At 45.9% G+C, this 51,974-nt stretch carries 48 protein-coding genes and 3 pseudogenes (1 of these 51 cut by a window edge); 13 read left to right on the plus strand and 38 right to left on the minus strand.

From position 1 onward, the window contains the following. From ACO9K6_RS11685 to ACO9K6_RS11695, 3 genes and pseudogenes are all read right to left on the minus strand, one after another. A protein-coding gene (locus tag ACO9K6_RS11685) for a hypothetical protein (RefSeq protein ID WP_424767743.1) crosses the window boundary here: on the minus strand, positions 1–111 show its 5' end (the start). 216 nt of this gene lie to the left of the window's left edge; only the first 111 of its 327 coding nucleotides appear in the window; its start codon is at positions 109–111; the stop codon falls past the left edge of the window. After that, a pseudogene (locus ACO9K6_RS11690) lies at positions 99–854 on the minus strand (restriction endonuclease); the annotation flags it as partial. The pseudogene ACO9K6_RS11690 and the gene ACO9K6_RS11685, both read right to left, overlap by 13 nt. A 12-nt stretch (positions 855–866) precedes the next feature. Further along, positions 867–1,052, minus strand: coding sequence for a hypothetical protein (locus ACO9K6_RS11695; protein WP_424767744.1), 186 nt, complete (start codon positions 1,050–1,052; stop codon positions 867–869). Between the two features lie 1,045 nt (positions 1,053–2,097). Between ACO9K6_RS11695 and ACO9K6_RS11700 the strand changes: the two genes are divergently transcribed. The 4 genes and pseudogenes from ACO9K6_RS11700 (at position 2,098) to ACO9K6_RS11715 (ending at position 4,970) form a co-directional block, all read left to right on the plus strand. Continuing rightward, entirely contained in the window at positions 2,098–2,499 is a 402-nt protein-coding gene (locus tag ACO9K6_RS11700) for a hypothetical protein (RefSeq protein WP_424767745.1), read from the plus strand. Positions 2,500–3,101: 602 nt separating this feature from the next. Continuing rightward, on the plus strand, positions 3,102–4,466 hold the full coding sequence (locus tag ACO9K6_RS11705; protein ID WP_424767746.1) for a methyl-accepting chemotaxis protein: 1,365 nt from the start codon (positions 3,102–3,104) through the stop codon (positions 4,464–4,466). 79 nt (positions 4,467–4,545) lie between these two features. Further along, positions 4,546–4,608, plus strand: a pseudogene (locus ACO9K6_RS11710) (YiaA/YiaB family inner membrane protein); the annotation flags it as partial. Between the two features lie 105 nt (positions 4,609–4,713). Continuing rightward, positions 4,714–4,970, plus strand: a pseudogene (locus tag ACO9K6_RS11715) (YiaA/YiaB family inner membrane protein). Positions 4,971–5,295: 325 nt separating this feature from the next. Here the strand turns inward: ACO9K6_RS11715 and ACO9K6_RS11720 are convergent. Further along, complete coding sequence (locus ACO9K6_RS11720; protein WP_424767747.1) at positions 5,296–5,766, minus strand: hypothetical protein; 471 nt, start codon at positions 5,764–5,766, stop codon at positions 5,296–5,298. Positions 5,767–6,441: 675 nt separating this feature from the next. Here ACO9K6_RS11720 and ACO9K6_RS11725 point away from each other — a divergent pair. From ACO9K6_RS11725 to ACO9K6_RS11735, 3 genes are read left to right on the plus strand one after another with little or no spacing between them, the layout of a single operon-like run. Beyond that, the gene (locus ACO9K6_RS11725; protein WP_424767748.1) at positions 6,442–8,142 is read left to right on the plus strand and encodes a spore germination protein; all 1,701 of its coding nucleotides are present in this window, start codon (positions 6,442–6,444) and stop codon (positions 8,140–8,142) included. Then, the gene (locus ACO9K6_RS11730) at positions 8,139–9,236 is read left to right on the plus strand and encodes a GerAB/ArcD/ProY family transporter (RefSeq protein ID WP_424767749.1); all 1,098 of its coding nucleotides are present in this window, start codon (positions 8,139–8,141) and stop codon (positions 9,234–9,236) included. Before ACO9K6_RS11725 ends, ACO9K6_RS11730 begins: the two co-directional genes overlap by 4 nt. Next, entirely contained in the window at positions 9,236–10,540 is a 1,305-nt protein-coding gene (locus ACO9K6_RS11735; protein ID WP_424767794.1) for a Ger(x)C family spore germination protein, read from the plus strand. The genes ACO9K6_RS11730 and ACO9K6_RS11735 overlap by 1 nt, the downstream gene beginning before the upstream one ends. A 914-nt stretch (positions 10,541–11,454) precedes the next feature. Here the strand turns inward: ACO9K6_RS11735 and ACO9K6_RS11740 are convergent. From ACO9K6_RS11740 to ACO9K6_RS11780, 9 genes are all read right to left on the minus strand, one after another. Next, a complete protein-coding gene (locus ACO9K6_RS11740) occupies positions 11,455–12,255 on the minus strand; it encodes an SIR2 family NAD-dependent protein deacylase (protein WP_424767750.1) in 801 nt (266 codons plus the stop codon). A gap of 3 nt (positions 12,256–12,258) precedes the next feature. Then, a complete protein-coding gene (locus ACO9K6_RS11745; protein WP_424767751.1) occupies positions 12,259–12,813 on the minus strand; it encodes a non-canonical purine NTP pyrophosphatase in 555 nt (184 codons plus the stop codon). A gap of 9 nt (positions 12,814–12,822) precedes the next feature. After that, a complete protein-coding gene (locus ACO9K6_RS11750) occupies positions 12,823–13,812 on the minus strand; it encodes an amidohydrolase family protein (protein ID WP_424767752.1) in 990 nt (329 codons plus the stop codon). Positions 13,813–14,420: 608 nt separating this feature from the next. Then, on the minus strand, positions 14,421–15,515 hold the full coding sequence (locus ACO9K6_RS11755) for an RES family NAD+ phosphorylase (RefSeq protein ID WP_424767753.1): 1,095 nt from the start codon (positions 15,513–15,515) through the stop codon (positions 14,421–14,423). Further along, positions 15,516–16,451: a sce7725 family protein gene (locus tag ACO9K6_RS11760; RefSeq protein ID WP_424767754.1), complete on the minus strand. Its 936-nt coding sequence runs from the start codon at positions 16,449–16,451 to the stop codon at positions 15,516–15,518. Next, a complete protein-coding gene (locus ACO9K6_RS11765; RefSeq protein WP_424767755.1) occupies positions 16,433–17,302 on the minus strand; it encodes a sce7726 family protein in 870 nt (289 codons plus the stop codon). Before ACO9K6_RS11765 ends, ACO9K6_RS11760 begins: the two co-directional genes overlap by 19 nt. A 131-nt stretch (positions 17,303–17,433) precedes the next feature. Further along, the gene (gene rlmH / locus ACO9K6_RS11770) at positions 17,434–17,913 is read right to left on the minus strand and encodes a 23S rRNA (pseudouridine(1915)-N(3))-methyltransferase RlmH (protein ID WP_424767756.1); all 480 of its coding nucleotides are present in this window, start codon (positions 17,911–17,913) and stop codon (positions 17,434–17,436) included. Positions 17,914–17,916: 3 nt separating this feature from the next. Then, positions 17,917–18,084, minus strand: coding sequence for a CxxH/CxxC protein (locus ACO9K6_RS11775; RefSeq protein ID WP_424767757.1), 168 nt, complete (start codon positions 18,082–18,084; stop codon positions 17,917–17,919). Between the two features lie 396 nt (positions 18,085–18,480). Then, the gene (locus ACO9K6_RS11780) at positions 18,481–19,857 is read right to left on the minus strand and encodes a S1C family serine protease (RefSeq protein WP_424767758.1); all 1,377 of its coding nucleotides are present in this window, start codon (positions 19,855–19,857) and stop codon (positions 18,481–18,483) included. A gap of 169 nt (positions 19,858–20,026) precedes the next feature. On the opposite strand from ACO9K6_RS11780, the gene ACO9K6_RS11785 reads away from it, so the two are divergent. Continuing rightward, a complete protein-coding gene (locus ACO9K6_RS11785) occupies positions 20,027–20,248 on the plus strand; it encodes a hypothetical protein (RefSeq protein WP_424767759.1) in 222 nt (73 codons plus the stop codon). Here the strand turns inward: ACO9K6_RS11785 and ACO9K6_RS11790 are convergent. The 14 genes from ACO9K6_RS11790 to ACO9K6_RS11855 all read right to left on the minus strand — a co-directional run bounded on the left by ACO9K6_RS11790 (position 20,217) and on the right by ACO9K6_RS11855 (position 36,701). After that, positions 20,217–21,023, minus strand: a complete 807-nt coding sequence (locus tag ACO9K6_RS11790) for an MBL fold metallo-hydrolase (protein WP_424767760.1) — start codon at positions 21,021–21,023, stop codon at positions 20,217–20,219. The genes ACO9K6_RS11785 and ACO9K6_RS11790 overlap by 32 nt on opposite strands. Positions 21,024–21,088: 65 nt before the next feature. Then, a complete protein-coding gene (gene yycI, locus ACO9K6_RS11795) occupies positions 21,089–21,811 on the minus strand; it encodes a two-component system regulatory protein YycI (protein ID WP_424767761.1) in 723 nt (240 codons plus the stop codon). A gap of 34 nt (positions 21,812–21,845) precedes the next feature. Next, complete coding sequence (yycH, locus tag ACO9K6_RS11800) at positions 21,846–23,378, minus strand: two-component system activity regulator YycH (RefSeq protein WP_424767762.1); 1,533 nt, start codon at positions 23,376–23,378, stop codon at positions 21,846–21,848. Then, positions 23,375–25,222, minus strand: coding sequence for a cell wall metabolism sensor histidine kinase WalK (gene walK, locus ACO9K6_RS11805; protein ID WP_424767763.1), 1,848 nt, complete (start codon positions 25,220–25,222; stop codon positions 23,375–23,377). The genes yycH and walK overlap by 4 nt, the downstream gene beginning before the upstream one ends. Positions 25,223–25,224: 2 nt before the next feature. After that, entirely contained in the window at positions 25,225–25,983 is a 759-nt protein-coding gene (yycF, locus tag ACO9K6_RS11810) for a response regulator YycF (protein ID WP_424767764.1), read from the minus strand. Between the two features lie 179 nt (positions 25,984–26,162). Beyond that, positions 26,163–27,731: a peptidoglycan DD-metalloendopeptidase family protein gene (locus ACO9K6_RS11815; RefSeq protein WP_424767765.1), complete on the minus strand. Its 1,569-nt coding sequence runs from the start codon at positions 27,729–27,731 to the stop codon at positions 26,163–26,165. A gap of 141 nt (positions 27,732–27,872) precedes the next feature. Next, the gene (locus tag ACO9K6_RS11820) at positions 27,873–28,598 is read right to left on the minus strand and encodes a hypothetical protein (RefSeq protein ID WP_424767766.1); all 726 of its coding nucleotides are present in this window, start codon (positions 28,596–28,598) and stop codon (positions 27,873–27,875) included. A gap of 166 nt (positions 28,599–28,764) precedes the next feature. Beyond that, positions 28,765–30,051, minus strand: coding sequence for an adenylosuccinate synthase (locus ACO9K6_RS11825; protein WP_424767767.1), 1,287 nt, complete (start codon positions 30,049–30,051; stop codon positions 28,765–28,767). Positions 30,052–30,240: 189 nt separating this feature from the next. Beyond that, positions 30,241–31,602: a replicative DNA helicase gene (gene dnaB, locus ACO9K6_RS11830; RefSeq protein WP_424767768.1), complete on the minus strand. Its 1,362-nt coding sequence runs from the start codon at positions 31,600–31,602 to the stop codon at positions 30,241–30,243. A 68-nt stretch (positions 31,603–31,670) separates the two neighbouring features. Next, positions 31,671–32,114, minus strand: a complete 444-nt coding sequence (gene rplI, locus ACO9K6_RS11835) for a 50S ribosomal protein L9 (protein WP_424767769.1) — start codon at positions 32,112–32,114, stop codon at positions 31,671–31,673. Beyond that, a complete protein-coding gene (locus ACO9K6_RS11840; protein WP_424767770.1) occupies positions 32,111–34,072 on the minus strand; it encodes a DHH family phosphoesterase in 1,962 nt (653 codons plus the stop codon). The genes rplI and ACO9K6_RS11840 overlap by 4 nt, the downstream gene beginning before the upstream one ends. Positions 34,073–34,090: 18 nt before the next feature. Beyond that, positions 34,091–34,996, minus strand: coding sequence for a DUF2232 domain-containing protein (locus ACO9K6_RS11845; RefSeq protein WP_424767771.1), 906 nt, complete (start codon positions 34,994–34,996; stop codon positions 34,091–34,093). A gap of 140 nt (positions 34,997–35,136) precedes the next feature. Beyond that, positions 35,137–35,568 (minus strand): CBS domain-containing protein, encoded by a 432-nt coding sequence (locus ACO9K6_RS11850; RefSeq protein ID WP_424767772.1) that lies wholly within the window; start codon positions 35,566–35,568, stop codon positions 35,137–35,139. Between the two features lie 77 nt (positions 35,569–35,645). After that, positions 35,646–36,701: an LCP family protein gene (locus ACO9K6_RS11855; RefSeq protein WP_424767773.1), complete on the minus strand. Its 1,056-nt coding sequence runs from the start codon at positions 36,699–36,701 to the stop codon at positions 35,646–35,648. A gap of 208 nt (positions 36,702–36,909) precedes the next feature. Between ACO9K6_RS11855 and ACO9K6_RS11860 the strand changes: the two genes are divergently transcribed. Together ACO9K6_RS11860 and ACO9K6_RS11865 are read left to right on the plus strand one after the other, a co-directional pair. After that, positions 36,910–37,263: a DUF4870 domain-containing protein gene (locus tag ACO9K6_RS11860; RefSeq protein WP_424767774.1), complete on the plus strand. Its 354-nt coding sequence runs from the start codon at positions 36,910–36,912 to the stop codon at positions 37,261–37,263. Between the two features lie 343 nt (positions 37,264–37,606). Further along, complete coding sequence (locus ACO9K6_RS11865) at positions 37,607–38,905, plus strand: hemolysin family protein (RefSeq protein WP_424767775.1); 1,299 nt, start codon at positions 37,607–37,609, stop codon at positions 38,903–38,905. 98 nt (positions 38,906–39,003) lie between these two features. Here ACO9K6_RS11865 and ACO9K6_RS11870 read toward each other — a convergent pair whose 3' ends face one another. Genes ACO9K6_RS11870 through ACO9K6_RS11900 form a run of 7 tightly spaced genes read right to left on the minus strand, consistent with a single transcriptional unit; the run spans position 39,004 to position 45,983 of the window. Further along, positions 39,004–40,161, minus strand: a complete 1,158-nt coding sequence (locus ACO9K6_RS11870; protein WP_424767776.1) for an AI-2E family transporter — start codon at positions 40,159–40,161, stop codon at positions 39,004–39,006. Positions 40,162–40,186: 25 nt separating this feature from the next. Beyond that, on the minus strand, positions 40,187–40,546 hold the full coding sequence (mnhG, locus tag ACO9K6_RS11875; RefSeq protein ID WP_424767777.1) for a monovalent cation/H(+) antiporter subunit G: 360 nt from the start codon (positions 40,544–40,546) through the stop codon (positions 40,187–40,189). Next, positions 40,530–40,814, minus strand: a complete 285-nt coding sequence (locus tag ACO9K6_RS11880) for a Na(+)/H(+) antiporter subunit F1 (protein ID WP_424767778.1) — start codon at positions 40,812–40,814, stop codon at positions 40,530–40,532. Before ACO9K6_RS11880 ends, mnhG begins: the two co-directional genes overlap by 17 nt. After that, positions 40,811–41,290, minus strand: coding sequence for a Na+/H+ antiporter subunit E (locus ACO9K6_RS11885; RefSeq protein WP_424767779.1), 480 nt, complete (start codon positions 41,288–41,290; stop codon positions 40,811–40,813). The genes ACO9K6_RS11880 and ACO9K6_RS11885 overlap by 4 nt, the downstream gene beginning before the upstream one ends. Positions 41,291–41,295: 5 nt before the next feature. After that, complete coding sequence (locus ACO9K6_RS11890; RefSeq protein ID WP_424767780.1) at positions 41,296–42,774, minus strand: Na+/H+ antiporter subunit D; 1,479 nt, start codon at positions 42,772–42,774, stop codon at positions 41,296–41,298. Further along, on the minus strand, positions 42,767–43,105 hold the full coding sequence (locus ACO9K6_RS11895) for a Na(+)/H(+) antiporter subunit C (protein WP_424767781.1): 339 nt from the start codon (positions 43,103–43,105) through the stop codon (positions 42,767–42,769). The genes ACO9K6_RS11890 and ACO9K6_RS11895 overlap by 8 nt, the downstream gene beginning before the upstream one ends. A 1-nt stretch (position 43,106) precedes the next feature. After that, positions 43,107–45,983 (minus strand): Na+/H+ antiporter subunit A, encoded by a 2,877-nt coding sequence (locus tag ACO9K6_RS11900; protein ID WP_424767782.1) that lies wholly within the window; start codon positions 45,981–45,983, stop codon positions 43,107–43,109. A 268-nt stretch (positions 45,984–46,251) separates the two neighbouring features. On the opposite strand from ACO9K6_RS11900, the gene ACO9K6_RS11905 reads away from it, so the two are divergent. Continuing rightward, positions 46,252–46,470 (plus strand): hypothetical protein, encoded by a 219-nt coding sequence (locus tag ACO9K6_RS11905; RefSeq protein ID WP_424767783.1) that lies wholly within the window; start codon positions 46,252–46,254, stop codon positions 46,468–46,470. Between the two features lie 64 nt (positions 46,471–46,534). Here ACO9K6_RS11905 and ACO9K6_RS11910 read toward each other — a convergent pair whose 3' ends face one another. The 4 genes from ACO9K6_RS11910 to rpsF all read right to left on the minus strand — a co-directional run bounded on the left by ACO9K6_RS11910 (position 46,535) and on the right by rpsF (position 49,408). Beyond that, on the minus strand, positions 46,535–47,986 hold the full coding sequence (locus tag ACO9K6_RS11910; protein WP_424767784.1) for a SulP family inorganic anion transporter: 1,452 nt from the start codon (positions 47,984–47,986) through the stop codon (positions 46,535–46,537). A gap of 256 nt (positions 47,987–48,242) precedes the next feature. Then, positions 48,243–48,527 carry a 30S ribosomal protein S18 gene (gene rpsR / locus ACO9K6_RS11915; RefSeq protein ID WP_114382141.1) on the minus strand — a complete coding sequence of 95 codons (285 nt, stop codon included), beginning with the start codon at positions 48,525–48,527 and terminating at the stop codon, positions 48,243–48,245. Between the two features lie 43 nt (positions 48,528–48,570). After that, positions 48,571–49,086: a single-stranded DNA-binding protein gene (ssb, locus tag ACO9K6_RS11920; protein WP_424767785.1), complete on the minus strand. Its 516-nt coding sequence runs from the start codon at positions 49,084–49,086 to the stop codon at positions 48,571–48,573. A gap of 37 nt (positions 49,087–49,123) precedes the next feature. Further along, the gene (gene rpsF / locus ACO9K6_RS11925) at positions 49,124–49,408 is read right to left on the minus strand and encodes a 30S ribosomal protein S6 (protein WP_424767786.1); all 285 of its coding nucleotides are present in this window, start codon (positions 49,406–49,408) and stop codon (positions 49,124–49,126) included. 225 nt (positions 49,409–49,633) lie between these two features. Here rpsF and ACO9K6_RS11930 point away from each other — a divergent pair, with 225 nt between their 5' ends. Both ACO9K6_RS11930 and ACO9K6_RS11935 read left to right on the plus strand, forming a co-directional pair. Further along, complete coding sequence (locus tag ACO9K6_RS11930; protein WP_424767787.1) at positions 49,634–49,816, plus strand: YjzC family protein; 183 nt, start codon at positions 49,634–49,636, stop codon at positions 49,814–49,816. Positions 49,817–50,567: 751 nt separating this feature from the next. Continuing rightward, positions 50,568–51,848: a hemolysin family protein gene (locus tag ACO9K6_RS11935; RefSeq protein ID WP_424767788.1), complete on the plus strand. Its 1,281-nt coding sequence runs from the start codon at positions 50,568–50,570 to the stop codon at positions 51,846–51,848. The last annotated feature ends 126 nt before the right edge of the window (positions 51,849–51,974 follow it).

Genomic DNA, 51,974 nt, shown 5'->3' on the forward strand with positions numbered 1-51,974 from the left:
CTTATAGTATGTAATGTTTGCCGTAGCCCTTTTAGGATTGTCACTCTTAAAGTATTCATATGTTGAAGCAAAGAAAAACTCAACAGCCTCGTTTTTATCTAAGTAGGGCATCTGTTTAAATATATCCAGATCGTTAATTCCACCATCATCGTATGGAAGATCTGCGTAAATTCAACTGAAACATCGTATGCCGGAGCCCCACCAGTATTTTTGAGTGCAACTACAAGAATGTTGAAATTATCTTTATCAGGGACAATTCTAACACTCACAGCAGGTTCCTCTTGCATTTCCCGCTGTCTCCTTGCTTCAGTAACCATATCCCTTGTAGCTAACAAATACAAAATAGTAACTATTAAAAGGATGGAACTTACAATGACCCCCACAGCAGTAGATACTGCTCCTAAGTTAGTGTACCAGTTAGTTGAGAGATCTGTATGTGAAAGCAAAACAGTTATCGCAATCAGTGATAGAGCTATTACTAACGCGAGGGCAATTACACCTAATATTTCTCGCGGATTTTTCTTTTTCATCTTAGGTGAGGTGTTATCTGAGCTCATGTAATCTATCTCCTCCATATCTTCAACTTCTCCCCCACCATGCCAATACTCCACTCGAAACTGCTCCGCTTCCTTCTTCGCAGGTCCCATCAAGTCTGACGTAGTGACCAGCAACGTCAGCATGCAACTGTGATTCCGCTTGGCAGCCACAAGCTCCCGAACCGTCCGGACAGGAACCATGTTGTGGTCAGCGTAGCATTTTGCCTGCACCGCCGTTCTCTCCCCGCGCTTGTCCACAATGACTAGATCCACTCCACCGTCATTTCCGCCAACTCCGACCTCATGAACGACGTAGCCCTGTTCTCGGAGTTACAAGGCCAGCAGCCGCTCAAACTCCACCCCGTTCAGGTCATCCAACGGTCTGGACAGGATGACCTCGTCTACTCTGTATGTTTTCGCGCTCCGATTAGTTTTCTGCCGCGTTGTTCCCAATCGCTTCTTGCTTGAATTGGCAGAGCGTTTCTTTCTGCTCTTTCTCTTCTTCTTTGGCTGCAATAAACCCGCGACAACTCCAAGTACTATCACTGCAAGAAAAACAAAATGATTTCCTTCATAGCAAACCTCGCTCTAGTTGTTCTCTGTTCTCTTGTCCTATCCTACTATGTTTGGGCATAATTTCCTACCCTTCTTGCATGCCATGCGAAGCCCAGGACACAAACAAACTGAAGAACGAGTTCGAAGTCAAAGGCCTCGCTGGACCCTACCAGCAAAACATCTGGGTTATGGCTGCAGCAGTCATTCCTTTTGCCGCAGAACACATCGAGATCCCCTCTTCAAACGAAGAGATCCCAACCCATACCATACGCATGGTGCTCCGAACCACCGATGAGGATGGTACAAATGAATACGTAGACGGGACCGACCTTTTCGTACAGATAGACGCTGAAAATCAAGAGGCAGCATTCGTCCTAGTGGATCTCTGGGCAGAAGGTCCTCCCGTCTTTCACGGCGGAACTTTACCCGATGCTCTCCGATGGGTATGCGAGCTCAGCGAGCCGTTTCATATTCAACTCGATGACCCATACCTGATACCGGAGCATCAGTCCCCCCTGAAACGGCCACAATGACGCCGAAAGCGGGCAACAGTCGAAGTCCCTTGAGAAAAGAGAAGAGAATGATGGCTTCTACCCCCTGTTCTGACAGCCCAGGTTGACTGGGTAAGAGCAGCGTTTACCTGAGGAGTCGCAGCCTCTCAAAACCTGCTAACCATCATCCCCGTCACATCGTTTAACTCCTCGATAGTCTTAACCGATCAAACGCCCGAGCTGTAGTAGACAGTTGCAATGGTTGCCCATTCTCTCAGCTTATCTTTGAGCTTATATAAAAAATATTGTTTTAATAGATATAACTACCTATAATGGGATTGTCGAACATTTGGTTCTTGAGATTCAATATTGCATCAGGGTTCGACACAATTCTATTACTAAGGGACTGTCTTCGGTTGCAATTCTAATAGGGTCAGAGACCCCAATTCACAAACTAGTATAATGATTTCAGTTCACAGCAAACAACAATGAATACTCGAATGAGGTGTAGAGTAATGGAGAATGTATCAATAAGCCAAAAGTTTTCATTCGAATGGTCAGGCGGTTTTAGTTATCTTACCTATCTAAAGAAAAAGCATGAAATTACGATTACCGAGCAGCTAATGGAGATTGAATCCCAGAACTTGATTCTCGGCGCTTTTCCGACTAAAAAGAAGAGGTCTGAGCTGTGCTTACATAACATTAAAGAGCTTGGTCTACAATCCAAAATTAATTGGTTCGACCTCGCTTTCGGCATATTATTTGCCCTTGTTACAATTTTCCCCTTAAAGTTATGGTTTTTAATTTTCACCCTTTGGTTTCTGTATCGAGCGTTTAATACTGAGGCTTTTCTAGTCGATCAGCCTGTAGATACGACACTAGGCAGGAAACCTCCGGGTGGAGGATGGAATGAGTAACGAGACTGAAAGATATGAGATAGACGGTACTCCTTGTTGGAGGAAATCAATCGGAATAGTTGACGAACGTTATGTAGTAGAGCAGTAGTGGAAGAAAGAATTTGTCCTATCTGCTTAGAAGGGTTTATCGCCGGACAGTCTATTGACATTCTAATTTCGAACGGAGCCTTATTTCCGAATAAAACATTACATAGTGGATGCTTTAATGGACAAGAAACTGTAGTTTACTTAACAAATTCCTATAAAGAGTATAAAGAAGCTTTAGAGAAGTATCGCATGTGGACGTAACGTTAATATAATCGAAGGGAAGCGCTAACAGTGGGTAAGTATGATATTAACAGCGTAAAAGAGAATAATCGTCCTATGCGTTCAAGGAGTTAGCTATGAAGTGAGTACTTCGAAGGTAACTAAGATCGTATTCCAATTCGAGTACTTCTAGGGTTTACCGTTATAATAATATAATATGAAAAGGATTGAAGCCAACGATGGATATGATACAACTCATTAATCAAAGAAATAAACTCTTAGTCATTATGTTATGGTTTACCAACATCCTGGGAGTCTTTTTTTGTATAAGCCAAAGCTACACCGTGGAAGAAATAGTGCAAATTTTCTGGGCAGGCACGTTAATTAACACAGCAATTATATATTTGATTTGGAAACGGATATGGATTCAAGCGACCAAATATATCATCGTAGGTTCCTTTCTGATTTCCACGAACAACTCCTTCAGCGGCGACACCTTAAGCTTGGCTTTGCTGATTTTGGTTTTCTTTTATATCGTGCTCATTTCTTTGTACGAAGATTGGGTCGCTTTGCTTATCGTATTTGCGGGTTCATCTCTCATATCCAACTATTATCTGCTCAAATCGTACGATTTCTCCGTCCCGGACGTTGTTGCGCCTGATCTGATCCTTCTGGACTTTTTCCTGCTACTGGTGACAGGTATTCTGATGGCTCAGGTACAGTTCAATATGAAAGTACGCAAACAAGGTATGACGTTATACAACGAAGTAGTCGCCATAAAAGAAAAGAACGAGGACAACATTCGCTCCATTCAAGACACCGTTCAAACGCTAAAAACGTTCAGCCAAGAATTGGTTAACAACATTTCCAACACATCACGAATCTCTCAGGAAATGACCAAAGCTTTTGCTGACGTTGCCGCCGGCGTGGAGACGCAAGCTTCTAGCATAGTCGAAATCAACGAGTCGATACATCATACAGCCGATTTTATCAATGAAGTCAAATCCTCAGCCGACCAGTTGAGTCAGTTGTCCGCTTCCAATTTTAAAGTGGTTACAGAAGGAATCCATAAACTAGAGGATTTGGAGTCGGAAATCAAGGAAATGAGCGGGATTACCCACTCCATCGTCAAAACGACGAACGAATTGAGCCAACGAAGTATCCAAATAGAAGGCATTCTCAAAGAAGTCGATGAAATGGCAAAACAAACTAATCTGCTCGCTTTGAACGCAGCTATTGAAGCGGCTCGTGCGGGAGAACACGGCAGAGGATTCTCGATCGTCGCGGGTGAAGTACGCAAACTGGCGGAGAACTCCCGGAAGTCTGTGGAATCGATTGCGGATATTTTAGGCGGAATTCAAATGAAAACGGAAGATGCGACCCATAAGGCAACCGCCGGAGAGCAAACCGTTATAAAAGGCGAAAGGTCGCTGTTTGCTCTGAAAGAAGGGTTTAACAACATCGTGGTGAATACCGAAAATGTCGTCAAAGAGTCAGCTGGTATTGAGGAGAAGTTGGCCGAACTAACCCAAAGCTCGGGAAAAATTTCCGAAGAATCGTTATCGATTTCGACCATCACGGAGCAACATACGGCGACAACCCAGGAAATTTTGTCAAGCATCGAAGTACAGGCAAACATGACGAAGGAAATTGAAAATAAATATTCCGAACTGGATCGCATTATCGGGAAATTGGAACATATCGCAAAACAGGGGACATGAACCGAGGGAGGCATCGAGATATCGTATGCGTAATTCAATGGCTTTTACTGTAACTTCTTATATAGCACTAGCGGCGGGAATGTTCCTCTATTGTGTAGGCATCTATAACGCCGATTGGGTACTGAGCGTAAAAGGGCTTTACCTTCTGTGCATGGTGCTGGTAATTATGGGTTGTATCGTCGTTCAGAAGGTTTCTCGGGATAACGTAGAAGATCGAGAGATTCAACAGTATAACCAGAAACACCGGATGCGAAATACAGTGGCTTTTACGGCTATGGCGTATGCCGAGTTGATTATCGGATTCGGTATGTTCTTTATCAGTATCTATAATGCAACTTTCGAATTGCACGTAAAAGGGTACTCTATATCGCCTGTATTCTCCTTATCGCATACAGCTCGATTGGGGTTCAGAAAGTAACCCGCGATAATGCCGAGGACAAGGAAATTAGGGCTGAACAAGAACAATCTCACGGAAATATCCAAAACGATACGTACTCTGCGTAAGACGATTAGGGAAGCCTTTAGGTGAAAATGCCTAGAGGCTTTTTCAGATAAGTCCATTGTTAATACGAGATGATGAAATAGGGAATATAGGAGTGATACAAAGCCGGGAGAGTTTACGGTTGAAGAGTTAAAAAATATCAAACAGTATGTACTATCAAAACAGTAAGAAATCTAGATACAATTTCCTATAAAGTAATTATGAAAGATATAGTATCTGTAAAGGTAGGAATTAGGAATAACAGTTATACTTCAATAAGATAACGAGGAGGTGCGTAGGAATTGAAACAAGAGCAGCGGGAACTGTATGTATATACGAAAGATCATTTTATCGAGGAAAGAAAACGTCTATCTGACTTAGGTATCCCTCAGCAGTATGATGTTTTAACATTTCCGCCAGTTTCTGAGCAGTAAATTTTGTCGTTCTCTGTTCAACTAGTTTGAACATGTACTCTTTAAAAACAATCTCTATAAGTGAGGCACACAGAATTACAATGGATTTATTAAGTCTATTTATGTTATCTCCACTTCCGACAATACTGTATCCTTGCTCCAATTGTTCCTCATTCTCCAAGTTTAGTCTGGCTTTTATGGCACTTTTTCTTCTTTGTGAATCTTCCTCCAAATTTTTGGAATCGTTCATTATATCAATAAAATCACTTAACAGTGCATCAGCCTTACTGAAATCATAATCTCTATTAAAGGTTTCCCTCAGCTTGAACACAATTTTCTTAGCAATTTCATTCTGCTTACTCTTTGCATGTTTCCTAAGTTCAAAGACAGAATATAGTATGTCCACCGCCTCAATATTCGGAAAAAGCCAAATGTAACAAACACATTCCCATCAAGCCCACAGTTTGTACATCCTACAGGATAAGTTGAGTGCTTAAAGATAAAGCTACACCTAGGACAAACATGTTTTAATAGACCCTCTTCATACAGACTAATATCGTTTTGATTCTCGGACATACCAATTCACCCTGTTCCACTGGAGTTTTGACAAGCATTTATGTCTCAAAACATTTCTTATTCCTCTTTTACTTGTCCCCGCCCCCATTAAGCCATTTACAAAAATTTCGCCCTATTTGTGATACGGTTCACCGTATCACTCTAACGGCGAAAAAAGGCACCTGCGGGTACCTTCTGTATAAAGTTCCAGGAATTCAACGTTTTTAAAATGATATCCGTAAAGCTTCTAAATTTGAATCAAGTATACGATTCCTCTTTAAGTAAGGTAAAGTCCGGGTCAGGAAATTTTTAAGAAGAATAGCAGAAGAGCATCAAGAACCACCTAGAGACTCATGCCCTTCGATTACGTTTGTTCTTTGCTTTGTTTTTTCGCCAGGTCAGGAAGCCTCTGCAACAACAGCATCATCATGCGAAAATTTGGAATATATTTTGAACTCTGCGCGGATAATAACGATTAAATGATTCGGTGGGCATCTCCAGCTCGCTTTCGCAGGGGGATAAGCAGATGAAAGGTTGGAATAAGTTAAAAAAGTATGTAATGGCTGATCTTTCGCAGGATACCATCTCCTTTTCTCTTGGCCATTGGGAAACAGACGTTCATTCTGGAACGTCCGAGCAAAAAACGGAGTCGAAGCATACAAATATGCCTCAAGTCGCTCCATTGCTTGGCGACTGCGGTTCCACCCGCATGGCTGTCCGGATTAACGAGAATGTCGACTGGTTAAAGCAGCAATTCTCCTATCCCCAAAATAGCGACCTCGTCTTTCGCCCCTTTGCCGTTGGCCGCGATTCTACACAAGGCATGGTCGTCTATCTGGAAAACCAAATCGATTGGCAGCACCTTAACGAAACGGTAATCAAGCCGCTGATTTCCACGAACCATTCGCAAGAGTTGCCTGTAGATGTCCATACTATGAAATTTCTTATTTTAACGAATTGCCATATCACCTCCACCACAGTCCTTGGAGATATCGTGCAAAACATATTAGCAGGTTCGGCTGCCATTATCGTGGACGGCTTAGACACAGCGGTTATTGCAGATGTTTCAGGAGGAGAAAAAAGGTCTCTTGAATCCCCAAAAACCGAAAGCGTAATTCGCGGTCAGCAAGTAGGTTTCACAGAAGATTTGCCGACCAATTTGTCTATGATCCGACGTCGGCTCAAAACCCCCGATTTGATCATCGAATCCGGAAACGTGGGCAAAATTTCGCGAACCCGGATTTCGATCGTTTATTTAAAATCGATCACTAATGTCGAGATAGTTGAAGAAGTGCGCAGACGCATCTCATCCATTCAAGTCGACTATATCGGCGACAGCGGGATGGTCGAGCAGATGATCGAAGACAGCCCGAATTCCATTTATCCCGGTTTGCTTGCCACGGAAAGGCCGGATCGCCTTGCGGCGCTGGTCGCAGATGGATATGTCGGCATTCTTGTAGACAATTCACCGTATGCGCTGATCGCTCCGACCAACTTTCCTCTGTTCCTGCAAACCTCCGAGGACGCCTATCTGCGCTGGCAATTCGGCTCGTTCCTTAGGATCATCCGCTTGATCGGATTTGTCTTCTCGCTTTATTTGCCGGCTGTCTATATCGCCCTTGCCAATTACCACCAGGAAATGATTCCGACAGCACTTATTTTGGCGATTGCCAACACACGTGAAACTGTTCCGCTGCCCGTTGCGGCGGAGGCCTTCTTGCTCGAATCGATGTTCGAGCTGATCCGGGAAGCCGGAGTACGCATACCTAGCGTTATCGGTCCGACCATCGGCATCGTAGGCGCATTAATACTCGGACAAGCAGCCGTTCAGGCGAATATCGTCAGCCCGATCGTAGTCATCATTACTTCCGTGACGGCGCTCGCTTCTTATACGATTCCCAACTATAGCATGCAATTTTCAACGCGAATCCTCCGCTTTGTTTTTTTGGGGTGTGCTTCATTCCTTGGATTGATCGGAGTCATCCTGATGTCCATCATGCTATGGTTAAATTGGATGTCTAAAAACCGGTTCGGGGTACCGGCGCTTGCCCCGATAAGCCCCAGACGCCCGAGCAATGACACCATTCTTCGGGGTTCGATGCAGCAGCAAACAATGCGAGCGATATCGGCGCGTCCTCGCCAATCAACCAAGATTCCGGACGAAAAGACGGACGGACAAGGCGGAAGTCATTCCCTTCCGCCGGAGCAAGGGGGAACTACCCCGTGAGAAAGCATCATATCGGCGTACGTGAAGCGGCATCTATCGGGATCATATTTATCATAACGAAAATATTTTTGCCTTTTCAACGGACACTATCCGAAGGTGGCGGGACCGCTTCCTGGATCATTGTTCTTATCGCCGCGATTATGTGTCCACTGACTTGGTGGGCCATCCGCGGCGTCCTTCTGAACGCCAAAGAAGGAAACTCGCTGATCGAGGCAACCGAAGAGATATGGGGTCCCTTCTTTGGCACTTTGATGAATCTCGCTTATTTCTGTTTTTTCTTCATGATCACATTTCTCGTACTTCGAGAATTTGCGGAGATTCTACGTACTGTCATCTTGCCAAACACCCCAATTAACGTCATTCTAATCTCTCTGTTGCTAACCGTTTCCGTAGCGGCTCACAGCGGTATCGAAGCGGTGGGACGCTTCTGTTGGTTAACCGTTGGTTTAATCGTAGGAAGCATCTTTCTAGTGCTCATTTGCGGTTTGATGACGCACGCGGAACCGAATGCGTTGTTCCCTTTCTGGGGAAAAGGTAAAGAACAAATATTAAAATTGGGAATTGTGAAAAGCTCGTTGTTTTCGGAAATGCTTGTATTTGGTTTTCTCCTCCCCAGAATGCGAAAATCGCAAGAATGGGGGCGTGCCATATGGTGGTGCATGGCGGTTTCTGCGCTCACGCTCTTCAGCACAACGATTATCTATCTTTTCGTGTTTCCATATCCGACGGCTATCCGACTAAACGTTCCAATGTACGAAGTGAGCCGACTCATTTTTTTCGGGAGATGGATCCAACGTCTGGAAAGCCTGTTTCTCATCGTTTGGCTCATCAGCGCGGCCATGAAACTGGCCATCGGATTGTATTGTACAGCGGCCACGATGTCCAAAATACTGCGACTGCCCAAATTTCAGCCTCTTGTTTTTCCATTGGCGCTCCTTGTTTATGGCTTCGCCCTGCTCCCCGAAAGCGAGATAAAGGTAATCGCTTGGGATGATAAACTTTTGCGGACTTACGGCTCTCTATTCTCCATAGGCTTTCCCATGATAACGTGGCTCGCCGGCAGTGTAAGAAAAGGCAGGAGGCGCAATTTGTGATGAGAAGTTTTCGGCGTATCGCCGCACTATTAAAGATTTCCTCTTTATGTATGTTGCTTCTGAGTGGCTGCTGGGATAGGCAGGACCCGGAAAATATAGCATTCATAATGGCCGTAGGAGTTGATCCCGGACCTAACAACGATTACATCTATACTTTTGCCCTCGCCATGCCGAAAACGAGCAGCGGCGCAAGCGGCGGAGGCGGAGGCGGGGAAAGCTCTCAAAAGATTCTCGACGTATATTCCGTAGAAGGCGCCAATCTTGCTTCTGCCCTGCTCGCAAGCCAATCATATGTAGCCCGCAGATTAACTCTCAAGCATTCGAAAGCGTTCATTCTCGGCGAAGGGCTCGCCCGCCAAGGATCGATGCCGATCCTTGGCGAGGTTGTGCGCAATAATGAATTCCGCCGTACCTTAAACATCATTACGTCGAAAGGGCGGGCAGATTCCTATATCAAACATATAAAACCCACGATGGAGAAAGATATCAACTTATGGTTCGAGCTGGAGATGGATCCCCACAATATCGGGGCTGTCACTCCGAAAAAATCCCGGTTTCACAACTTTATCGTGGATATGGAACAACCGGGAACCGGGGCAACGACGATTCTTTCCGCCATTCGTCCAGATATTGAGAAGGGAGCTACGAATCTCCAGGACGAGGAGTCATCGTCTGATTCGAATTCACGCCCGCCGATGGTCGGTGACCAATATGCGGGCAGCCTGCGCAGGTCCGGAGAAATACCTATCGATATTTACGGCAGCGCCGTGTATCGAGGTCAGAAGCTGATCGGGTTTCTTTCGGGAACGGAAACAAAAACGCTTAATATGCTTCGCGGAGAATTCGAACCAACTATATTGGAATTTCATGATCCGTCAGATCCGGAGCGCAATATCAGTTTCAAGGTAAATTCTCAAAAAAAACCCAGCTTAAAAGTAAAGCGGACTGACGATGATCAAGTGCGGGTTGCCTTTTTGCTCCAAATGGAAGGCGATCTGATAAGCTCCATGTCAAACGTGAATTATACGAAGCCGGATCAGCAGAAAAAGCTGGAGAGTGCCGTAGAAAATGAATTAATAAAAAGAGCATCGGAGTTACTGGACAAAACGCTTTACCAATGGAATGTCGACTGTTTCCACATCGGCAATCAGCTCAGGGCTTCTTTTCCTACCCTGAAAGCGTGGTACGCCTATAACTGGAGGGAGCACATCAAAGAAACGAAGTACGAATTGAATATTCGCTTTAAAATGCGCCGACATGGAGATCAAGTAGGTCCAGCCGTCGAAGGAGACAAAATGAAATAATGGTCATCCAACTTTTTAAGTTCAGTTTACTTGCGGTAGTTTCAATATGGGCGAGCTTCTACATCGGATGCCTGATTCCCCAGCTCTGGCGCCAAAAAAATTACAGGGGTGCGGTCGGTATCGCCGCACTCGCCTGCTTGACATTGATTTTGCCTTTGGTGTTCACTCTATTTAGACAATGAGCTTATGGTTAACAGCCTAACCTTTACCACAATTGTTACTCCGTTAATGATGAATTTGTTTTTCAAAGAACAGCCTGGGACTCGAGTGCAAGTCACAAACGATTGAAAGGGTACACAGCTAGTTTTCTTCAATGAACCAACCACGGATCAGCGATTAAGTTGCTAGTCTCATCCCGCAATTCTTCCAATATGGGTCCGGTTGAATTGATCATCATTGGTATAGTTACAATAATCGCTTGATTTATTGTTGCAACGGGAGCCCCTAACTCCGACTTATCTTCATACCATTGATAACTTAGCGTCTAAGTGGCAAACAGATAGGCCAAGTATTTCAGTTCAACAGGAACAGGTGCAGCTCGCTTCGGTATGCTCCCCTGATATTTGGGCAATCGTAACTCGTCGTATTATGAGGTTAGTCAGTTTTTACTGGCTGACCTCTTTTAGAGGTGTATTTATCGAGCCGGATTTGAACGATCGTACCCGTGGGAACGTATCCCTTGCTGATGTTGTCTCCGTGCTTGAAGTTCAATCAGCCCCCATCTAGCGATGGGAGCTTACGACTGGGGATATCATTTCAATTCTTTATCCCCAAAAAAATTAGCGTCACTTGTGATACGGTTCACCGTATCACTTATTAAGCGAAAAATGCAAAGCAGCACTTTTATTGAGTGTAACTTTGCATTTTTCGATTTTCTACTTATACTCAATCGAGAGGTCGTCATATAAAAACACTCATTTATTAACCTCTTGCAGTAGCCTCTCTAAAAACATTGGTAGTGCAGTGTTGGGATCATCAGAATCTGCAACAATTACCTTTACTCCCCGTTTTTCTAGCACTAACTCTTGAATTGGATTTGGCTTTAAAAGAAACAAATACGATGTTGGTCTTTTATTTGCATAAGAGGACTTTTCCCATATTTTCTGTAATTTATACAATAGATATCTAATGTTAATATCGGATAGACTGTATCCAATAAATAATATAGATTTTCCAAGAGTATCTGACCTTAATTTAATATCCAATGGCCCTTCAAAATCCAATCTCTCAAAATAACTAGACTCAGTAAGAACCATAGAGTTGTCATCATCAAAATCACCATGAAACTTTATTAATTGGGGTTTTCCTTCTTCGATGTTCCTAAGATCACCGACATTTTTTATCTTAATTATATCTCTTTTATAATATTGATAAGCTCTTTCGATCCATCTATCATAGTTTGTTGTATATATTAATGGAAAATCTAAATCAACAATAAATTTATGTGCAGGTGAATCCTCTATCTTTACATTTGTATGCCAATTGATATCCATCCAGCTTCTTAACTCACCGATAGAACCTTTCGATGAAGTATAATACTCTGCGAGAGCAAGGGAGTCACCAAACATATTAAAAATTTCTGGATCATAGTTAATTTCATTTGCAATATGATTAATCAAGCTTTTCCATGTGGGGAGTCCTAATTGAGCTGAAAGACCTGCACCTGCGAATAAAATAACATTTCTATTACGAATTGATTCAACGAGTTCTTGCACTACTTATTTGCCTCCTTTCATTAAATACGATGCAAAACTACTTAAGGCCATCCTCCTCATTGATATCTCATTCTTCCTATCACTCAATTCAGCAAAGGTTTTATCAAATCCATTTGGAATAAAGATGCAATCCCATTGAAATTCTCTATTTCCTCGAGGTTCTGAAGAAATTTCGCCATCAATCTCGCCGTAAAAATAGTGTATTTTATTCCCATCGCAATAACCAATGGTTGTTTTCGCTGTGACGGACTTATTGTCTATTTCTTTGAATAATTCGGAGAATTTATCTGCTTGTAGTGTATCCCAAAATATCTGAGTTAGTCCTCCGGGAAACCCATTTAAATATTTTATGTATAGTCCTGTATGTTCAACAAATAACGGTCTTCCAATGATGTTAAAAGCCTTTAAAACCTTATCTCTAATTAATTTATTAGATTCGTTTGTTTGTAATTCCTCTATTTTTATATTATATGGAATAACATTTATGCCTGAATCACTTAATATAAGCCTTGCTTCCTCGATTTTAAATTCATTTCCAGAAATAAATCTAATATCCATAAATACCTCCTAATTAATTTTTCTGAAAGAATATGATGTTGAATTTGCTATTATTTTGTTGAGATGTGCTCTGTCACCAAAGTGCTTCAAAAATACAGAATACTCATCAGTTAGTGTAATGTTGTGCACTCTGGGATTATCAGTACAGAGAACAAATGGAATGTCATGTTCAATAAACATTGATATGGGATGACTAGTGATTGATGAACAGCAACCTGACATTATGTTACTAGTTAAACATACCTCAAGACATACATTTTTTTCTTTAATAAGTTCAAGTATTTTATTTGACTTTGCAGAAGCTAATCCATGTCCTATTCTATCTGCCTTACACTCATTAATCGCCCATTCTACATTTTCTTCATTCCCTGTTTCACCTGCGTGAATTGTAACTCCAAGTCCCAGATCGAATTTTACATTGAGGAAAAAGTTAGATAATTCACGCTTGTTTAAGATGTAATCTTCGTCTCCAGATAAATCAACACCAACAATTACTCCATTTGAATTAACTCTTTTTATTGCTGAAATTAGAAGGTGTGCATCTTCATTTTTATATTCATGCCTAGTTAATGAAAGAATTAATCGCGCATCAATATTAAACATTTGAGAAGCTACATTTATACTCTCTATTAACCACAATAGTGCTTCCTCTAGAGATATGTTATTTATTCTACCGATATAAAATGGGGAATTTCTTATCTCGATATATCTTACATTATCTTCAGACAATTTTTTAAAAGTTCCAATCATCATAGTCTGTAATGAGTTATATCCAACAGGTAACAGCTTGAATATCCTCCATGGTTTAAAATACTCATTTAAACCGTTTACAGAATCTAGTATCTGAAGATCTGCTTCTAAATCTAATCCTGACGGTACAGTAATATCGAGCTCACTAATAAGTCTTTTAATAATATCGGTAGGTACCGCTCCATTAAAGTGAACATGCAAGTCACTTTTGGGTATGTCTTTTATATCGATAAAGTTGCTATTATTCAAAATAACATCCTCCATCTTCGAATTCAAGAATCGGCATATAATTAACAATATATTACATTTAAGATATATTCACCCTATTTATGATAAGGTTCACCATACCACAGATAGGGCAAAATCATTTGTGGCATTTTTCAGCTTAACGGGTCTATTGGCGAAAATCTCTCAAAGTGTGTCGCGCAACAGCCTTTGATGGTCCCTAAAGTAACTATTTCTGCTTCCCTGAAGCTCTACACTTATGGGACAAAATAATCCATACGATATTTAAGTAACTATAGTATGATTGTGGTAAGAAGTTGGATAAAGGAGCGATATTATAGATATCACCGAAGCTGCTGAACTACGAAAAAAATGGGGCAACAACTCTTGCAGTCACCCACATGTAGTCAGTGAAACCAGTCGTCATGGAAAGACTGGGGACTATGTCTGTACGACCTGTGGAGAAACTGGATGAGGGGAAAACTGGGTTGAAGATGAACGTCGCGCGCTGAAATCAATGGGCGATTAACATCGAGTAGCAAAGAGAACGCCGTGCTGAGCGTTCTCTTTATTATGGCTTGGTGAAGCACTAAATTGGATAAAGTATGTAAATAACTTTTAGTTTCTGTTTTCTATATTCTTTCTTTTTCAAATTCCAGTTCTTTAATATGATATACTTCAACATCAGTGCACTCAAAAAGCTCTGGGTAAAAAATTGCTAAATTTTGTCCTGTCAGATTAATTGTGCTATTGTACTCAATTCCGGCGTACTCCGGTTCACCTTCACGCAAGATACTTTTAATAAAGTCGGCTATGTATTGTGTCGGTACGTAATCTAAAACACTATCACTTCTTCTCAAAGCACGTCCAATCTCCATATTTATTCGCTTCAGGTGCTCTTTATTGATTGCATGCTCCACAAAGTCGCAGCCATCAATAAACGGACTGATATGGTCAATTGCCTTTAAATCAACGACAACTATGTCCTGGATTAATTCAAACTTCCCTATCGAGACATAATCAAAGATACCAGCCCGCACCTCATGAATCGTAGTATCCAGATCATTCGCTAAATATAAGCAGCGTATACCAGCTGAGTTCGCTCTTCCTGCGGTCACCTTATCTGATTGAGGAGCCCCCATTTGATCTAAGGGAAAACCGTCCTCCGAGGAAATACGTCCTCTGAAAAATATTGATCCCTTTTTGTATACTTTTCGAATGAAAGAGCAATAACGATTGAGGACTGTTAACTCAATTTGATTTGAGTGAAATCTATTATGATTTTTAACAACCCCTACAAAGTCATCCCATGAGTTTGAACGCAGTAAAGAGTGGTCTTGAAGGTACTCTTTATCATTTAGCTCTGCTATACCAACCCGTGCATCAAACAAACTAGACATACTTGAATATTTTTCAGCACATAGTGCACGAATTATTCGATACACATCTGTCGATGTTAACTTATCATTGAAGATATGCCAACGATCTGTGAGTTCAGTAACTAACAATCTCTTCTCATCATCTGGAAAATCGGAAGGAAGCATTGACTCAGGCGTATATATTTCCAATAATTGCTCAAAGTATTCTGTAAGTTCTGAATGTATATCTGTATCATAAATGAATGCTCTTCTTTTTCCGCAAATAGGACAGGAGCTCTCTAATTGCCCCAAACCTTCAACAATAGGCTTTAACTCCCCGTCAATAATGCAGTGGCTACAAAATTTCATTTACTTTACCCCATCCACATACCGACTCATAAGCTCTAAGTGATGCATTATAGATAGCTTCTTTACTATTCCTAATCCAGGGTATGACCGATTTCTGTACATATCTTCAAAAGATCGAACTCCAAATGTATCAAGTTTCTGAGTTTGGTTCCATATGACCAACTTTTCCAAAGCCTCGGCAAATTTACCTGCAGGATCTGTGATGTCATCATTTGTATCAGATACAAAATGTCGAACTCTTAGGGTCTGATCAACCGCAATATATACGATATGAATTGCAATCGCATACGGAGCAAATCCAGACTCTGAATATCCATTTCCAACAACTGAATAATCTGAAAAGGCCAGATACCCTTCTTGCTCGTAGTACAGGTGATCCGAAGAAAAATGTTCATCCTCTAGTTCTAAATAGTCTACGTTGCGGCTCTTTTTAGGATAACGATCTTCGAACATTACCCTCTGTTCTGGCATTCGTCTGCGAAATCCGCTTTCATCTCGTATAAAATTAAATTTTGGAGAGCTGGATGCATAAGCAGATTCAAAATAAGAAATCGAATCTTGATTGATGCTTATGGTGGCAATGTCCTCTTTGTTTACTCCTTGACGCTCAAGGGAAGAAAGACGTGCTAATAAATTGGCATCAGTATAAAGAAACGATAGAATATTAGATTTTTTAAGTATTTCATAAAAACGGTCCTTATCTTTTTCATATTTCTCATCGGCTATGTCCTTGATCATGCTTCCAACCTGAGGATTTCGAACCAGACCCAAAGTACGATCCTTCTCTTGAAAGAATGCCATGGTTTTTATCAACGCAGAAGATAATTTAACTGGCTCAACAACTGGCACTACATTTCTACTTATCAGCGATTTTTCGAGAAGTTCTCTTATAGCTATGAGTTCAAACTGTCGACCTCTCAGATAAGGGAAATACATGAACTAGCCTCCTTTTGTTGCAGAAATGTGTGAAGCCTTCTATAATCATCTGTTTTAAAAGCAGAAAAATAAACTAAAAACTTTAATTCATACGGAATTTGACTATACAATTCTACATCAATTTGGCCACGTTTCTTTAATGTAGCTATAAAATCCGTATAAACCATGATGGTATCAATTTGGAGAAATAATTGTCTACAAGCCTTATAATATTCGAATTGGGATGTTTCTGGAAGGACTCCTAAGTGTTTTATGATGATACTTTCGTACTCATTTTTTCGAAGTACTTTAAACATTGTATCTTTATTTAAATGGTCGACACATTCTTGAGGCTGTTTTGTCTCTTTAATTGTACCTTTCTTGGTTAAAGCATATATACCTACAAAAGAACCACCTAGTCGCTTTTGTATTGAATCAATATGGTTCTCAGAAGCAAGAATAGACACTCGAGAAAACGCTTTATAATAATTCGTAATTTGTGACTCAAGGCGATCAAGATTATCTAGCTCTGTCTTTATTTCGTAAACAACAGCATGTCCATTAATCAACACAAAATCAGCTTTAGATTTTCCAACGGAAACCTCTGTTAAAGCTGTCGTTGTTGTGGGCTTGTGCACACCAAGAAGCAATTTATTTAGAATCGTATTTTTGTAATAGTACTCGTTGCGGTATTCTTTTTTAAGTACGGTATATATTTCACTTATCAGTTGCCTGTTGTCCTTACCTAAGGGGTCAGTAATATATCTTCGGATTGCGTTAGCGTATACATCACTGTAGTTACTTTCTACAATCTCACGTAGCGTGTTTCGTGTAAACACACGATTTAAGAGAATGGAATTATCTATACTCATGCATTTACACCTTCTCTCTAAACGAAATTCAGTTCACCTTATCCATTTGTTTTTGCTCTTCAATACAGTCCGCAATTCTTATATACTCCAATTGTATAGCAACTCAAGTACTACAACAATCATTTTTCGCCTTACTTATGATACGGTTCCCCCCGATTTATCTTCACCGCCCGATAAATCTGCTCCACCAGCACCAGCCGCATAAGCTGGTGCGGCAAGGTCATGCGCCCAAAGCTCAGCTTCTGCTGGGCGCGCTTGAGCACAGCGGGAGCCAGACCATTGCTCCCGCCAATAACAAAAGCCACGTGGCTGCGCCCATACGTGGCTAACTTATCGAGCTGGCCCGCGAGATCCTCGCTGGACCAGAGCTCGCCTTCCAGCGTGAGCGCGACTACGTGCGCCTCAGGCTTCAGCTGCGCTAGAAGCCTCTCGCCCTCTCGCTCGCGCACAATGGCCTCCTCCGCCGAACTCATCGTCTCCGGAGCCTTCTCATCGGGCACTTCCGTGAGCGTGAGCTTCACGTAAGGCCCGAGCCGCTTGGCATACTCTGCGATGCCAAGCACCAAATACTTTTCCTTCAGCTTCCCTACGGCAGCTATCTGTATATGCATACGCTACACCACCAGGAACGCGGCGGCATCCTCGCACAAATCGCACTTGCGCGGCGGGTCCCAATCCGCAAATTCCGTCTCCTTCAAATCCACCACGTCCGGCGCATCCTCATACTCATCCACAAATCGGTCCAATGCCCGCTCAATACACGCTTTACATACACAATACATGGTCTACACGCTTCCTATCCCTAGTTGATGGTCGTCCTACTTGTCTACACCCAGCATATCAGAAAATACCCGCCCCTGTGAAGCCAGCAAACAACACCCGCTTCCCTATCCGGTTCCATCCTCTATTTTCACCCACACGATAATCGCAGCCAGCCGCACCGTTTGAGTCTCATCCATCCCCCGGTCACTTCCTGAGCAGAGGGGATAGTGGACCAAAGAAACCGCACCCCTAACACCGCCCCTGCAAAAAACAACCCTCTACCCATCATCGCCTGCCCTGCCTCGCTCCTCTCACGCACATAAAAAATACCGCAGCACGCAAACGGTTTCCCATTCGCACACTGCGGCAAATTGCGATAAATCCAGCAGCCCGCGACACAATGCCGCTCCTGCTAACTACTCTTCCTCTTTCCCGTTCTCACTAAGCTTCAGCTTCGTCACTTTCAGCTCGCCATCCCGGTAAAAGCTTATCTCAATCTCGTCACCGATCTTCTTCGCCCCGTACAAATATTTGCGCAGCTCCATCGTGCTGCCAATCGACTGATCGTCCAGCTTCACGATTACATCGTTGAAGGCAAGACCGGCTTCCATAGCCGGGCCTACAGCTTCAAGCACAATAACGCCGTCAAAAACCTCATCCGGCAGCTTCAGCTCAGCGCCCCCGACCTCTTCATCTGCAGCATCCTCTTTCCCTTTGCCGCTATTCGATTCCTTTTCATCAGCCGGAGCATCTTCACTCTCATGACCGAATTCATCGATCATCACCTGCTGCTGCCAATATTGCTCCAAGTCCATCGTATAGACGCCGAGGTAAGGACGAGGCACGTAGCCGTGCTCCAGCAGGCTCTCTACGATAGGCATCGCCAGATTGATCGGGATCGCGAAGCCAATGCCTTCTACGCCGAGATCAGCAATTTTCATGCTGTTAATGCCTACTACACGGCCATTCAAATCAATCAATGGTCCTCCGCTGTTGCCCTGGTTAATGGAGGCATCAATCTGAATAACCTCCTGCTCCCAGTCATACACCCCATCCTGGTTCAAGGATACCGGCACGATTTGCCGCGTTTTGCTAACGATGCCCGAGGATACCGACTCCCCTAGACCTAGCGGGTTGCCGATAGCAATTACATACTCCGCTGCCCGCAGCTGCGAGGAGTCTCCGATCTCTGCAACGACGTCAATTCCCTCCGCATCAATCTCCAGCACAGCCAGATCCGTAATTTGATCTTTGCCGACAATACGCGCTTCCCGTCTCTCGCCATTCATCAATACGGCCTTCACTGCCTGCGCATTATCGACCACATGATAATTCGTCACGATAATCGCTTTGCCATCCCGTTTATCGATAATAACGCCGGAGCCAACACCCGCTTCCCGCAGCGTACCCTGGCTCTCATCGCCTTCCTCCAGCGGCTTGCCGTTGCCGATGCCAAGCGAGAACATCTGCTCATTAATGATACTGACAACAGCAGGCCTTACCTTCGCAGAGGCTTGCACAGGGCGCTCCATCGGATCAACCGTCTGAATGATGCCAGACGCCGGCACAGATGTTCCCGCCTCGCGGCCAATGCCATCACCCCCGCCAAAAAACAGACCGAACAGCAGCGTTGCGGCAACCGCGCTCAAGGATGATGATACGAATGCGATACGGACATTAGACCACTTCCGCCCGCCGCTTTTATATGGAAAAACAAAGTCTCCCCGCTTGCTCTCGCGCGAAACGCGCCTGGATACTTTGGTCGAATAGAAATCATCATCGAATAGGCCCATGTTAATCGCTCCTCTCGATGCCCCGGGACATCAAGACTATTTTTTCAATCTAGGAATGTTTTCGGAAGAAATGACTAAAATAATAATAGATTCGGACGTCCAGAAACGAATAATACAATAAATATTTTTCAGCACCCGTTTCCCCGTCCTAAAAAGGAGAGATGCTAATATGAAAGGCAATACGCCATCTGCTTGGGAGCACGTTCAACTCGCTGCCAAGCTTGCAGATCTAAAGGAAGATCACTATCGGACCGTTCTTACCTTAAGCGCTATGCTAGAGCTGTTCATAGACAAAGGCATTATTACGAGAGAAGAGCTAAGCGCCAAGGCCGATGCGCTTGACGCACAGCTGGAATCGCTTATTTCTGCCTCAGTTCATCCCATGGCGTAGGCTTATCGTAGTAGGTTGGCCGCAGCGGGTTGTCAGCCTTCTTAAAGAATATTCCGTTGTCTTCTAGTATAGTATTCACCGTCATCATCGCCAAGTCCATTAAGTTATGATCCAGGCTGAGGTGAGCCAAGTATACACGCTTCGTTCGGTCCGTCATGAGCTCAAGCAGCGCTTCACCCGCTGCTACATTCGATAAATGACCAACATCGCTCAGGATGCGGCGCTTCGTATTCCATGGATATCGACCCATTCGCAGCATTTCTGTGTCGTGGTTGGACTCCAGCACGAGCACATCCGAGTCAATGATATGCCGCTTCACCTTCTCGCTGACATAACCAAGATCGGTCGCCAGGCTCAGCTTCTCGCCATTCTCTACGAAGCAATAGCCCACAGGCTCCGCCGCATCATGGGAAATCGGGTACGATTGCACCCGCATCGATCCGAACGATACTTCTTCACCCGTTTCCATATAGATCCGCTTCTCCGCTGCGATCTTCCCGACATGCCGTTCCATAGCGCCCCATGTAGCAACATTAGCGTAAATCGGCAGCTCGTACTTTCTTGCGAAAGCGCCCAAGCCTTTTATATGATCGGAATGCTCATGCGTGACTAGCAGCGCATCCAATTGGTGGCCCGTCACGCCACGCTCCCGCATAAGCTCGTCCAGTTTCTTCGCACTCATTCCAGCGTCGATAAGCACCGTTTTCTCTTTCCCCTGCACGATCGTCGCATTCCCCGTCGATCCGCTTCCCAATACCGTAAATCGTAGCCCCATAATAAATTCGTCCTGTCCCTTCTCCCGCTACCCTTAACGCTTACCGTTCGCAGCCGTATCCTCTTTCACTCATCTGTCGCGACTTCCCCGCTGATCGCATGCACATAGTAGGGAGGCCTGTTCTCCAGCAGCACCCGCCACGATGGCGCTGACACCTGCTTCTCCGAATCAAAAATTTGACCATGATACCCAAGCTGTATATCAGCAATAACCGCACCATCCGGCAAATACGTATCAATCAGACTGGCCACTACCTTCGTTGCAGGCAGCACCTGCTTGGCCTCCCCTGCTCCAATCAGCTCGACCCGATCCTGCTGGAACGCCGTTATTTTCTGATTGCTGGTATAGAGCTCCAGCCTTACATCGAACATCGGACGGCCCTCAACCACCCGATTTAGGACAAATACATCGACTGTGCTGTTAAGCGAATCATACACATATTGATCCAGATCCGGTATTTGGCCGCCAAGCGCCTTCACTAATTCCGATTTTGTAAAAATCACTTTACTGTCTACCGGTTTTTCCAGCACAACCGGCTCTTGCTCATTACGGATGTCCGATTGGAGCAAATAGGTTAAATCGCCAAGCTTCGGGGTTTCCAGCGGCAGATTGGCTTCCAGCGAAATGCGCTTCTGCTGCATCAGCAGCAGCTTATCCTGCGGCAGCTCCGCTGAAGCCACATTTACATTCAGCTGCTCTCGAATATCCATCCAGAGCTGATAACCCAGCAAAACATTGAGCAGCAGAAACGAAATAATGAGTACATTCTTCGCTCGTCCCCAATCCACACGCCTTCACCTCCATCCGCCAATCGGCGACTAATTACTCATTACCGCTTCCCCGGGCACGGAATAATGGTCCGGCCTCACTTGCCGAAATCTCCGCTTCGCCTATCATCGTTGCTCCTTCAGCCTCAGAAAGCCCATCCACACCAACTGAATCGCGCACTCCCCAGACCGCCATGCCTGCAGCTGACCCGGCTTGAACCGCTTGCGAGGCATCAGCAGCTTGTTCTTCTGCGGCCGCATTAGACAATAGCCCCTTAGGAGGCTCATAACCGACCGAATAGGCGTCGGCCAGTACTTCCTCCGTGCCGTCCATTAGCCGGACCGCCCATACGGGATTAAACCGTAGCTTCTTGTCGTCCACTGGCAGTGCCTGCAGCGCCGGGAACAACGCAGTCACCTCGCCGCGTCTATCGTAATTATTAAGAGTCGCCTGCAGCTCCTCACCGCCAGGCAGCCAGCGGACATTGCGTGATTCCGAGCGCGGCCCTAATGTCAGAAGCGATCTTGCATACTCCGTCACGACACCCTGCTGCACCGTCAGCCGCATAAAGCCATAACGGAACGGCGGCGCCTCAATAATAGGATACTGCTCTACATACTGCTTGAATCGAATATACTTGCCCTCGCCCTTAGGCTCTGAGTTTACGAAGCGGTGAACACCGTCCCAGCCGCCATGCTGATTCACGAAATCGACGGAGGCATACACGTTATCGCTGAGCAGGTTCTCCGAGCTTTGCGGGGCTGCCGGATCCGTATAGCTGATCCACATGCCGTTTTGCTCAACCTGAAGTCCACGCTTGCCATCGGTAAATATTTGCGATCCGCTCCGATCCTCGAACGCTCTGGTCGTGCTTGGATCGAAGAATAGACTTCTTTGCATCAAGTCGGGCGAATAAATCTCGTACGGGAACACCATATCGGTCGTTTGTATCGGAGCAAGCGGAACATAAAGCCCGTCTGCCGTCATGGTGTATTTAGGCTGAAACTGCCCAAAGCCGACATAGTCCTGCACATCGCGAACCGTCAGATCGGCCCGCACCGACTCATATACCATCTGACCGTCTGCGCTGAAGAAGAACGTACGGATTTCCTCCGTCCCTTTTGTCTTGAAGATCCAAATGCGATCAATCGTCTCATTCAAAAACAACAGGTCACCTTCCAGCTTCAGCAGCTTCTGCAGCAGCTCAACCGGAATGCCATTATCGAACCGCAGCTCGATGCCGATATCATTCTTGCGAACATCCTCCCAATCCAGTATATCCGCCGGACTGCGCTGGAAGCCCTTGAACTCCCTGCCCTGAATCCGCTGATTCAGAATCATTTCGTAGAATTGCGTTCCCGGATAAATGACCGTATGCTGATTGCCGCCTAAGTGAATGACGAGCTCTGCCGGAAAAATAACGCTTTCCACGCTCGCCGTCGGACCCATCGGCTCCGCATTCACATAATCCTGGTCGCTGCGTACCGTAGCGCCAAGCCCTGGCATGCTGTATGCGAGCAAGTAGCTCTGCAGAAGACTTAGTACTACCAGCATCACAAGCGCCATGGTTTTGATTTTCTCCTTCACGCCGGCTCACTCCCTTCCCGCAGCAGTGGCAGGGTGAATGTTACCGTCGTTCCCTCATTCAGCTCTGAATGAAGCGAGATCGTACCGCCATGCGCCTTCACAATTTCCCGGGCAATCGAAAGCCCAAGTCCCGTTCCTCCCATATTGCGCGAGCGCGCCTTGTCTACCCGATAGAAACGGTCAAAAATAAGATTTAAATCCTTCTTTGGTATACCAATTCCGGTATCTTTGACGCTAATGGCTAGAACGGATGAGTCATCCTGTTTCTTCGCCATCAATTCAATCGTTCCGCCGTCCAGCGTATATTTGATTGCATTCGAGAATAAGTTATCGAGCACCTGATCAATCTGATCACGGTCAAGCCAAGCGGAACGCAGTCCGCGATCCACTCGAACCGCTGCTTTAATCGACTTCTGTCTAAGCTGGAATGAGAAGCGGTCTGCCACCTCATCGAGCATATCATGCACATTCGTCTGCCGTCGTCTAAGCGGCGCCTGATTGGAGTCAAGCCGCGATAGATGCAGCAAGTCGGTCACAAGCCGGATCATCCGCTCTGTCTCATTGCTAATGACCCCAACAAACCGCTCGGACAGCTCCCGCTCCTCTAACGCGCCGTCATTCAGCGCCTCCGCATAGCTCTTAATCGTCGTAAGCGGTGTGCGCAGCTCATGTGATACGTTCGCGACGAATTCACGGCGTGATTGCTCCAGCTTCTCCTGCTCGGTAACATCCTGCAGTACAGCAATTGTACCGGTAATTCCCTTGTCACGACGATGAATAGGCGTGAATGTCGCCCTTAGTACGCCTTCGCTGCTGTCGCCAAGCCCCTGCTTATCGGGGTCGCGCTCAATAAGCAGCGTCTGACCGCGTCCCTGCTGCAGCTCCTGCAGCTTTTGCTCAGACAGGTCGAACAACTCGGACAGCTCGCAGCCCTCGCAGGTTTTCACATCTAGCAGCTCTAGCGCGCGCCGATTCCAGACAATGACCTTGCCGCGCTCATCCGCCGCAACAACGCCGTCACTCATATTCGAGAGAATCGAAGTCAGCTTCTCGTTCTCTTCCTCGTTAACCGAGAGCGCATCCTTCAAGCGAATGGTCATATCATTGAAGGCCATGCTCAGCCTGCCGATCTCGTCATCCCCCAGCACCGGCACCTGCAAATCGAATTTCCCGTCGGCGACCGCCTCTGCTTGCCTAGTCAGTCCCTGAATCGGACTCGTAATCGTATGGGCCAGCAAAATCCCCAGCACACCGGTCAAGCCAAGCGCAATCAGCGTCCCCGAGAAGAAAATTTGGTTAACGCGATTCACCGTATCATACAAATCGTTCATCGAAGCCACGACATATACCGCGCCGACAACCTTATCGCCCAGTGTAACCGGCTGAGCAATCATTTTCTTCCTCGTATTATCTTCATCAATAATTTCTTCTTCATTATCCGAAATATTTTGCAGCGCCCGGCTGACTGCGAGCGATTTATTCTTCTTGCCGATATACGACTGTTGGCCCTGAAGAGAGGTCGCCACCACGCGTCCGTTCGAATCAAGCACTTGCACCTCGGCGCCGCTAATACTGAACAGATTGCGAACCACCAGACTAAGGTCCTCTGTTGTGCTCTCCGCCGAGTCGCCCTCCGGGTCTGGCTTAGCCGCCAAGCTTGGCGCCGCGAACTTGGACAAAATATCAGCCTGCTCTTTCAAATTGTTCGTGAAGCTGTCATTCAGCGAGTTTTTAACCGTGCTGATGAAATAAACCCCGATGAGCTGCATCGCCACAAGAATGAGCAGCAAATAAATAATGACCAGCTTAACCTGTATCGTCCGGAAGAAGCTTTTGCCCTTCATCCTTAACCGAAGCCTCCGGTCTTGCCGTTGCGCATCATGTAGCCGAGACCGCGACGGGTCATAATATATTCGGGACGACTTGGATCATCCTCGATTTTCTCGCGCAGCCGGCGAATCGTCACATCAACCGTACGCACATCGCCGAAATATTCGAAGCCCCATACCGCCTGCAGTAAATGCTCGCGTGTCATTACCTTGCCGCTGTTGCGTGCCATATAATAGACAAGCTCATATTCGCGATGCGTCAAATCGAGCGGCTCACCGTCCTTATAGACCACATACATATCCGTATCGATAAACAAATTAAACAATTTGAGGCCTTGCTGCTCCGACAGGCTGTCAGCGGCGCTTGCTCCAATCACGACACCGCTTATATCCGCGGTTATCGCTGCCGGCTTCTGCTGCCTGCGCAAATGCGCCTTCACACGCGCCAACAGTTCTCGCGTGCTGAAAGGCTTCGTTACATAATCGTCTGCACCAAGCTCGAGTCCCAGCACCTTATCAATTTCTGTATCCTTCGCGGTAAGCATAATGATCGGCATTTGCAGCTTGGTCCGCACCTCGCGGCATACATCCATACCATCCTTCACCGGAAGCATAAGATCCAGCAGGATCAAATCAGGCTTCTCCTCGAAAGCAAGCCTTACCGCTTCGCCGCCATCGAAGGCGCATATCACCTGATGCCCTTCCTTCTCCAAATTAAACTTCAGTATATCTGCTATCGGCTGTTCGTCATCGACCACTAATATTTTTCCGTGCATCGCTACACCGCCCGTCGCTTGTCCTTTGTCATACCTTCTATTTTAACACACGTTAATACGGACTTCACAATGAAACTTCCTTCATGTAAGAAAGGCTTTTCCTTCCTGATTCGAATGAAAAAAAGAAACACTCCGCTTGCCGCGAAAGTGTTTCTCCTTTATCCTATTCGGGTATAAATTTATAAGTACCTTAACGGATTTTGCATTACGCCATCCTTGTGGACCTCAAAATGCAAGTGTACCCCTGTGGAATTGCCCGTGCTGCCCATAATTCCGATTTTCTGGCCCTTCTCTACAATGTCGCCTCTTTCTGTATTGTAGCTGTTCAAGTGACCATATACGGTTTTGTAGCCATTCTTATGATTTATAATAATCGTCTTGCCGAGGCCCGGCTTCGTACCGACAAACTCTACGACACCCGTGTCCGATGCAAGAATATTTTTATTGCCTGTCAAGTCAATACCATTATGATTGCGTCCCCAGCGTTTACCGAACTTGCTTGTCAATCTGTAATTCGATACTGGCATAGCGAAATTTCCGGAGCCTTCGCCCAGTACTACCTTCGTGCCGCGTTCTACTATTTTAGGAGTCGCTTCCTTAATGATTTCCTTCGTTAGCAGCTCTTCGGTAACCACATAACCATTCTGCTTCACGATCTGATAAGTCATTCGCTTGGAGCCTGCCGCGCCTTCGGAAATCGTCTTCGATTCACCGACACGCATTTGCGCATTTTCCTTCACTTCAACTGGCGGCTCAATCGATTCAATCTCGATTAAATTCTCAACCGTCTTCACTGTCAGCTCAGGCTTCAGCACCGTGAGGTCGAGCACATCCCCAACTGTGATTTTATCATCCTTGATCCATGAATTATTCTCATAAATCACTTGTGGCGAAATATCAAACTTCTGAGCGATACATCCGACACAATCGCCTTCTTGCACCGTATACTTCGTTGGCTGGATGCTGCCTTGAATGAGCATCTTGTAGATCGCTTCCGCTTCCATGATTTGCTCTGGATCGGCATCTACGGTCTCCATTAATACGGTCTCGACAAAATCCACTTCCGTTACCTTGCGACTAGGCGTCTTTGCATCTGACTTAGGCGCTTCGTCGGCCTCAGCTGCAGCATTGAACGAAAGCGACCTAACCTCTTTCGCGTTCTTCTGCGCTGCTGCAAGCCCTGGCGCAAACTTGCTTTGGACGCGCAGCAAAACCTCATCTGCCGTCTGTTGATCCTTAACTACTCCGATTACCTTGTCATTGACCTTCACTTCAACGCCTACCGCGTGAGAGGTGAACATGCCCTCTAGCTTCGCGAGTGTAGCCTCGGTTTCCGGCACCGCTTTGAAAGCACTGTCGGCTTCATACGTAATCGTACCCGTATTGAGAATCATGTTAACATTTGGATTAGATTGTTGTACTTCCTCAGTTTTTAGCAGAACTAGCTGTTCTACTGCATCTGGACCATTTACGGTTCCAACGGCTGTTCCGTCCTTGTATACGTTATAATATTCGACTGTGTTTGCTTGAACATAGTTGTTCACGCTAAATCCGGCTACTGTGAGGAGTACGATTGCCACGCCCGTGAGCTGAACCGGCTTCTTCCGCCAAAAAGCTGCGGTTGCCTTCTCGCTTACGGATTGTTGATTAGTCTTGCCATTCAAGTGTTTCGATCGGTCACGTCGAAAGTATTGAATCGTTTGATTCCACACCTTATGTATCCGACCCTTGTCCCTGAAAACGGTCATGATTGTCTCCTTTTCGCGCTTATGCAACGTTTATTCCTGCTTCTTACAATAAAAAAAGACGAATTATCCTGTCGGATCACTCGTCTAATACTTTATCACACGTCCAACAAACTGGGCAACCTATACTCGTTTTTCAAAATATTAATATTTTTTCAGAATATCCATCATTTGCTCATATTCAGACTTGTCGAGATGCTGTGCCATAATTTGCTGAATGTCCGTCAGTTCCTGTTCAGATAAACCATTTTCTACAAATTCAGAGATGGTTTGCCACGACTCCTGAGGCAGCTTGGTCATCAAAAGAGCAAATAATCGCTCCTTGTCCTCGTCGCTCATTTCATTTTTCACATCCGCCAATTCGTCCGTCGTCATGGCCGTTTCTGTGCCATCTCCACCAACCGCTCCCTCTTGAACACCACCCTCCTCAGACGCTGCCCCGCTATCGGCCTGGACACCTCCGCCGATCCCGATATCCGTCAAAGGAGGCTCCGCTATTTCTCCAAAAGCATCAACGGCAAGCGGCGGCTCCCCTTGATCACCGCTTTCGGCACCAGTAAGCGGCGATTCCGCCACCCCAGTCGTGGAGTCCTCTTCGGACGAGGCTCCTATCCCTTCTGTCACAGCCCCTTCCTCTTCACTTGCGCCCTCTTTATCTGCAATATCCGTTGTCATTAATGGATCCGCGCCCCAAAGCTTGCCCCATACGCCCGACATTGCCATCGGCTTGACCTCAATCGGAAGATTAAATTGCTTTAGTAAAGTATCCACATAGCTCGTAACAATATATCCCGTTGTCCATATCGACAGGAAGCTTAATAAGAGACCTGCCGCAATCAGCTTAGCCAGCCACCCCAATTTTTTCAACATCTCTCTACCAATCCTTTCAGCAGACAGCCGATAACTTCCCATTCTATCAGCTGGAGCACCCATAATCTGTTATTTTCCAGTATGGTCAAGATTAGAAGAGTACATTCTTATTCACAAATGATTTAAAAAAAAGGATGACCATGGAGGTCATCCTTACCTGTCATTCCTATTCGTAAATCGGGCGAACCGGATTTGTTTGTTCGCGGTTGCGGCCTACCGAGAAAATCGCGATTGGAATGCCTGTCAGCTCAGCTACGCGATTTACATAGTTGCGCGTGTTCTCCGGCAAATCCTCCAGCGTCTTCGCGCCAGAAATATCCTCCGACCAGCCTGGGTGCTCTTCATAGATGGCTTCGCATTGAGAAACCATTTTGAGGCTTGCAGGATACGTCTCAATCACTTCGCCATTCAATTTGTAGCCTGTGCAAATTTTTACCGTTTCAAGTCCTGTCAGAACATCAAGCGAGTTCAGCGACAGACCCGTAATCCCGCTTACGCGGCGCGCATGGCGCACAACAACCGTATCGAACCAGCCTACACGGCGCGGACGGCCAGTAACCGTGCCATATTCATGGCCTTTATCGCGAATAAGTTGACCGATTTCATTGTCCTGCTCCGTAGGGAACGGACCATCGCCTACGCGAGTCGTATACGCTTTGGCAACGCCAATGACCTGTTGGATCTTCGACGGACCTACACCGGAGCCGATACATACGCCGCCAGCCGAAGGGTTGGAGGACGTTACGAACGGATACGTGCCCTGGTCAATATCCAGCATGACGCCCTGAGCGCCCTCAAACAGCACCTTCTGACCGTTGTCAATCGCATCGTTAAGCACAACGGAGGTATCTGTTACATAAGGACGAAGCACCTCAGCAAAACCCAAGTATTCGCGAACGATCTGCTCTCCATCAAGCGGCTCGCCGCCATAAACTTGCTGGATCAATTGGTTTTTCTCCACAATGATGCTGCGGACACGCGCTTCGAACTCTTCCGCGTCCATTAAATCAGCAATCCGGATCCCGTTACGCGCCGCTTTGTCCATGTAGCACGGACCAATTCCTTTGCGCGTTGTGCCGATCTTGTTATCGCCTTTGCGGTCCTCTTCCAGACAGTCAAGCACCAGATGGTAAGGCATAATCACATGTGCGCGATCGCTAATTTTCAGATTATCTGTCGAAAATCCGTTTTCATGGATATAGTTAATTTCAGCAATCAACGCTTCCGGGTTGATGACCATCCCGTTGCCGATGACGCACGTTTTATTGTGATTGAAAATACCCGATGGAATCATCGTCAATTTATATTTTTTGTTATCAATAAGGATCGTGTGTCCGGCATTGTTTCCTCCTTGGTAACGAGCGACGACGTCGGCTCCCTCTGCCAAGAAATCCGTGATTTTGCCTTTCCCTTCGTCTCCCCACTGCGTACCAACAACAACAACCGTAGACATAATCATACCCCCGTCCGGCGTATATAAACACCGAAAATTACCGTCCTGACCTTCTAATCTCAACTGCTTTCATATGAAAACAATCTAAACGAAGTCAAAAAGACAGCATTATTAGTTTAGCAGTCCCTATTGGAGAAGTCAAACAAAAAACGAACAATTACATGGCAACCCATGCAATTGTTCGTGAATTTAAGAAGCGTGCGACGGTTCTTCATGGGTTCGGTCGAGACTGACAAATTTATTGAATTGCTTTAGAAACGCCAGCTCGACGGTGCCCACAGGACCGTTACGCTGCTTGGCAATAATAATCTCGATAATATTCTTTTTCTCTGATTCTTTATCATAATAATCGTCCCGGTAAAGAAACGCTACGATATCGGCATCCTGCTCGATCGAACCGGATTCCCGGAGGTCGGACATCATTGGGCGCTTGTCCTGCCGCTGCTCAACGCCCCGGCTTAGCTGCGAAAGCGCGATAACCGGTACTTCAAGCTCACGTGCAATATGCTTCAACGTACGTGAAATTTCAGATACTTCCTGCTGCCTGTTCTCGCCCGCTTTGCCGCGGCCTGAAATAAGCTGAAGGTAATCGATCAGAATCATGCCCAAACCGCGTTCTTTCTTCAGACGACGGCACTTGGAGCGGATCTCCGCAACGGTTATACCCGGCGTATCGTCAATATAGACCTCTGATTCGGACAACGCGCCAATCGCCATCGTCAGCTTCTCCCAGTCATCGCCCTCTAGATGGCCCGTCCGCATTCGCTGCGCATCGACATTGCCTTCCGCGCAAACCATACGCTGCACAAGCTGTGCAGCGGACATCTCCAGACTGAAGATCGCTACGGTCTCGCGGGCGCGAACGCCGACATTTTGGGCGATATTAAGGGCAAATGCCGTTTTACCTACCGATGGACGGGCTGCCACGATAATCAGATCGCTTCGTTGAAAGCCGGCCGTCATCCGGTCCAAATCGGTAAAGCCTGATGGAATGCCGGTTGTACCGCCGCGATTTGAATACAGCTGTTCTACCTTCTCGAATACCTCCATCAGCACATCTCGTATAGAGATAAAGCCGCCGCCCGCTCGGCGATTCGAAATTTCGAGTATTTTTTTCTCTGCATCGCCGAGCAGGACACCTACATCCTCCGAATTGGCGTAGCCGTCGGATACAATGTTGGTTGCTGTGCGAATAAGCCGCCGCAGCATCGATTTCTCTTCTACGATTTGAGTGTAATAATCGACATTCGCCGCCGTAGGCACGGCATTGGCAAGCTTAGCCAAATAGCTGACCCCGCCAATCTCCTCCAGCAGATGCCGATCCTGCAGATGAGCAGTCAAGGTGACAAGGTCGACCGGTTGGTTATTCTCCGCGATCTCAACCATGGCTTCAAATATATGTCTATGAGGACCGCTGTAAAAGTCTTCGCTGCGCACCCGCTCCATCGCCGTGATGAGCGCTTCAGCCTGCAGCAGCACCGCACCAAGAACAGCTTGCTCAGCCTCGAGGTTTTGCGGTGGGACACGGTCAAACATCAGCTCTGTACTCATGGGTCTCTCCTTTTCATAGGTTTGCACAGCAACTTACGATTGCTCTTGCATTCTATGTTCTATCCAGCTTATTCCTCTGCCGCCTGCACGCTTAGCTTCGCCTTCACTTCCGGATGAAGCTTTACCACAACCTGCGTAACGCCAAGGGTACGAATCGGTTCCTCGAGCTCGATTTTACGTTTGTCGATCTTAATGCCTTGCGCCGCTAGCGCTTCACCAATTTGCTTGCTTGTAATGGCGCCGAACAATCTGCCGCCCTCGCCTGCTTTCGTCTTGATTACGACTGTAAGCTCACCTAGACGCTTTCCAAGCTCCTGGGCATCTTCCTTTTCTTTCTCCTTACGTTTTACCTCGGAAGCATTCTGCAACTCTAATGTCTTCAGGTTGCCGTCGGATGCAAGTTTAGCCAGTCCCTTCGGCAGTAGAAAGTTGCGCACGTAGCCTTCGGAAAGGTCCTTTACTTGACCCTTCTTCCCTTGTCCTTTAACATCCTGCAAAAAGATTACTTTCATTCAAATAACCCCTCTTCCGATTCAATTTTTTCTAAAACTTTCTTCAGTCGTTCCGCAATTTCTTGTACGCTGCCTTCGAGCTGGGCAGCGGCATTCGTCAAATGCCCGCCTCCGCCCATACGCTCCATCACAACCTGCACGTTCATATGGCCAAGCGAACGCGCGCTAATGCCAATCAAGCCGTCAGACCGCTCTCCAATGACAAAGGAAGCAAGAATATCTGTCATATTCAGCAGCGTATCTGCTGATTGCGCAATGAGAAGCTGCGAGTATTTACGGCCGCTCTCCGTTACCGCAATCGCCACATGCTCATAGAGTACCTCGGCGTGCTTAATAATTTCCGCTTTGCGCACATACTCCTCGAGATCCTCCTTCAGCATGCGCTGAATCATCATCGGATCCGCGCCGTTTCGGCGCAGGAAGGATGCGGCCTCGAACGTTCTCGCGCCTGTCCGAAGCGAGAAGCTCTTCGTATCTACCGTTATACCAGCAAGCAGCGCCGTCGATTCTCGAATATCGAGAACGACGCGGTCATGAATATACTGCAGCAGCTCTGTTACAAGCTCACAAGTTGATGAAGCGTACGGCTCCATATACACTAACATGGCATTCGCGATAAATTCTTCGCTGCGGCGATGATGATCAACCACGACAATTCGCTCTGTCAGCGTAAGCAGCTTCGGCTCCTTCACCATGGACGCTTTATGCGTATCCACAACGACAGCCAGCGTCTGCGGCGTAATGAGCGCCATCGCCTGCTCTGGCAGCACAAAACGCTTGGACAACTTCTCGTCCTCTCTAATCAGCTCCATCATCTTCTCGATGGCCGGATTTACACCTTCCAGCACGATGTAAGCCTCTTTGCCGAACAACTGCGCCGCTTTCAAAACGCCAATTGCCGCGCCAACAGCATCCATATCAGGCATCTTATGCCCCATAATGACCACATTGTGGCTTTCGCGTATAAGATCCCGCAGCGCATGCGCGACGACTCGCGCTCTTACGCGCGTTCGTTTCTCAACAGCGTTGGATTTGCCGCCATAGAAGGACTGTCGGCTGCCAACCTTAACTGCAGCCTGGTCTCCGCCGCGGCCAAGCGCAATATCGAGACTCGTATGCGCCCACTGCCCAAGCTCAATGATATTCTCAGCGCCAGCTGAAAAGCCGATGCTGAGCGTAACCGGAATTTTATGATCGCCAGTAATTTCTCTTACTTCGTCCAGCACGATGAAACGCGATTGCTCCAGCACTCTAAGCGTCTTCTGATCCGTTAAGAGGAGAAACCTATCGCTTGTCAGCCGCTTTAAGTAAATATGATATTTCTGCGCCCACTCCGTAATCTCTGCCGTTACCTTCGACAGCATCGAGCTGCGCTGATGATCATCTAGTCCCTGCGACACTTCCTCGAGATTATCGATCATCACCACGCCGAGTACGAGCTTCTCATCATCATATTTACGGCCTAATTGCCAAAGGTCCGTAATGTTCCTCACGAACAAAATACGCTCCTTCTGATTAAAGATCAGCTGGTACACCTGTGAGCCGATCGTCGCTTCGATCGTGCCCTCGCGTTCCTTCGCCTGCTGCAGCGTCGGGAACAGCTCCGTTAATGGGCAGCCAATCACCGATTCCCGCTCCAGCATGCCAGCTACATAAGGATTATGCCACTCCACCGTTCGATCCTCATTATACAAAATGATACCGAAGGGCAGCTCTGATATGACATCATTGCCCGCCTTCTTCACCCGATAGGACAGTGTCCCCAAATAAGCCTTCAGATCTTTACGGAACGCACGCTCGGCCATGATGGTATAGACCAATACCCCGGTTGTCAGCAGCAAAGCCAGCAGGCCAAGCCACCATACAAACCAAGCCAGCGCCACTGTCATGAGGGCCATGACGAGGAAAGCCCAAATTTGATGCATTCCGTGCCAACGTGTTACCAAAAACTTCGGCATTTCCGATCCGCTCCTGTGCTATGGTTTCGTAAATGACTTCCGGATGGGGAAAGCGGTATCCAGCACGCCGATCAAGCTCAGCGGCGGAAAGATAAGCACCGGTATAGCAATAAGCACCGGTATCGCCTTATTCCATCCCCGCTGTTGCGCGAGGAAGAAGAAAAATCCGACAGCCTGAAACGCAAAAACAAAAGTAAGCAGAGGCACCAAATTCATTAATGCAACCGCAAAAAAAGAATCGCTTGTCGATGATGTAAACATCTCAAATACATAGGCAAGCAGATAAATAATAACCAGCACGCGGGGCAAACGCCATTCTCTAGCACGCGTAAACTGCGGCACCTCTGGTCCTCCGCTCCACTTCACTGCTCTGCGCGCGATGAACTGCGTGAGCATCGTATACCCAAATGCGATCATAATGAACATAACCGGAATCGAGTTCACCATCATGCGAATGAACATTTCAGTAAATTCCGCATTCCAATCCTGCGGCAGCAATCCTTGTGACAACAAATTATTTACTGTTTCTCTGACTACCGAGCTCATCTCGCGGATCAGCGAAATATCAAGCAGCAGCTCGAATAACAGCAGCTCCAGCATCAATTGGGCTAGAACCACAACCCCCACAACTCGAATGATCCTCGAGGCGGGCGCTTGCTTCATATACAAATGACCCATCACGACAGCTGGTATGAGAAAGAAAAAACCGATAATAAGCAATGCTGGTCCACCGAGCAGGAAGGCAAGCAGCCAGATGGGAATAAGATGAAGAACAAATGATTTTGGCGGCAATGTCGTGTAAAGGACAACATAGGGCACCATCAACAACAGCAGGGATATCAAATTCAACAACGGTACAACAAGGGACAATAATAAAAGGAGTGCCGCACAGCTCCACAGCACTGGTTTCAAGCCGGTCTTCAAACCGTTCACCTCTTGCGTATTTAATCTGGTTTCTTACGAAACTTTTACAACCCATTATAGCATACTAAATATAAAAAGACGGAATCACTTTCTCATTCCGCCATGCCGGATTCTGGTTTTGTCCACTCGGCTTCAAACCTTCAAGCCTGCTGCTCTTGTACGTTTTGCTGTTCCATAATAAGCTTCTGGCAATAATCAATAATTTCACTTCTGCGCACAATCCCGATAAAGCGGTTCATATCATCCACCACAGGGACAAAGTTTTGCGCTTTTGCCAGTGAGATAAGATCATCCATATTCGCATCAATGCGCACGGTTTTATTATTCATCCGCAGAGGCAAATCCATCAGCCTCACCTTGTTCGTCTGCTCAAGCGTTAGATCCGCATGATTCTTAATATACCAGAGAAGATCTCCCTCCGTTACGGTACCGACGTAGCCTCCATCATCTGTAATGATCGGCACGGCCGAATAACGGTGATATTCCATCCGCTCTAGCGTCTGCCTTAATGTCGCATCCTGCGTTAGACATACGACCTCCTGCTTCGGCAACAAAAAAAACGCGATATTCATTCCCCAAACCACTCCGTTCCGTTTACTACGTCTATTCTACCATATCGGCGGCGGTAGGCGATTCAGAAATTTTGCCATCAAGGCTGCTGAGCAGCATTCTCTTCACTGGACAATGATTGCACCTCATTTTGTTTCCTATCCCTATCGCTATCCGGTAAAACAAGGCTGGCAGCAGGCGTATCCGGGTTAAGCCAGCTCTTGATCATCGTTTGCACCTTCGCCAGGTCCTCTTCATCGGCAAAATAATACCAAGCGCCGCCGCTCTTAAGACGATGCCCGTTACCAATCAGCGAGTGACTGTAAATATTCCGGTCTTTTGCTTGCAGCATACTTTGTCCCAGGTCAATCATTTGCTGCGGTCGCATGTCTGTACTGAAATTATCACCCATAATATCGATGAGATCAGGAATTTTGGACCATTGGTTCATTTGCTTCGCTTTGTCCATCAATAGCGTGAGGAAAATCTGGTGCCGTTCCGTACGGCTCATATCCCCGCCGGCATCCTCGCGATAACGGACATAGTTGAGCGTGTCCTTACCATTATATATATCCTGGCCGGCTTTAATAATAAACTTCTCGTGACCTGGATCATCGTTAACCATATCCTCTTCAATCCGCAGCGAAATTCCTCCAAGCTTATCGATGACTTGCCTGAACCCTTCAAAGTTAATGGAAGCATAATAATGAACCGGCGTTTCAAACAGCTTCCCTACCGTATCCATCGCCATGCCCGCCCCGCCAAACGCGTAGGCGTGCGTAATTTTATCCTCATGATCTCTTCCAGCGATCTCAACATACGTATCCCTCGGTATGGATACCATAAGAAGATTACCGTCCTGCGGACGAACGACCGTGTAGATCATCGTATCCGAGCGTCCAATTTCATTGCCGCGCTGATCAACGCCCAGCAGCAGCAAAGCAAATGGATCCCGCTTCTTATTCGCAACACTAACAGGTACAGGCTCACGACCTTCAACAGGCTTATAGGTTTGCTCTAATTTTTTCTCCACATGACCTTCCAGAAACCAATCGAAGCCCAGCATCGCGAGTGCTCCGCGGTTAAAGAATCCCAAAGCAAAGACAACAACGGCCACAGCGGCTGACGCATACAACCATTTACGTTTATTCATCATGGAATGAGTTCTCCTTATCTCACCTTTGCTATGATCAAAACACCCTCCCAGTCTAGACGATTTCTCGTTTAATTAAGTTACAAATCTTTTACAAACCTATATAATCAGAACAGACTATACTTTATTATGGAATAGATGGTCTATGAACAGCTTAGGACGAATACAATCATTGCAGAAATCAGAATAATAGAAAGGGTGACTGCTTGTTATGCTGTCTCCATCCGTACAGCCGGATCCATCTTCAACCGGTCTAGACCCTAAAGTAGCAGGCTTGCTTTGTTATCTGGGGGGCTTTGTTACAGGCATTATTTTTCTTATATTAGAGAAGAAAAGCCGCTTTGTCCGCTTGCATGCCATGCAGTCCATTGTCGTATTCGGAGGACTAACCGCACTTAATCTTGTTCTCAATATCATTCCTATTATTGGAACGATTATTAGCTTTCTGCTTGTACCGATCGGCTTCGTATTATGGATTGGAATCATGCTGCTCACACTGCAGGGAAAGCTGAACAAGCTTCCGTATATCGGCAACTGGTCCGAACAGCAAGCCAATAAGTTTTAATACCCAATCCTTGCTGCGCTCAAATATCGGACCTGCGCGATTGAATATTCAGAAAAAGAACGGCTAAATGCTGTTCTTTTTTATTTTCGTTTGCATTACAAGTTCATATGAACTATTCAAATATGATATTATGTGATCTCGTAATACGCAGGTATTGGCTAATACGGCTTCATTCACCCGCAATATTCCCTGATTTTAGCCCAATAAAGCTTAATTTCAAGCTTTTAAGGGTTTGATGATTATTGCGAAAGTTCGTACTATTAGTTGATATAAACAAAAAAATATAAATAACAAAGGATCGTGAACATTCATTATGGACTCAGGTATAGGATTTAATCTATTTATGGTTGCTTTACTCGTTGCGTTAACCGCTTTTTTCGTAGCTACAGAATTTGCTATTATTAAGCTTCGTTCAAGCCGAATTGACCAACTAGTCGTTGAAGGGAAGAAGAATGCGCTTGCCGTTCGACACGTAACAAGCAACTTAGATGGATACTTATCCGCCTGTCAGCTGGGTATCACCATTACCGCACTCGGACTTGGTTGGTTAGGAGAACCAACCGTCGAGATGATGCTCCTGCCTTATTTTGAGCAGTGGGGTGTCAACAGTGATTTCAGCCATGTATTGGCCTTCTTGATTGCCTTTGTATCCATTACGTTCATTCACGTTGTTATCGGCGAGCTTGCTCCAAAGAGCATTGCTATTCAAAAAGCCGAGCTTGTAAGCTTTACAGTAGCAAAGCCGATTATTTTCTTCTATAGACTTATGTACCCGTTCATCTGGGTATTAAACGGTTCAGCCAATGCGTTAGTGCGTTTGTTCGGTCTTCGTCCTGCCAAAGAGCATGAGGATGCGCATACGGAAGAAGAGATTCAAATTATTTTAAGCGATAGTCTGGAAAGCGGTAAAATTAACAACTCCGAATACGGCTATGTCAGTCGGATCTTTGCTTTCGATGAACTGCTGGCGAAAGAAATCATGGTCCCGCGCACCGATATGGCCGTCTTATATAAGAACAAATCGTTGCAAGAAAATATGGATATTATTCGTCAGGAGCAATATACCCGCTTCCCTGTAGCCGGTGACAGCAAGGATCAAATTATTGGTATGATCAATACGAAGCAGCTATTTCTCCAATATCAAAATAACAAAGAAATTGATATTCAAACGCTTATGCAGCCTGTCATGACGGTATCTGAGGTGATTCCGGTTAAGAAGCTTCTGAAGCAAATGCAGCAGGAGCGCGTACACATCGCGATTGTAGTCGATGAGTACGGCGGTACATCCGGTCTCGTGACGATCGAGGATATTCTCGAAGAGATCGTTGGCGATATTAGAGACGAGTTTGATGGCGATGAGCATAAAGAAATCGAGAAGCTTGATGAGAACACCTACCTCCTAAATGGCAAGGTTTCCTTGAGCGAGCTGAGCAGCCTGATTGGTGCTGAGCTGGAGCAGGAAGACGTGGATACGGTCGGGGGCTGGCTGTACAGCGAGATGCAGGATGCAAAGCCGGGCAATCAATTTTTTCATAAAAACTACACCTTCACCGTTCGTGAAGTCGGCAAGCACCGGATTAATAAGGTGGAGTTATCCATCGGAGTAGTTGGAGAAGAGCCGAAGGAAGAAGTTACTCATTAAAGAAGTGAATTATGTCGAATACGAAAAAGATTGCCCTCCGCCTTGTCAGGAAGACAGGGTAGAGGGCAATCGCTGTTTTAAACCAACTGAGGACATTGTCAGGTGACAATGTCCTTCTTCTTTTCTTTCTCATAGAGCGAGGAACGGCTCTTAATCCATTCGAACAAATGGATAGCAATAACCTTTAGCACAGCGTAGCCTGGCACCGCAAGCACAATGCCTACGAATCCAAACAAATTGCCCGCTGTTAAAATGACGAATATAATGGTGAGCGGATGAATCTGCAGGCTCTTCCCCATAATTTGCGGCGAAATGAACTTCCCCTCGATCAGCTGCACGATTGTCCAGATCACGATCATCTTCAGCAGCATGACCGGTGAAGTCAGCAATGCGACGATTAATGCCGGGGTGATCGCTATCGCTGGGCCGAGATAAGGGATAATGCTTGTACAGGCTGCAACTAATGCAAGGACTAAAGAATACTCCAGTCCGATAATCAAATAGCCCACATATAACAAAGCGCCGATACAGAAGCTGACAATAATTTGCCCTCGGATATAGCTGCTGATCTGGTTGTTCATTTCAGCCATAATGTGCAAGGTTTGCGATTGCATCTTGCTCGGAACTACCCGGACCATTTTATGCGGGAGCTGCTTTCCATCTCTCAACATATAGAAGAGAATGAACGGCAGAGTCACGATCGCAAGCACGACCTCCTTCAATGCCCCGAAAAATGATCCAATGCTGGTCAGCGTGCTATTCAGCAAAGCTGTCGCCCGCTCCGTCACATTGCCCGTCAGCTCGGATGGATTCAAATTCAGGTATTCTTGAATTTGAATAAAGCCGGCGCTGCCCATAAATTCCTCGAACTTGCCCCTTAGCTGCTCCCCGTATACCGGAAGATTACGGACCAGGCTAGTGATCTGCGCATTAAGAAACGGAATAACCGCAACGAGAATAACGGTAATAAGGCCTGCTACCAGCAGAAAGAGAATTAAAATCGAGTAAACGCGCTTAACTCTTCTCCGCTCTAGATAATCGACAATGGGGTTTAGTAAATAATAAACAATTCCCGCTAAAATAACAGGCAGCAGCAGCGTTTTGAGCAGCACTGTAAACGGTGTAAATACATAAGAGATTTTCGTAAAAACCATAATGTTGAGTCCAATAAGCAGCAGGACTAGCAGAAATATGACAAATTTATTATTTAGAATAAACCTTTTGAACCGTTCCGTTCCCGATTTGACATTTTCCATGTGGGCAACGCCTCTCTTCTGTTCATCATCCCTCTTGCGCTTCGGCTTTCTTCAGATCATCCTGCACGCTGCCCTTCCACAAAGGTACGCCTGACCGGTAAGCCGCTCTGCCATTGAGATGCCCGGCAACCGGTGCCGTAATAAACACAAAGATGATACCCAGCAAAATCTTTGCGCTAACATGCTCCAGGTAGAAGGAGAAATAAAGAAATGCCGCCGTTAAGATGAGCAATACGCCTAGCGTCGCACTTTTGGTAGCCGCATGGGATCTTAAATAAACATCGGGAAGCCGGATAAGTCCGAAGGCGCTTAAGGCGCTTATTAAAGCTCCTATTAAGACGAGAATTCCAATTAACAGCTCACCTATGCTACTTATCGTCTCCATGCTCAATGACAACACCTCTTTCTATATAACGTGCGAATGCGGTTGTTCCAATAAAGGTCAATATGCCGATTAACAAAATGATATCGAAATAAGCGCTAGTTTTCAACAGCATACAAATAACGGCGATCATCGATAGAAGAATAACCCCGATCGTATCCAGCGCAGCAATTCGATCGGAAATCGACGGGCCTTTTAGCAAACGGTATAGACAGCCTACCACAGAAAGCGACAATATGACTAAGGATAGTAGAAGCAAAGTATTCATCATGTCCTCGTCACCTCCATAATCGCTTTTTCGAACGAGCCTTTAATTTGCCTTGAAAGCTCCTCGGCATCCTGAATATCCATCGCATGAATATAGAGGGTTTGCCCGTCCTTCGATACGTCCAAGGTTAGTGTGCCGGGCGTCAGACAGATGAGACAGGATAGAATTGTAATCTCCCAATCAGTCTTCAGCTCGGTCTTTAAAGCGAAGATGCCTGGACGAATCGCAAGCTTTGGTCGAATGATCTGCATGATAACGATGAAGCTGGACAGGAATAGCTCTTTTACAAATAGAACGAGCAGCTTTATGACAGCCCATAATCTCTTCATATAGAAATCATGCGGCCAGAAGCGGCTGAGCAAGCCGATACAAGCAATACCTATGAAATAGCCTACTGAAAACCGTGATACGGACCAATCATTGTGAAGAAACATCCAGACGACGGCAATCATCAGGTTTAACAAAATTTGCAGTGCCATCTCATCTACTCCTTTAATACGGCATCGATATAAATTGTCGGATTAATAAGCGTATTCCCTGCTTCAGCGACCAGCTGGTACACCCACTCCGAGCCGATCCCCATGGCTATGACGATCACAAGCAGACAGGCCGCCGAGAACGTCACGCCTTTACTTACAGCTTGCGGCTTCTCTGCATGCAGCTTCTCTTCTCCCCAGAAAGCATGCATAAAGATGCGAATGAGAGAATATAACACGATCAAGCTCGAAGCTAACGAAATGGCCGTCAACCAGTAATATTGATCCTGCAAGCCGGCGCGGACGAGCAGCAGCTTGCCGGCGAAGCCGCTTAACGGAGGTATCCCTGCTATTGCCAGCGATACGACAAGCAGCATCCAGCCTATAACCGGATAGCGCTTGATCAGTCCGCCCATTTCCTTCAAATGACTAGTACCGGATACATGGACAATGATGCCGCCCAAAATAAACAGCAGCGCCTTTGCCACCATATCGTGAAGCATATAAAACACAGCTCCATTCAGTCCGTCCTTCGTCGATACTGCCAAGCCAAATGCAATAAAACCAACGCTAATGACCACATTATAATTTAAGATTCGCTGAATATCTTTAAAGGCAAGGGCTCCGAACGAGCCCAATATCATCGTAGCTCCAGCCATCCAAGCGATCCAGCTGTGCGTGATGGACGGCTCATGATAGAAGATGAGCGTGAACGTTCGGATAAGCGCATACAAACCTACCTTGGTAAGCAGCGCGCCGAATATAGCCGAGATAACTGCCGGGGGAACACTGTACGAGCCTGGCAGCCAGAAGAACAGAAGCAGGCCTGCTTTTAGAGCAAATACAATCATGAACAAGATCGCAATCACATTTAAGATACCCTCCTGACCCGCTTCCGCAACGCGTAAGGACAGGTCAGCCATATTCAAGGTGCCGGTCACACCATATAAATAAGCGACTGATGCAACAAATAATGTGGACGATAAAATGTTAATAAGAATATATTTTAACGTTTCTCTTAGCTGCCGCTTCGAACCGCCAAGCACGAGGAGCGCATAGGAGGATATGAGCATAACCTCAAAGCAGACGAACAGGTTGAACAAGTCGCCAGTCAGGAAGGACCCGCTTACTCCTACCAGCAAAAACTGAAAAAAGGGATAGAAATAGTAACGCTCCCGTTCCTCGCCAATCGAGCCAAAGGCGAAAAACAAACAGAATGCGGCTACCACCGCTGTCGTGAGAACGAGCACCGCAGCGAGCATATCCGCTACAAACACAATCCCATAAGGCGGCAGCCAGCCTCCCATATAGAGCGTCTGTATGCCCTCCGTCTTTACCTGATACAGCATTACGCCAGCCGCGGCAGCATACAGCGATATCGCTATGGTGCTGATGACGCGTTGCGCCATAATGTTATTTTTGAAAAAAACAAGGATAACTGCTGTAAATAACGGGATCAGAAGCGGTAACACGAGTAAATTATTCATCTTCCTTCCCCCTTAGCTGCTCCATATCGTCAGTGCCCAGCCTTTGATAAGCCTTATAGGCAAGCACAAAGAAAAATGAGGTAACGCCAAAGCTAATGACGATAGAGGTCAGAATGAGCGCCTGCGGCAGTGGATCGACATAGGCTTCCGCCTTCTCCCCTAGCAGCGGGGCCGCACCTGTCTTCAGCCTCGACATCGTTAACAGCAGCAAATGAACGCCATGCGTTAGAAGAGAGGTGCCCAGAATAATGCGCAGCAGGCTTTTCGATAGAATGAGATAGACCCCGACCGCGAATAAGACGCCGATCGCCAAGGACATATATAATTCCATGCTACTTATCCCTCCCTATGGTCAAAATAATCGTCATCGTAATGCCGATAACTGTCAAGTAAACCCCCAGATCGAACAGCAGCGCGGTTGCAAGCTCCTGCTTTCCGAACAGCGGGAAAGTAACATATTGATGGTAATGGGTGAGAAACGGCACATCGAACAAAAACGACCCGACACCCGTCAGCAAGGCAATAAGAATGCCAATTGCCGTCAGCTTGCGGTAGTCAATCGGCAGAACCTCCTGGATCGTCTTCATGCCGAATGACATTGTGAGCAGCACTAACGCAGCTGAGGTCATCAGAGCGCCAATGAAACCGCCTCCCGGATTGTGATGCCCCGCAAAGAACAGGTACAACGAAAAGGTAAGGATAATGAAAATCGCAACTTTCGAGATCGTCTTCAAGATCACATCATTACTCTTGAATGCTTGTATGCCCTGCTTGTTCTCTAGCTTTACATGAAGCTGTGCTTGCGAATCATCGCTCTCTTTCACCTGCAGCCTAATCATGGCATATATGCCGTACGATGCGATTCCGAGCACAACGATTTCAAACAAGGTATCAAAGCCCCGGAAATCAACGAGGATGACATTAACGACATTATTGCCTCCCGCTGAATTGTAGCTCTCCTTAAGAAAAAAGGTAGAAATGGATTCAAAGGAACGGCTGCTGCTTGCACTAAGCGCTATGATGGTCATTACCGCACCTACCGCAACGGAAATGATAAAGTTAGACAGCCTGAACCGCAGCGCGGTCACCTCCCTCTTCAAATCCGGAAGATGATAGAAGCATAGTAGAAACAGCGTGACGGATACCGTCTCCACGATCATCTGCGTAAGCGCCAAATCCGGCGCCCGAAATATAACGAAAAACAAAGTGACCATATAACCTGCGGTGCCCGTCAAAATAATCGCCATCAGCCGCGTGCGGGCAAAAGGAACAGCTATGACTGATACGACAAGCGCGAATATAATGACAGCCTCGTAGATCGACATCGGCGCAAACTTCGAAAAATCGAATTGCAAGGCGTTAGAACGGAACAAGGTAACGCCAAGCGAAGCAATAAGAAAGACGAATATATAGATTAAATAATGGCGAATCGAGCCCGTCATATACGTATTCGTCAATCGATTCGAGCCTTGATCCATCAGCTTGATTCCACCGTCGTACGTCTGGTTCAACGAAAAGCGGCTCAACAGGGGCTGATTCAATACCTTCAGACGATGATGCAGCTTAAACAACAAAATACCGATAAGCACGACACCGATTGTCATAAAAATTTCAGTCGTCCAGCCATGCCACAGACTAATCTTCACCTCAAACCGGTCTCCCGGGTTCAGCAGGCTCGGATGTACGGCTGCCATGGCCGGCTCAATAAGCGAATAGGACAACAATTGCGGAAATAAACCGAACACAACCGCCAAAGAGCCAAGAATAACCGGCGGCAGCAGCATGCCAAGCGGCGCTTCGTGCGGCTTCTTCTCCAGCTTCTCAAATTGCTTCTTTCCAGTGAAGGTTTTGAATACGAGCAGCATGCTGTATACGAACGTGAATATGCTCGCAATCCAAGCAACTATAGGAAAGAATACAGCGAGAAACGCCATATTGAACACATCCATTTGCATAATGTTCAACACCGACGTGAAAAACATTTCCTTACTCAAAAAGCCGTTAAACGGCGGCAAGCCGGCCATCGAGAAGGTTCCGATGAGCGCCACCGAGAAAGTGACCGGCATAACGGACATCAGTCCTCCGAGTTTGCGCATATCCCTCGTTCCGGTCTCATGATCGACAATTCCGACCACCATGAAGAGAGCTCCCTTAAACACGGCATGATTGATAAGGTGGAAAATAGCGGCCATTGTCGCCTTTGCATAGAACAGCGAATCCGTCGTTCCCGTATAAACTGCCGCGGCAGATCCCAATCCGAGCAAGCTCATCACCAGGCCAAGCTGACTGATCGTCGAGTATGCGAGCATCGCCTTCAGATCGATCTGCTTCATTGCCCGGTACGAGCCATAGAAAAGCGTAATCATACCGGCAGCGGAAACGAGCCAGAACCAGACCGCCTCTCCCGCAAATACCGGGCTCAAGCGGGCGACAAGATAGATGCCGGCCTTAACCATGGTAGCCGAATGCAGATAAGCGCTGACCGGTGTCGGCGCCTCCATCGCATCCGGAAGCCAGATGTGAAAAGGAAACTGGGCGGACTTCGTGAACGCACCGAGAAGAACGAGCAGCAGCGCAGGAATAAATAAAACATGTCCCGTGATCTGATCAACGCTGCCAATGATCTCTCTAATACTAAACGTACCCGTCATTATATACAGCAGCACGAAGCCTGCAAGCATCGCTAAACCGCCGAAGACGGTAATCAGCATAGATTTTAAAGCGCCGTACTTGGATCTTTCCCGTTTATGCCAGAAGGCGATAAGTAGGAAGGAAGAAATACTCGTAAGCTCCCAGAACCCATAAAGCACCATAAGATTATCCGAGAGCACGACGCCGAGCATCGCTCCCATAAATAGAAGCAGATAAACATAAAACAAATTGATCGCTTCTTTGATCTTGTCTAGATAGAAAATCGAATACAGCACGACGAGAGAACCGATCCCGCTAATCAGTAACGAGAATAGCAGCCCCAGTCCATCCAGATAGACAGTAAATTCAATGCCAAGCGAAGGGATCCAAGAAATGGTCTCCTTTATTTTCTCCCCTGCTTGAATCGATGAAATACGCGATAAAAAATAAACAAACAATAAGACAGGCGCCGGCAGTATAAACCATCCCGTATGAACGCGCTTCAGCACCTTATGAAGGATCGGACTGCCCATGGCAAAAATAAAAGGAATAATGACGGCAAGATGCAGCAAAGACAATTTTCATCCTCCTAACGAAGCTTATGTTGCTTAATCAGCATAACCAATTTGTGACCATAATAAATATTTCTTCGCTTTCCTGAAAAAAACACAAAAAGAGCCCGCTGTTGGCAGGCTCCTCCGATAAAACATTATTATTATATTGTGTCATACTTATAAACAATTATATCGTTCAAGCTAGTTTTTGTCAAAATAATTTCAATTTTAGTTGCCCTTAGCGAATATTTCAGCTACTAAAGGGGATTACTCTAATGAAGGAGTGATCGCTATGCTAGCCAAAAAAATAATAATCAGCGCGCTGATCTTCACCCTCCTTCTTCTCACCGGAGGAATACTTGATCATCATATCCGTGAAAAGCGTGCGCATCGGCAGCTCATGAAACCCTATAACTACTCCATTTACTCATCGCACAAAGCCGTTCATTCCAGTGACCGCTTCACGTCGTTCATGCCGCGGGAATATGTTAGAATCGTTCGCAAGGAATAACAAACCTTCATTCCCTCCGAGCTGCCCCTAGGAAATATAACTATACCTTATACAATAGTCATGCTTAATGCCCGGAAGGTGCTGCTAACCCCACTCGATCAATTATTCTCTGACTTTCCTCATTTAGTCCAATGATTTCTACTTTTTTATCATTTTGTTGATATCTCATCACGACTTTTGATATTGCCGTTACAGCCGAATGATCCCAAACATGTGAAGCAGTAAAGTCGATCACAATTTTGTCTGGATCATTGGTGATGTCGAATAATTCTCCAAAATATGTCATCGTTCCGAAGAACATTTGTCCGCGGATCGTATATTGCTTTGATCCATCTGCTTTCAAAGTAGATACTGCTTGGATTTTTGAAATCTTCCATCCAAAAATAATAGCACTTAAAACTACACCTACAAGAACGCCTCTTGCCAAATCGTGAGTGTACACGACAACCGCTACCGTAACAATCATTACAATCGAATCGGCCACCGGCACTTTTCTCAAATTTTTCAGTGACTGCCAGTCAAATGTGCCTATAGATACCATAATCATGACGCCCACCAAAGCACCCATTGGGATCTGTACAACAACATTACCGAGCACCAAAATTAAGAATAGAAGAAATACTCCAGCAACCATAGCTGAAAGTCTGCCTCTTCCACCCGATTTAACGTTTATGACAGACTGTCCGATCATTGCGCATCCTGCCATCCCGCCAAAGAAGCCCGTTACGAAGTTAGCAATACCTTGACCGCGAACTTCTCTGTTTTTATCACTTTTTGTCTCCGTCGCTTCATCTATAATCGTTGCAGTCATGAGCGATTCGAGCAGACCAACAATAGCTAAAGTAAGAGATGTAGGAAAAATAATGGCTAAAGTTTCAAAAGACCAGACAATATCAGGAATATGGAATATTGGAAGCTGCTGCGTAATTTTTCCCATATCGCCAACCATGCTCACATTCATTCCAGCTAAAACAGTAATAACCGTCATGACAATGATTGCTACGAGTGCGGAAGGTACAACTTTTGTAAATCTTGGCAGGATATAAATAATAGCTAAGGTTACAGCCACTAACACATACATTAGCCAGCCTTGGCCTTTGAATTGAACCAGCTGAGCCATAAATATGAGAATCGCTAATGCATTAACAAAACCAATGATAACGGGTTGTGGGATGAAAGTAATAAATCTTCCAAATTTAAAAACGCCGAAAATAAATTGAATAATTCCGGTTAAAATAGTCGCAGCAAATAAATACTGCACGCCATGGTCCGCAACGAGGGTTACCATCAGCAGCGCCATAGCACCGGTTGCAGCAGAAATCATCCCTGGACGGCCGCCAAAAATCGAAATAAGGACAGCAATAGAGAATGAAGCATACAATCCAACCATGGGATCAACCCCTGCAATGATGGAGAATGCAATGGCCTCAGGAATGAGCGCGAGTGCTACAGTTAATCCCGCCAAAACATCTCCTCTAACGTTGAAGAACCATGTTTTTTTCAGTTGTCCAAGCAATTTAAATATTCCTCTTTTCTTTTATGAAATTTTTGACCTTCCACTCTCAGAAAGATCGGGGCCGATGATCACAGTAACTTAGTATACTCAGAACCGACACATTAAACTACTGTATAATCTTCTAAGTAAGCGCTTAAAAATTAGTATAACTGCGGTATACTTCAGTTTTCTTGTTATTGCTTAATATGCAAAAAAGAGGCCATTCCGGGTCATTTCTGACCTTTGGAACAGCCTCTTTTCTTATTGCTCCTACAACCTATTCAGTTGTGTAAGGAAGCAATGCGATTTGACGTGAACGTTTAACTGCGATTGTAAGCAAGCGTTGGTATTTCGCGCTTGTTCCAGTCACACGACGTGGCAAGATTTTGCCGCGCTCGCTGATAAACTTTTTCAGCAAATCTGTATCTTTATAATCAATTTTCGTGATTTTGTTTACAGTGAAGAAACACACTTTACGACGTTTGTTGCGTCCGCCTTTACGTCCGCTGAACTTGCGCTCTGGACGCTCGTCGCCGCCGTTATCTCTTTGCTTGAAAGCCATTGTCATATCCTCCATTCGTTGTAAATTTCAACTTGCAGCACTCTTAGAACGGTAAGTCATCCTCTGAGATATCAATTGGGCGTCCGTCATCCTGGAATGGATCACGGCTATCGTTACGTGAGTTGTTACTTGACCGATTACCGCCACCGTAAGATCCGCCGCTGCTTGTACCACCGCCGTTGCCGCCAGCATTGCTGCTATTGCCGCTACCGCTTTCCTCGCGTGATCCACCGCCTTCGCGATTGGATTCCAAGAACCGTACGTTATCAGCGATAACCTCCGTCACGTAGACGCGTTTGCCTTCGTTATTCTCGTAATTCCGCACTTGAATACGACCTTCAACCGCTGTTAAACGGCCTTTACGCAAGTAGTTCGCACAAGTCTCAGCCAACTGACGCCACGTTACGACAGGAATAAAATCCGCTTCACGCTCACCTTGACCGCTCGTAAAAGGACGATCTACAGCAATAGTGAATTGCGTAACTGCAACGCCTGCAGGCGTATAGCGAAGCTCAGGGTCTCTCGTCAATCTGCCAATCAATATTACACGATTCAACATCGTTTCCGGCCTCCCAATCGAACAATCCTATACGGACTTAAGCGACGTCTCTGACGATCAACGAACGGATAACTTCATCCGAAATCTTCATGACACGGTCAAGTTCATTAATAACTTCAGTTGTTCCATTGAAGTGTACCAGAACGAAGTAACCATCACGAAGCTTGTTGATCTCATACGCAAGACGGCGTTTACCGATAATGTCACTTTTGATGACCTCTCCACCGTTGGAGATGATGCCATTGAATTTATCAACGAGAGCTTGAACATTTTCCTGTTCAACTTCTGGACGAATGATGTACATCACTTCATATTTGCGCATATTGTTTCACCTCCTTTTGGACTAGCGGCCCCATATATGGGGCAAGGAACGAGCCTTGGGCTCGCATCTCTATACTATATCAAATTTCAATCCTTATGACAAGATAAGCTTTACAGCCGTATTCTGCTACTTATGCAATTCCTTATTGCAGCTCATACTAAAGACTCCGAACGAATGCTTACAGGCAGACGTTCGATACATCATCCTAAGCTGGAGGCGATTAAAATGGGCGAATGGACTTTATTTTCCCCTGGAGACAGAGCACCGAACGATGGCACCTACATTGAAGACGGTGTAAATTCCTACCATATGGGCATTGAAAATCCGAAAAAGGTACAGCTGCACAAAGGCCAGCGTTTCCCTGAAACCTCGAATCATGAACGCAAATGGAAGCGGATGGCGCATTAATTTTTTTGTAAAACCGCTTGTATACATTGTTCTGGTTCTGGTCATTCTATATTCGACGGTGTAAGAGAGGTGTGGTTCCATTGAACCGTTTGGTGAAAGGATACCCGGAGGATTTCATTCACTCAGTATAGAAGCGGAGGTGTGTGTCAAAGACACTTGTCTGTAACACACGCGCATTCGAGCATCGATAGGTTAACCGTTCATACGGATACGTATCATTGTGCTCAAAAGGAATGAATGAAGCAACTGCTGACTTGCTCCGATTGACGAATGATGTTTCGCATGCTAGCAGTGAGAATTGATCGACTCAACTATCAACACCGTCAGGAAGAGGGCTCGCGAGAGCCCTCTTCCTTATTAATTTTCTGTTCATTCAAGCAGAAATCAACACGTTGGAATTGTACCTATCTCAGCTAAACGTGAATCCTCAAGCCATTCCCCATCCCCTAACCAGCCTCATTATCCCGATTGTTAAATTAATCCATACCATTATTCTAGTTTTCAATAATTTACCCTCGCAATATTGATCCTAGAGTCTAAAAGATAGATTGTTTCCAGCTTATAAAACCCCCTCATAATGAACTTCTGAACAGCCTGCTTCGAATTCAGGCGAGCGCGGCATTTTTTGTTTTGACACATTTAACTCATCAATACCATTGTAATTACGTGTGAATACTATAAGATATAAATAAGATAAATTTATAAATCCTCACAAAACCAAGCCATCATAATAAAGGAGAATACCCATTAAATGTTAATCGTTGATTTGTTAATCATCGCTGTCCTTATTCTCGGTACCGCCCTCTTCGTTGCGACAGAATTTGCCGTTGTGAAATTAAGACCCAGCCGGATCAATCAGATGGTTATGGAAGGACGCAAAAACGCTCTGGCCGTACAGAAAGTCGCCAGCAATCTGGACGGCTATCTGTCCGCTTGTCAGCTCGGAATCACGGTTACTGCGCTTGGTCTTGGCTGGATTGGTAAGCCTGCCGTAGAGAAAATCCTGTATCCGCTGCTGCAAGACTTTCTGCCAGCTGAAATGGTTTCTATTATATCGTTCATCGTGGCTTTCTCCATCATCACGTTCCTGCATGTTGTTGTCGGTGAATTGGCACCGAAGTCGATGGCCATTCAGCGGGCGGAGCTGGTCAGCAGCATTTGTGCACGTCCTATCATAGTCTGGTACAAAATCATGTACCCTTTCATCTGGGTATTAAACGGATCTGCGAACCGGCTAATTCGGATGTTCGGATTACGTCCGGCCAAAGAACACGAAGACGCTCACTCCGAAGAGGAGCTTCGGATCATCCTGTCTGAGAGCTACAAGAGCGGTAATATCAATCAGGCGGAGTTTGGCTATATGAACCGGATTTTCGACTTTGATGAAATTCTCTCCCGTGAAATTATGGTCCCTCGTACCGATATGGTGTGCCTTGACGTGAATCATCCGGTAGAGCAGCAGATTGCAACTATTGTAGAAGAACAATTTACTCGCTTTCCTGTCATCGACGGGACTCCGGACCATGTAGTCGGCTTCATTAATACAAAAAAGTTTTTTCTGAAACGCAGTGAGAATTCTACTTTGCAATTGAAGGACTTGATGCAGCCGGTGCTAACCATATCGGAAGTCACGCCAGTCAAAGTACTCTTGAAAGAGATGCAGCGTCAGAACGTTCACCTCGTTGTTCTTGTCGATGAATACGGCGGTACTTCAGGCTTGGTGACAATCGAAGATATTCTGGAGGAAATCGTCGGCGAAATACGGGATGAGTTTGATACGGAGGAGATCCCTGAGCTCCAGCAATTGAGCGACACGCATATCATTGTCGACGGCAAAGTAGCACTGTCGACGATTAGAGAGCTCCTTGGGGCGGAGTTCGGATATAGCAACTTCGATACCATCGGTGGTTGGTTAAACAGCCAGGATTCCACACTCAAGAAGGGAAGCCGCTTCGAAAAGGACGACCTGGCCTTCGTGATTCTAGAGAAGGACAAGCACCGTATACGCAAAATTGAGATTTTAAAGTCGTAAAATACCTAATAAAAAACACCCTGTTATTGCATATTGAACTGTGACCCACAAGAAGGACACTTTAAAAAAGTGACCCTCTTGTGGGTCATTTGTGTTTTAATCGAGATACAGGGAAGAGGAGTGAGG

This window comes from Paenibacillus praedii (assembly GCF_049725345.1).
Lineage (GTDB): Bacteria > Bacillota > Bacilli > Paenibacillales > Paenibacillaceae > Pristimantibacillus.

Coding starts and splice junctions, on each gene's coding strand:
- ACO9K6_RS11700 (WP_424767745.1), top strand. CDS start 2,098: ATGGAGAATGTATCAATAAGCCAAAAGTTTTCATTCGAATGGTCAGGC.
- ACO9K6_RS11725 (WP_424767748.1), top strand. CDS start 6,442: ATGAAAGGTTGGAATAAGTTAAAAAAGTATGTAATGGCTGATCTTTCG.
- ACO9K6_RS11735 (WP_424767794.1), top strand. CDS start 9,236: ATGAGAAGTTTTCGGCGTATCGCCGCACTATTAAAGATTTCCTCTTTA.
- ACO9K6_RS11745 (WP_424767751.1), bottom strand. CDS start 12,813: ATGGATATTAGATTTATTTCTGGAAATGAATTTAAAATCGAGGAAGCA.
- ACO9K6_RS11755 (WP_424767753.1), bottom strand. CDS start 15,515: ATGAAATTTTGTAGCCACTGCATTATTGACGGGGAGTTAAAGCCTATT.
- ACO9K6_RS11760 (WP_424767754.1), bottom strand. CDS start 16,451: ATGTATTTCCCTTATCTGAGAGGTCGACAGTTTGAACTCATAGCTATA.
- ACO9K6_RS11765 (WP_424767755.1), bottom strand. CDS start 17,302: ATGAGTATAGATAATTCCATTCTCTTAAATCGTGTGTTTACACGAAAC.
- rlmH (WP_424767756.1), bottom strand. CDS start 17,913: ATGCATATACAGATAGCTGCCGTAGGGAAGCTGAAGGAAAAGTATTTG.
- ACO9K6_RS11775 (WP_424767757.1), bottom strand. CDS start 18,084: ATGTATTGTGTATGTAAAGCGTGTATTGAGCGGGCATTGGACCGATTT.
- ACO9K6_RS11780 (WP_424767758.1), bottom strand. CDS start 19,857: ATGGGCCTATTCGATGATGATTTCTATTCGACCAAAGTATCCAGGCGC.
- ACO9K6_RS11785 (WP_424767759.1), top strand. CDS start 20,027: ATGAAAGGCAATACGCCATCTGCTTGGGAGCACGTTCAACTCGCTGCC.
- ACO9K6_RS11790 (WP_424767760.1), bottom strand. CDS start 21,023: ATGGGGCTACGATTTACGGTATTGGGAAGCGGATCGACGGGGAATGCG.
- walK (WP_424767763.1), bottom strand. CDS start 25,222: ATGAAGGGCAAAAGCTTCTTCCGGACGATACAGGTTAAGCTGGTCATT.
- yycF (WP_424767764.1), bottom strand. CDS start 25,983: ATGCACGGAAAAATATTAGTGGTCGATGACGAACAGCCGATAGCAGAT.
- ACO9K6_RS11815 (WP_424767765.1), bottom strand. CDS start 27,731: ATGACCGTTTTCAGGGACAAGGGTCGGATACATAAGGTGTGGAATCAA.
- ACO9K6_RS11820 (WP_424767766.1), bottom strand. CDS start 28,598: ATGTTGAAAAAATTGGGGTGGCTGGCTAAGCTGATTGCGGCAGGTCTC.
- ACO9K6_RS11825 (WP_424767767.1), bottom strand. CDS start 30,051: ATGTCTACGGTTGTTGTTGTTGGTACGCAGTGGGGAGACGAAGGGAAA.
- dnaB (WP_424767768.1), bottom strand. CDS start 31,602: ATGAGTACAGAGCTGATGTTTGACCGTGTCCCACCGCAAAACCTCGAG.
- rplI (WP_424767769.1), bottom strand. CDS start 32,114: ATGAAAGTAATCTTTTTGCAGGATGTTAAAGGACAAGGGAAGAAGGGT.
- ACO9K6_RS11840 (WP_424767770.1), bottom strand. CDS start 34,072: ATGCCGAAGTTTTTGGTAACACGTTGGCACGGAATGCATCAAATTTGG.
- ACO9K6_RS11850 (WP_424767772.1), bottom strand. CDS start 35,568: ATGAATATCGCGTTTTTTTTGTTGCCGAAGCAGGAGGTCGTATGTCTA.
- ACO9K6_RS11855 (WP_424767773.1), bottom strand. CDS start 36,701: ATGATGAATAAACGTAAATGGTTGTATGCGTCAGCCGCTGTGGCCGTT.
- ACO9K6_RS11860 (WP_424767774.1), top strand. CDS start 36,910: ATGCTGTCTCCATCCGTACAGCCGGATCCATCTTCAACCGGTCTAGAC.
- ACO9K6_RS11865 (WP_424767775.1), top strand. CDS start 37,607: ATGGTTGCTTTACTCGTTGCGTTAACCGCTTTTTTCGTAGCTACAGAA.
- ACO9K6_RS11870 (WP_424767776.1), bottom strand. CDS start 40,161: ATGGAAAATGTCAAATCGGGAACGGAACGGTTCAAAAGGTTTATTCTA.
- mnhG (WP_424767777.1), bottom strand. CDS start 40,546: ATGGAGACGATAAGTAGCATAGGTGAGCTGTTAATTGGAATTCTCGTC.
- ACO9K6_RS11880 (WP_424767778.1), bottom strand. CDS start 40,814: ATGATGAATACTTTGCTTCTACTATCCTTAGTCATATTGTCGCTTTCT.
- ACO9K6_RS11885 (WP_424767779.1), bottom strand. CDS start 41,290: ATGGCACTGCAAATTTTGTTAAACCTGATGATTGCCGTCGTCTGGATG.
- ACO9K6_RS11890 (WP_424767780.1), bottom strand. CDS start 42,774: ATGAATAATTTACTCGTGTTACCGCTTCTGATCCCGTTATTTACAGCA.
- ACO9K6_RS11895 (WP_424767781.1), bottom strand. CDS start 43,105: ATGGAATTATATATGTCCTTGGCGATCGGCGTCTTATTCGCGGTCGGG.
- ACO9K6_RS11905 (WP_424767783.1), top strand. CDS start 46,252: ATGCTAGCCAAAAAAATAATAATCAGCGCGCTGATCTTCACCCTCCTT.
- rpsR (WP_114382141.1), bottom strand. CDS start 48,527: ATGGCTTTCAAGCAAAGAGATAACGGCGGCGACGAGCGTCCAGAGCGC.
- ssb (WP_424767785.1), bottom strand. CDS start 49,086: ATGTTGAATCGTGTAATATTGATTGGCAGATTGACGAGAGACCCTGAG.
- rpsF (WP_424767786.1), bottom strand. CDS start 49,408: ATGCGCAAATATGAAGTGATGTACATCATTCGTCCAGAAGTTGAACAG.
- ACO9K6_RS11930 (WP_424767787.1), top strand. CDS start 49,634: ATGGGCGAATGGACTTTATTTTCCCCTGGAGACAGAGCACCGAACGAT.
- ACO9K6_RS11935 (WP_424767788.1), top strand. CDS start 50,568: ATGTTAATCGTTGATTTGTTAATCATCGCTGTCCTTATTCTCGGTACC.